Source organism: Acidocella sp. (assembly GCF_027352905.1).
Taxonomy (GTDB): domain Bacteria; phylum Pseudomonadota; class Alphaproteobacteria; order Acetobacterales; family Acetobacteraceae; genus Acidocella.
Window position 1 is genome coordinate 56,495 of sequence record NZ_DAIEIF010000035.1, and the last position, 43,537, is coordinate 100,031.

Annotated in this window: 46 protein-coding genes, 3 tRNA genes and 1 pseudogene (1 of these 50 only partly in view); 29 read left to right on the top strand and 21 right to left on the bottom strand. The window is 64.1% G+C overall.

All coding sequences use genetic code 11. The features are described 5' to 3' along the window. Positions 1–128 carry the final stretch of a DUF5335 family protein gene (locus tag M7H45_RS06135; RefSeq protein ID WP_298215367.1) on the top strand. It extends 286 nt beyond the left edge of the window, so only the last 128 of its 414 coding nucleotides appear in the window; its start codon lies beyond the left edge, outside the window; it ends in the stop codon at positions 126–128. Between the two features lie 115 nt (positions 129–243). Beyond that, positions 244–2,046 carry a sulfotransferase gene (locus tag M7H45_RS06140; protein ID WP_298215368.1) on the top strand — a complete coding sequence of 601 codons (1,803 nt, stop codon included), beginning with the start codon at positions 244–246 and terminating at the stop codon, positions 2,044–2,046. A gap of 7 nt (positions 2,047–2,053) precedes the next feature. Here the strand turns inward: M7H45_RS06140 and M7H45_RS06145 are convergent, their stop codons facing one another. After that, entirely contained in the window at positions 2,054–2,266 is a 213-nt protein-coding gene (locus M7H45_RS06145) for a heavy-metal-associated domain-containing protein (RefSeq protein ID WP_298215369.1), read from the bottom strand. Between the two features lie 95 nt (positions 2,267–2,361). Here M7H45_RS06145 and M7H45_RS06150 point away from each other — a divergent pair, with 95 nt between their 5' ends. The 4 genes from M7H45_RS06150 to M7H45_RS06165 all read left to right on the top strand — a co-directional run bounded on the left by M7H45_RS06150 (position 2,362) and on the right by M7H45_RS06165 (position 7,595). Continuing rightward, positions 2,362–4,437: a cation-translocating P-type ATPase gene (locus tag M7H45_RS06150; RefSeq protein WP_298215370.1), complete on the top strand. Its 2,076-nt coding sequence runs from the start codon at positions 2,362–2,364 to the stop codon at positions 4,435–4,437. Then, positions 4,434–4,859, top strand: a complete 426-nt coding sequence (gene cueR, locus M7H45_RS06155; protein ID WP_298215371.1) for a Cu(I)-responsive transcriptional regulator — start codon at positions 4,434–4,436, stop codon at positions 4,857–4,859. The genes M7H45_RS06150 and cueR overlap by 4 nt, the downstream gene beginning before the upstream one ends. A 95-nt stretch (positions 4,860–4,954) precedes the next feature. Continuing rightward, positions 4,955–6,499: a DEAD/DEAH box helicase gene (locus M7H45_RS06160; RefSeq protein WP_298215372.1), complete on the top strand. Its 1,545-nt coding sequence runs from the start codon at positions 4,955–4,957 to the stop codon at positions 6,497–6,499. A gap of 25 nt (positions 6,500–6,524) precedes the next feature. After that, positions 6,525–7,595 carry a class I SAM-dependent RNA methyltransferase gene (locus tag M7H45_RS06165; protein ID WP_298215373.1) on the top strand — a complete coding sequence of 357 codons (1,071 nt, stop codon included), beginning with the start codon at positions 6,525–6,527 and terminating at the stop codon, positions 7,593–7,595. Between the two features lie 52 nt (positions 7,596–7,647). On the opposite strand, the gene M7H45_RS06170 is transcribed toward M7H45_RS06165, so the two are convergent. Beyond that, positions 7,648–7,723: transfer RNA gene (locus M7H45_RS06170), tRNA-Gly, on the bottom strand. 206 nt (positions 7,724–7,929) lie between these two features. On the opposite strand from M7H45_RS06170, the gene M7H45_RS06175 reads away from it, so the two are divergent. The 6 genes from M7H45_RS06175 (at position 7,930) to phbB (ending at position 12,346) form a co-directional block, all read left to right on the top strand. Continuing rightward, positions 7,930–8,006 (top strand) — tRNA-Trp (locus M7H45_RS06175). A 52-nt stretch (positions 8,007–8,058) separates the two neighbouring features. Continuing rightward, complete coding sequence (gene secE, locus M7H45_RS06180; protein ID WP_298215374.1) at positions 8,059–8,235, top strand: preprotein translocase subunit SecE; 177 nt, start codon at positions 8,059–8,061, stop codon at positions 8,233–8,235. Positions 8,236–8,254: 19 nt separating this feature from the next. Then, complete coding sequence (nusG, locus tag M7H45_RS06185) at positions 8,255–8,785, top strand: transcription termination/antitermination protein NusG (RefSeq protein WP_298215375.1); 531 nt, start codon at positions 8,255–8,257, stop codon at positions 8,783–8,785. A 77-nt stretch (positions 8,786–8,862) separates the two neighbouring features. Next, a complete protein-coding gene (locus M7H45_RS06190; protein ID WP_298215376.1) occupies positions 8,863–9,918 on the top strand; it encodes an HlyD family secretion protein in 1,056 nt (351 codons plus the stop codon). Continuing rightward, positions 9,915–11,483 (top strand): MDR family MFS transporter, encoded by a 1,569-nt coding sequence (locus tag M7H45_RS06195; RefSeq protein ID WP_298215377.1) that lies wholly within the window; start codon positions 9,915–9,917, stop codon positions 11,481–11,483. Before M7H45_RS06190 ends, M7H45_RS06195 begins: the two co-directional genes overlap by 4 nt. A 140-nt stretch (positions 11,484–11,623) precedes the next feature. Next, complete coding sequence (phbB, locus tag M7H45_RS06200) at positions 11,624–12,346, top strand: acetoacetyl-CoA reductase (protein ID WP_298215378.1); 723 nt, start codon at positions 11,624–11,626, stop codon at positions 12,344–12,346. A 9-nt stretch (positions 12,347–12,355) separates the two neighbouring features. On the opposite strand, the gene M7H45_RS06205 is transcribed toward phbB, so the two are convergent. Continuing rightward, positions 12,356–13,093, bottom strand: a complete 738-nt coding sequence (locus tag M7H45_RS06205; protein ID WP_298215379.1) for a tRNA1(Val) (adenine(37)-N6)-methyltransferase — start codon at positions 13,091–13,093, stop codon at positions 12,356–12,358. Positions 13,094–13,232: 139 nt separating this feature from the next. Between M7H45_RS06205 and M7H45_RS06210 the strand changes: the two genes are divergently transcribed. Then, on the top strand, positions 13,233–14,168 hold the full coding sequence (locus tag M7H45_RS06210; protein WP_298215413.1) for a polyprenyl synthetase family protein: 936 nt from the start codon (positions 13,233–13,235) through the stop codon (positions 14,166–14,168). A gap of 19 nt (positions 14,169–14,187) precedes the next feature. Here M7H45_RS06210 and yajC read toward each other — a convergent pair whose 3' ends face one another. Then, positions 14,188–14,541: a preprotein translocase subunit YajC gene (gene yajC / locus M7H45_RS06215; RefSeq protein WP_298215380.1), complete on the bottom strand. Its 354-nt coding sequence runs from the start codon at positions 14,539–14,541 to the stop codon at positions 14,188–14,190. A gap of 74 nt (positions 14,542–14,615) precedes the next feature. Here yajC and M7H45_RS06220 point away from each other — a divergent pair, with 74 nt between their 5' ends. Together M7H45_RS06220 and M7H45_RS06225 are read left to right on the top strand one after the other, a co-directional pair. After that, on the top strand, positions 14,616–15,464 hold the full coding sequence (locus M7H45_RS06220; RefSeq protein ID WP_298215381.1) for an ATP-binding protein: 849 nt from the start codon (positions 14,616–14,618) through the stop codon (positions 15,462–15,464). 93 nt (positions 15,465–15,557) lie between these two features. After that, a tRNA-Ser gene (locus M7H45_RS06225) sits at positions 15,558–15,647 on the top strand. A 90-nt stretch (positions 15,648–15,737) separates the two neighbouring features. On the opposite strand, the gene lpxB is transcribed toward M7H45_RS06225, so the two are convergent. Genes lpxB through M7H45_RS06255 form a run of 6 tightly spaced genes read right to left on the bottom strand, consistent with a single transcriptional unit; the run spans position 15,738 to position 21,091 of the window. Next, positions 15,738–16,889, bottom strand: a complete 1,152-nt coding sequence (gene lpxB / locus M7H45_RS06230) for a lipid-A-disaccharide synthase (protein WP_298215382.1) — start codon at positions 16,887–16,889, stop codon at positions 15,738–15,740. Positions 16,890–16,944: 55 nt separating this feature from the next. Beyond that, positions 16,945–18,588 (bottom strand): cytochrome c, encoded by a 1,644-nt coding sequence (locus M7H45_RS06235; RefSeq protein WP_298215383.1) that lies wholly within the window; start codon positions 18,586–18,588, stop codon positions 16,945–16,947. A gap of 54 nt (positions 18,589–18,642) precedes the next feature. After that, on the bottom strand, positions 18,643–19,041 hold the full coding sequence (hisI, locus tag M7H45_RS06240) for a phosphoribosyl-AMP cyclohydrolase (protein WP_298215384.1): 399 nt from the start codon (positions 19,039–19,041) through the stop codon (positions 18,643–18,645). Beyond that, the gene (gene ppk2, locus M7H45_RS06245; RefSeq protein WP_298215385.1) at positions 19,038–19,790 is read right to left on the bottom strand and encodes a polyphosphate kinase 2; all 753 of its coding nucleotides are present in this window, start codon (positions 19,788–19,790) and stop codon (positions 19,038–19,040) included. Before ppk2 ends, hisI begins: the two co-directional genes overlap by 4 nt. A 43-nt stretch (positions 19,791–19,833) precedes the next feature. Beyond that, a complete protein-coding gene (locus M7H45_RS06250; RefSeq protein WP_298215386.1) occupies positions 19,834–20,592 on the bottom strand; it encodes an arginyltransferase in 759 nt (252 codons plus the stop codon). 34 nt (positions 20,593–20,626) lie between these two features. Further along, positions 20,627–21,091, bottom strand: a complete 465-nt coding sequence (locus M7H45_RS06255) for an RDD family protein (RefSeq protein WP_298215387.1) — start codon at positions 21,089–21,091, stop codon at positions 20,627–20,629. A 120-nt stretch (positions 21,092–21,211) separates the two neighbouring features. Between M7H45_RS06255 and M7H45_RS06260 the strand changes: the two genes are divergently transcribed. The 6 genes from M7H45_RS06260 (at position 21,212) to M7H45_RS06285 (ending at position 26,801) form a co-directional block, all read left to right on the top strand. Continuing rightward, positions 21,212–22,063, top strand: a complete 852-nt coding sequence (locus tag M7H45_RS06260; RefSeq protein ID WP_298215388.1) for an alpha/beta fold hydrolase — start codon at positions 21,212–21,214, stop codon at positions 22,061–22,063. Positions 22,064–22,136: 73 nt separating this feature from the next. Then, the gene (locus M7H45_RS06265; RefSeq protein WP_298215414.1) at positions 22,137–23,000 is read left to right on the top strand and encodes a YihY/virulence factor BrkB family protein; all 864 of its coding nucleotides are present in this window, start codon (positions 22,137–22,139) and stop codon (positions 22,998–23,000) included. 42 nt (positions 23,001–23,042) lie between these two features. Then, entirely contained in the window at positions 23,043–23,717 is a 675-nt protein-coding gene (locus tag M7H45_RS06270; protein WP_298215389.1) for a lysophospholipid acyltransferase family protein, read from the top strand. Further along, positions 23,714–24,949, top strand: a complete 1,236-nt coding sequence (locus M7H45_RS06275) for a 3-deoxy-D-manno-octulosonic acid transferase (protein ID WP_298215390.1) — start codon at positions 23,714–23,716, stop codon at positions 24,947–24,949. Before M7H45_RS06270 ends, M7H45_RS06275 begins: the two co-directional genes overlap by 4 nt. After that, the gene (gene lpxK / locus M7H45_RS06280) at positions 24,946–25,890 is read left to right on the top strand and encodes a tetraacyldisaccharide 4'-kinase (RefSeq protein ID WP_298215391.1); all 945 of its coding nucleotides are present in this window, start codon (positions 24,946–24,948) and stop codon (positions 25,888–25,890) included. Before M7H45_RS06275 ends, lpxK begins: the two co-directional genes overlap by 4 nt. Next, positions 25,887–26,801 carry a lysophospholipid acyltransferase family protein gene (locus M7H45_RS06285; RefSeq protein ID WP_298215392.1) on the top strand — a complete coding sequence of 305 codons (915 nt, stop codon included), beginning with the start codon at positions 25,887–25,889 and terminating at the stop codon, positions 26,799–26,801. Before lpxK ends, M7H45_RS06285 begins: the two co-directional genes overlap by 4 nt. A 6-nt stretch (positions 26,802–26,807) precedes the next feature. Here the strand turns inward: M7H45_RS06285 and M7H45_RS06290 are convergent, their stop codons facing one another. The 3 genes from M7H45_RS06290 to M7H45_RS06300 all read right to left on the bottom strand — a co-directional run bounded on the left by M7H45_RS06290 (position 26,808) and on the right by M7H45_RS06300 (position 29,272). Further along, complete coding sequence (locus M7H45_RS06290) at positions 26,808–27,500, bottom strand: SDR family oxidoreductase (protein ID WP_298215393.1); 693 nt, start codon at positions 27,498–27,500, stop codon at positions 26,808–26,810. A 117-nt stretch (positions 27,501–27,617) separates the two neighbouring features. Then, on the bottom strand, positions 27,618–28,778 hold the full coding sequence (gene rlmN / locus M7H45_RS06295) for a 23S rRNA (adenine(2503)-C(2))-methyltransferase RlmN (RefSeq protein ID WP_298215415.1): 1,161 nt from the start codon (positions 28,776–28,778) through the stop codon (positions 27,618–27,620). Further along, a complete protein-coding gene (locus M7H45_RS06300) occupies positions 28,775–29,272 on the bottom strand; it encodes an invasion associated locus B family protein (protein ID WP_298215394.1) in 498 nt (165 codons plus the stop codon). Before M7H45_RS06300 ends, rlmN begins: the two co-directional genes overlap by 4 nt. Before the next feature lie 51 nt (positions 29,273–29,323). Here M7H45_RS06300 and M7H45_RS06305 point away from each other — a divergent pair, with 51 nt between their 5' ends. After that, on the top strand, positions 29,324–30,013 hold the full coding sequence (locus tag M7H45_RS06305) for a fumarylacetoacetate hydrolase family protein (RefSeq protein WP_298215395.1): 690 nt from the start codon (positions 29,324–29,326) through the stop codon (positions 30,011–30,013). On the opposite strand, the gene M7H45_RS06310 is transcribed toward M7H45_RS06305, so the two are convergent. Then, positions 30,014–31,282 carry a DUF445 domain-containing protein gene (locus M7H45_RS06310; protein ID WP_298215396.1) on the bottom strand — a complete coding sequence of 423 codons (1,269 nt, stop codon included), beginning with the start codon at positions 31,280–31,282 and terminating at the stop codon, positions 30,014–30,016. 148 nt (positions 31,283–31,430) lie between these two features. On the opposite strand from M7H45_RS06310, the gene M7H45_RS06315 reads away from it, so the two are divergent. Next, on the top strand, positions 31,431–31,586 hold the full coding sequence (locus M7H45_RS06315; RefSeq protein WP_298215397.1) for a hypothetical protein: 156 nt from the start codon (positions 31,431–31,433) through the stop codon (positions 31,584–31,586). Positions 31,587–31,660: 74 nt separating this feature from the next. After that, entirely contained in the window at positions 31,661–32,611 is a 951-nt protein-coding gene (locus tag M7H45_RS06320; protein ID WP_298215398.1) for an MBL fold metallo-hydrolase, read from the top strand. Positions 32,612–32,624: 13 nt separating this feature from the next. On the opposite strand, the gene M7H45_RS06325 is transcribed toward M7H45_RS06320, so the two are convergent. After that, entirely contained in the window at positions 32,625–33,272 is a 648-nt protein-coding gene (locus tag M7H45_RS06325; protein WP_298215399.1) for a DNA-3-methyladenine glycosylase, read from the bottom strand. A 155-nt stretch (positions 33,273–33,427) separates the two neighbouring features. On the opposite strand from M7H45_RS06325, the gene M7H45_RS06330 reads away from it, so the two are divergent. Continuing rightward, on the top strand, positions 33,428–33,868 hold the full coding sequence (locus M7H45_RS06330; protein WP_298215400.1) for an Rrf2 family transcriptional regulator: 441 nt from the start codon (positions 33,428–33,430) through the stop codon (positions 33,866–33,868). Positions 33,869–33,879: 11 nt separating this feature from the next. Here the strand turns inward: M7H45_RS06330 and M7H45_RS06335 are convergent, their stop codons facing one another. After that, entirely contained in the window at positions 33,880–34,512 is a 633-nt protein-coding gene (locus M7H45_RS06335) for a hypothetical protein (protein WP_298215401.1), read from the bottom strand. Positions 34,513–34,939: 427 nt separating this feature from the next. Here M7H45_RS06335 and M7H45_RS06340 point away from each other — a divergent pair, with 427 nt between their 5' ends. Continuing rightward, positions 34,940–36,409: an efflux transporter outer membrane subunit gene (locus M7H45_RS06340; protein WP_298215402.1), complete on the top strand. Its 1,470-nt coding sequence runs from the start codon at positions 34,940–34,942 to the stop codon at positions 36,407–36,409. A 9-nt stretch (positions 36,410–36,418) separates the two neighbouring features. Beyond that, positions 36,419–37,726, top strand: coding sequence for a beta-1,6-N-acetylglucosaminyltransferase (locus M7H45_RS06345; RefSeq protein ID WP_298215403.1), 1,308 nt, complete (start codon positions 36,419–36,421; stop codon positions 37,724–37,726). Here the strand turns inward: M7H45_RS06345 and M7H45_RS06350 are convergent. The 5 genes from M7H45_RS06350 to M7H45_RS06370 form a co-directional block, all read right to left on the bottom strand. Further along, positions 37,723–38,712, bottom strand: coding sequence for a hypothetical protein (locus tag M7H45_RS06350; RefSeq protein ID WP_298215404.1), 990 nt, complete (start codon positions 38,710–38,712; stop codon positions 37,723–37,725). The genes M7H45_RS06345 and M7H45_RS06350 overlap by 4 nt on opposite strands. Positions 38,713–38,721: 9 nt before the next feature. After that, positions 38,722–39,678, bottom strand: a complete 957-nt coding sequence (locus M7H45_RS06355; RefSeq protein WP_298215405.1) for a hypothetical protein — start codon at positions 39,676–39,678, stop codon at positions 38,722–38,724. After that, a complete protein-coding gene (locus M7H45_RS06360) occupies positions 39,675–40,391 on the bottom strand; it encodes a CatB-related O-acetyltransferase (protein ID WP_298215406.1) in 717 nt (238 codons plus the stop codon). The genes M7H45_RS06355 and M7H45_RS06360 overlap by 4 nt, the downstream gene beginning before the upstream one ends. A 61-nt stretch (positions 40,392–40,452) precedes the next feature. Continuing rightward, complete coding sequence (locus M7H45_RS06365) at positions 40,453–41,172, bottom strand: CatB-related O-acetyltransferase (RefSeq protein WP_298215407.1); 720 nt, start codon at positions 41,170–41,172, stop codon at positions 40,453–40,455. Positions 41,173–41,210: 38 nt separating this feature from the next. Then, complete coding sequence (locus M7H45_RS06370) at positions 41,211–42,422, bottom strand: NADP-dependent isocitrate dehydrogenase (RefSeq protein ID WP_298215408.1); 1,212 nt, start codon at positions 42,420–42,422, stop codon at positions 41,211–41,213. Positions 42,423–42,544: 122 nt separating this feature from the next. Here M7H45_RS06370 and M7H45_RS06375 point away from each other — a divergent pair, with 122 nt between their 5' ends. Both M7H45_RS06375 and M7H45_RS06380 read left to right on the top strand, forming a co-directional pair. Continuing rightward, positions 42,545–43,297, top strand: a complete 753-nt coding sequence (locus M7H45_RS06375; protein WP_298215409.1) for an orotate phosphoribosyltransferase — start codon at positions 42,545–42,547, stop codon at positions 43,295–43,297. Positions 43,298–43,305: 8 nt separating this feature from the next. Further along, positions 43,306–43,537, top strand: a pseudogene (locus M7H45_RS06380) (SDR family NAD(P)-dependent oxidoreductase); the annotation flags it as partial.

Consider the following 43,537-nt stretch of genomic DNA (forward strand, 5'->3'; position numbering starts at 1 on the left):
CGATTTCCGCCGTCGAGTTCGATCCCGCCGTGCCGATGGTCGAAACCGGCGCCAGTCAGGACAAGGTGGATGAAGCGGGCAAGGAGACCTTTCCCGCCAGCGATCCGCCGCCCTGGTCCGGACGTTAATCTCCGCTCCCCGGCTCTAAGACTTTAACTTAGAGCACGGCCCTCCGCTCTGATGAGAGCATCAGCGCGGAGGGTACTCTAGGCGCGGCGCCGGAGCGCCGTTACAGTTCCGGAAATGGTTGATCTTTCCCCTTGCGCCTGCGGCTCCGGCCTGCGGCGGCTGCGCTGCTGCGGGCTGGATGCCGCCGGGCTGAGCCCGCCCGGGGCGAGCGCGGTTCTCGCCCCCCTGCTGGCCGAGGCGGAGGCCGCCCTCGCGGCGGGGGAGACCGAGACCGCCGCTGGCAAAACCCGGCAGGCTCTGGAGCTCGCCCCGGGATGGGAGGAAGCGCTGATCCTCTTATTCCGTATCTGCCGGGCGACTGGCCAGCACGAGGCGGCGGAGGCGCTCATCCGCCGGGTGGTGACGCTCAACCCCAACCATTTCTGGGCAACGAACGAACTCACCCTGCTTCTGCTGGCCAAGGGCGCGCTGGCCGAGGCCGAGCTCCACGCCCGCAACGCCGTGCGCATCGCCCCGCAAAACGCCCAGGCTCATAATCTCATGGGGCTCGCTCTCACCGAGGCCAACCGGCCGCTGGTTGGCGAGTATCATTACCGGCGGGTGCTGGAACTCGCCCAGGGCGAGGAGCCGGTCACCCTCGCCAATCTCGCCTGGAATTTGAAAACCCAGGGCCGCATGGCGGAGGCGCGGGCGCTCTACCAGCGTTCCATGGCGCTCAAACCGGATGTGCCGCAGACCATTCTCGGCTACGCGAAACTGGAGGAGGCGGACCGGCAGTTCACCAGGGCGCTGGAATTGCTGGATCTGGCGGAGCGCCTGCTGCCCGCCAACTCCTCCCTGCAACTCGTCCGCGCCACCATTCTCGCCCGGCTCAAGCGCCATGAAGAGGCCCTTGCCCTGCTCGACCGCCCCGGCGAGGAGAGCCTCGGACCTTCCGAGCTTTCTGAAAAAGGCCGGCTGCTCGACGCGATGGGCCGCCACGACGAGGCTTTCGCCTGTTTCCGTCAGGGCAAGGCCCGGGCGCTGGAGCTGGGCGCGCCCCGCTACATGGCGGCGGCGGCGGCGGAAATGGCGGCGCGGCTGCAAGGCTTCTTCACCGCCCGGCGGCTTAAAACCCTGCCGGTGGCGGCGCGGCGGCCGGACACGCCCCAGCCGGTGTTCATTCTCGGCTTTCCCCGCTCCGGCACCACCCTCATCGAGCAGACGCTCAGCGTCCATCCGCAGATCGCGGCCGGGGATGAGCTTCCCTTCATCAACGATATCACCGCCCTCATGCCGCGCCTGTTCGCCAGCCCGCTTACCTATCCCGAGGCGCTGGCGGAACTATGGATGGGCGACCAGCGCGACGGGCTGGAGGAATTGCGGGATTATTACCTCAACCGCGCCCGCAAGGCGGGGCTGTTCCGGGAAGGGGCGGCCTTCTTCACCGACAAAATGCCGCTCAACGAGACGCATCTCGGCCTTATCGCGCTGCTATTTCCGGAGTCGCCGGTCATCCATGTGCTGCGCCATCCGCTCGATGTGGTGCTCTCGGCCTATTCCAACCATCTCACCCATGGCTATTTCTGCGCGGCGGAGCTGGAAAGCATCGCCCAGCATTACGTTCTCATCGCCGGGCTGGTCGCGCATTACCGCGAGAACGTTCCCGCCCGCTATCTTGCCCTCCGTTATGAGGACATGGTGAACGGGCAGGAGAGGGAGGTCCGCAATCTCCTCGATTTCATCGGGGTCGGGTTTGATCCGCGCTGCCTCGCTTTCGAGGAGAACACGCGCTACGCCCGCACCGCCTCCTACGCCCAGGTGACCGAGAAGCTCTATGATCGCTCGCGCTACCGTTACCGGGCCTATCTCTCCCATCTCGCCCCGGCGGTGGAGATCTTGCGCCCGGTCATCACCCGGCTGGGTTACGAGATCTGACTTGCCCTCAGCCGGGCGCCGCGCTGAACCCCGCCGCCTCGATCGCGGCCGCATAGGTGGATTGCGCGGCCGCGCCACTCACGCTCACCTGCTTGGCGGCGAGATCGGCCCGCACCTCGGCCGCCGGATCAACCCGGTGGATCGCCTGGGTGATGGCATGGACGCAATGGCCGCAATCCATGTCGGGAACGTTGAAGCGAAGCTCTGGCGCGGCGGACATGGCTGGTCTCCTGTTGCTTGCCGGCAGATAGAAGCCGCACCGCGCCAGCGTCAAGGCATTGACCTTACCACAATGGGAGGGTGGTATAAGGGGATATGGACCAGACCCTCCCGCCCGAACGTGAAATCGAGCTCGCCATTGGCGGGATGAGTTGCGCCAGCTGCGTGGCGCGGGTGGAAAAAGTTCTGCAACGCGTGCCGGGCGTGCATGATGTCGCGGTCAATCTCGCCACCGAGCAGGCGCTGGTGAAGGCGGCGCCCGGCGTGAGCCTCGACGCCTTGCGGGAGGCGGTAGAAAAGGCGGGTTATACCGCCCGCCTGGCGGCGGGCTCCCGGCCGGATGGCTCCCGGCGCGAGGCGCTGGAGCTTCTCGCCGCCATTCTGCTTTCCCTGCCGGTGGTGCTGGCCATGTGGCTGCCGGTTGCCGCCTGGGCGCAACTCGCCTGCGCCGGCCTCGTGCAATTCTGGCTGGGAGCGCGCTTCTACCGCGCCGGCTTCGCCGCCTTGCGGGCGGGCACCGGCAATATGGATCTGCTGGTGGCGCTGGGCACCTCCGCCGCCTTCGGCCTCTCTCTCTGGAACCAGTTCACCGCCGCGCCGCTGTATTACGAGAGTTCGGTGGCGGTGATCACCCTGGTGCGGCTCGGCAAATATCTGGAGGGGCGGGCCAAGCGCGAGGCCGCGCGCGCCGTGCTCGGCCTGCGCCGTCTGCGGCCGGAACGGGCGCATCTGGCGGGGGGCGGCGAGATCGCGGTGTCCGCCCTGCGCCCCGGCGATGAAATCCTCATCCGTCCGGGGGAGCGCGTGCCAGTGGATGGCACGGTGCGGGAGGGCGAGGGCAGCGTGGATGAAAGCCCCGTCACCGGCGAGGCGTTGCCCCAGCCGCGCGGCCCGGGGGCGAAATTGCTGGCGGGCACGCTGAATCTGGACGGAGTGCTGCGCCTTGCCGTCACCGCGCCGCCGGGCGAAAGCTTCCTCGACCGCATGGCCCGGCTCATCGACCAGGCCCAGGCGGCCAAGCCGCGCGTCCAGCGTCTGGCGGACCGGGTTTCGGCCTGGTTTGTGCCGGTGGTGGTGGGCCTCGCCCTCCTCACCTTTCTCGGCTGGATGCTGCATGGCGCCAGCTTCGCCCCGGCGCTCATCGCCGCTGTCTCCGTGCTGGTCATCGCCTGCCCCTGCGCCCTGGGCCTGGCCACCCCGGCGGCGATTCTCGCGGGCACGGGCGCCGCGGCCCGGTCCGGCATCCTGTTCCGCGACCCTGACGCGCTGGAGGCGGCGGCCAAGGCGGATGTGATGGTGTTCGACAAGACCGGCACGCTCACCACCGGCGCGCCGCGTCTGGTCGTGGTCAAGCCGCTAGGGGATCTCGGGGAGGCTCGGCTGCGCGCCATCGCCGCCGCCCTGGCGGCGGCAGACACGCACCCGCTCTCTCTGGCGCTGCGCCAGGAGGGCGCGTCCCCGGCCGCGAACTTCAAATCCCTGCCTGGCAAGGGCGTGGAGGGGATGGTGGATGGCCAGCTCTACCGGCTCGGCTCCGCCCGGCTCATCCCCGCCGCGCCCGAGCAGGCCGATTCGCTCACCTGGTCCTATCTCGCCGATGCGCGGGGCGCGCCGCTCGGCGCCTTCGGCTTTGCCGACACCCCCCGCCCCGGCGCCGCCGAGGCCGTCGGCCGGCTGCGCGCCGCCGGGGTGGAACCGCTGCTGCTCACGGGGGACCGCCGCGCGGCGGCCAAGGCGCTGGCGGACGAGCTTGGCATCAGCCGCGTCATCGCCGAGGCCACGCCCGAGCGCAAGCGTGAGGTCATAGAGACCCTGCGGCGCGAGGGCCGCAAGGTGGCGATGCTGGGCGATGGCATCAACGATGCCGCCGCCCTGGCCGCCGCCGATGCGGGAATGGCGATGGGGCAGGGGGCGGATGTGGCCATCGAGGCCGCCGCCATCTCGCTCTTGCGCCCGGATCCGCGCCTCGCCCCGGCGGCGCTGGATCTCGCCCGGCGCACCTGGCGCATCCTGCGCGAGGGGCTGTTCTGGGCCCTCATCTATAACGCGCTGGGCATCCCCGCCGCGGCTTGCGGGTTGCTCAGCCCCGCCATCGCCGGCGGGGCCATGGCGGCCTCCTCCCTCTGCGTGCTGGGCAACGCCATGCGGCTTCGTTATTGGAAAGCGCAATGACTCTCGTTACCATCGCCCAGGCTTCGGCCATCACCGGCATCTCCGCCAAGATGATCCGGCATTACGAAAGCATAGGCCTCATCGCCGCCCCCCTGCGCACGGAAAACCGCTACCGCCATTACAGCGACTCCGACCTGCACGATCTCGGATTCATCCGCCGGTCGCGGGATCTCGGCTTTTCCTTCGAGGATATCCGCCAGCTTCTCTCCCTCTGGCGAGACCGGGGCCGCTCCTCCGCCGAGGTCAAGGCCATCGCCCTGCGCCATATCGCGGAGCTGGACCAGAAAGCCGCCGCCCTCGCGGCGATGAGCCGGACGCTCAAACGTCTCGCCGCCTCCTGCCATGGCGATGACCGGCCCGATTGCCCGATCCTGGAGGCGCTCGACCCGCCTTTCATTACCGAAACGCACACCAATCCTTGACTTCCCGGCGCGGTTTGACGATACGGGGCGCATTGAAACGGGCGCTGGACGCGCTCGGCGCCCTGGCGCGCCCCCGGCCACGAGAGACGCTATTTTTGTCTGACACACATAAGCCTGAAACTGCCGACCTCCCGGACGCGGCGACGCCGCCCGCGGAAACACCCGGCGATACCGCCGCCTCCCCCGGTTTCGCGGCGCTCGGCCTCTCCGAGCCGATTTTGCGGGCGCTGGAGGAGAAGGGTTATTCCCAGCCCACCCCCATCCAGGCCCAGGCCATCCCGGTGGTGCTGATGGGGCGGGACGTGCTGGGCGTCGCCCAGACCGGCACCGGCAAAACAGCCGGCTTCACCCTGCCGATGCTCGACATTCTGCGCGGCACGCGGGCGCGGGCCCGGATGCCGCGCTCCCTCATCCTGGAGCCGACGCGCGAACTCGCCCTGCAGGTGGCGGAAAACTTCGTCCAATATGGCAAGAACCTCAAATTCAACCATGCTCTACTCATCGGCGGGGAGAGCATGGCCGAGCAGAAGGACGCGCTCACCAAGGGCGTGGACGTGCTCATCGCCACGCCGGGGCGGCTGATCGACCTGTTCGAGCGCGGCGGCTTGCTGCTCACCGACGTGCGGGTGCTGGTCATCGACGAGGCCGACCGCATGCTCGACATGGGCTTCATCCCGGATATCGAGCGTATCGTCTCGCTGTTGCCACGCAAGCGCCAGACCCTGTTTTTCTCCGCCACCATGGCGCCGGAGATCCGCCGCCTGGCGGATGCCTTCCTCAACGATCCCCAGGAGATCAAGGTCTCCCGCCCGGCCACGGTCGCCTCCACCATCACCACCGGCCTCGTGCTGGTGAACGAGCACGATAAGCGGGAGGCGCTGCGCCGGCTGCTGCGCCGGGAGGAGGTGCATAACGCCCTCGTCTTCTCCAACCGCAAGCGCGATGTGGACATTCTGCTCAAATCCCTGCTCCGCCATGGTTTCGCCGCCGGGGCGCTGCATGGGGATCTGCCTCAGAGCGTGCGCTTCGCCACGCTGGAGAAATTCAAGGCGGGCGAGATTCAAATTCTCGTCTGCTCGGATGTCGCGGCGCGCGGCATCGACATCGGCGGCCTCTCCCACGTGTTCAATTTCGATGTGCCCCACCACGCGGAGGATTACGTTCACCGTATCGGCCGCACCGGCCGCGCCGGGCGCGAGGGCCATGCCTATACCCTGGCCACGCCGGAGGACCGGCTGGCGGTGGAGGCGATCGAGAAGCTGATCGGCGCGCCGATCCCGCGCATCGCGATCGAGGGACTCGATCCTACCGAATGGTCGGAGGAGACGGGCCGCAAGCGCGGTCGCGGCGGCCGCAGGGACAGGGACAAGGCCCCCGCCCGTCCTAAGGAGAAAGAGAAGGAAAAGGGCAGGGAGCGCAAATCCGCCAAGGAGGAGGGCAAACCCGCCAAGCCCGAGCGTGAGCATGAGCGCGAGCGCGCTCGCGGGCGCGCCCCCCTGCGCGAGCGGGCGGAGGAAGACCAGGGCGCGCCGGTGCGCGGCTTTGGCGGCGAGATTCCCGCCTTCATGCTGCTGCCCCGCTTCGCTGAAGGCAAGGGCGGCAAGCCGGACGCCACGCCCCCGGGCGAGGAAGCCGCCTGACCGGCCTCAAGGCGAGGGCGGGCAGATGGCCCATTGTATTCATTACGGTGTCTGCGGCGGCTGCGTCAGCGACGATCCTGACGCGCCGGATAAGCGCGCCCTGCTGCGCGAGGCTTTGGCCCGGGCGGGCTACGGAGATGCGGCGGTCGCGCCGCTGGCGCGGGTGCCCTGGCATTCCCGCCGCCGGGTGGATCTGGCGGCGCGGCGCCATGGCGCGGAGATCAGTCTGGGGCTGCACCGCGCCCGCTCGCCCGAGGTGGCGGATATGCGGGAATGCGCTCTGCTGCGCCCCGAGCTTCTCGGTTTATTGCCCCCCTTGCGCGCCCTGCTGCGCGGGCTGCAAGCCTTCCGCCGGGCGGCGGAACTCGCCGCCAACTGGCTCGATAACGGGGCGGATATTCTCCTGCGCCTCGATGCGCCGCTCACCCCGCCGGACCGCGCCCGCCTCGTCGAGTTCGCCAAAGCCCAGGCGATTCCCCGGCTTTCGGTGAGTCTGGCGGGGGGCGAGGCGGAGCCAATCGCCATCCTCGCCACGCCGGTGCTGCGTTTCGCCGGCGTCGCGGTCTCGCCGCCGCCCGGGGCGTTTCTGCAAGCCTGCCCGGAGGGCGAGACCGCGATCACCGCCGCCATTCTCGCCGGCTTGCCGGAGATGCGCCCCCGTTCCCGCATCGTCGAATTATATTCCGGCTGCGGCACCTTCACCTTCCCGCTGGCGCAAATCGCCCGGGTGGAGGCGTACGAGGCCGGGGCCGCCGCGGCGGCGGCGGCGGAGCGCGCGGCCCGGGGCGCGGGGCTGGCGGGGCGGGTGAGCGTCAAACGGCGTGATTTGCGGCGCCAGCCGCTGCTGCCCCGCGAATTGCGGGGAGCGGCGGCGGTGGTGCTGGATCCGCCTTTCGCCGGGTCCGGCCCGCAAATCCATCACCTCGCCGCCGCGCAAATCCCCAGCATCGTTTATGTGAGCTGCAATCCCGCCGCCTTGGCGCGCGAGGCCGCCGTTCTCCGCCAGGCGGGCTACACCCTGGCGAGCGCCACGCCCATCGACCAGTTTCTCTATTCGGAAAACGTCGAAAGCGTCCTGAATTTCACGAAGAGCTAAGCAATGAGCTTGCCATACGTTCGATCATTTATAGCATATGTGCATGGTAAGATGGAGCGGACGACGAGGTTCGAACTCGCGACATTCAGATTGGAAATCTGAGGCTCTACCAGCTGAGCTACGTCCGCGCTGGCTTGTTTGATAATCAGGTCTTCCCGCCTGCGCAAGGGGGATCAAACCGAACTTGAACAGAATGGAAACGGCCCCGCGGTTCAGATGTTCCCCCTGGCTGCGCGGGTTCGGTTTCCCTCGCGTCCGGCGAGGCCCAGGCCGTTGCGGGTCTTGACATACGGCGCGGCAAAGTGTGGAAAGCGCTTCCCATGCTGGTACGGATAGGGGCGTAGCTCAATTGGTTAGAGCGCCGGTCTCCAAAACCGGAGGTTGAGAGTTCGAGACCCTCCGCCCCTGCCATCCCTCTCCCAGCGAAATAAGTTTTGGAGTTTGATCGGTCTTGGCGTTCGATATGCTGAAATTCGCCCGGGAGGTGCGTGCCGAGGCGTCCCGCGTCACCTGGCCCACCGCCAAGGAGACCATGCAGGTCACTGGTCTCGTGCTCGCCATGGTGGTCGCCACGGCTTTGTTCTTTCTGGCGGTTGACGGTATAATCGGCACGGCCACGCGCGCTCTTTTCGGCGCCTGACCGGGTGAGGGAAATTTTGATGGCCAAGCGCTGGTACGTGCTGCATGTCTATTCCGGCTTTGAAAAAAAAGTCGCCCAGCAGATCAAAGAGCAGGCGGAGCTGAAGGGGTATGCCGATTTAATCGGCGAGATCGTGGTGCCGACCGAGGAGGTCACGGAGATCCGCCGCGCCCAGAAGGTCAATACCGAACGCAAATTCTTCCCCGGCTATGTGCTCATCAACATGGAAATGACGGATGACACCTGGCATCTGGTGAAGGACATTCCCAAGGTCACCGGCTTTCTGGGCAGCCGCAACAAGCCGAGCCCGATCAGCAATGCCGAGGCCGAGCGCATCATGAAGCAGCAGGCGGAGGGGACCGAGCAGCGCCGCCCCGCCGTGCTCTTCGAGATCGGCGAGCAGGTCCGCGTCGCCGATGGTCCGTTCACCAGCTTCAACGGGGTCGTCGAGGATGTGGATGAGGAAAAGGGCCGGGTGAAGGTCTCGGTCTCCATCTTCGGCCGCTCGACCCCCGTGGATCTGGAATACGGGCAGGTGGAAAAACTTTAACCGCGCCGCCTCCCGTGGCTTGTCATGGTCCGGGCGGGCATTCTATGTCCTTTCCCGGCAGTGTTTGAGTGGTCCGCGTGTCGGAAAATAAAAGAATTTCGTCCCGGCAACGCCTTCTCCTGGGCGCGGGCATCGTGGCCGTGCTGGTGATCCTCGGCGCCTGGGCGGTCCAATACATCCTGGTTGGGCAATATCTGGTCGGCACGGACGATGCCTACCTCGCGGCGGATTCCAGCCTGATCGCGGCGAAGGTCAGCGGCTATGTCGCGGATGTGGCGGTGCGCGACAATCAGCCGGTCGCCAAGGGCCAGGTGCTGGTGCAGATCGACCCGCGCGATTACGAGGCCGCGCTGGCCGCCTCCACCGCCCAGTTGCAAGCGGCCGAGGCTCAAATCGCCAACATCGAGGCCCAACTCGCCCTTCAGCAATCCAGGATCGCCGCCGCGAAGGCCAGCGTGGCGGGCGATACGGCCCGGCTGGCCTTCGCCGAGGAAAACGCGCGCCGTTACGCCACGCTTTCCGCCAAGGGCGCCAGCCCGGTGCAGACCTTGCAACAGGCGAATACCGATCTGCAAGCCGCGCGCGCCATTCTCGATGCCGATAACGCCGCGCTCCAGGCCGCTCACCGCCAGGTGGATGTGCTGGACGCCCAGGCCAAGCAGGCCCAGGCAGGGGAGGCCGAGGCCCAGGCCCAGCTTGCCCAGGCCCGGCTTAATCTGGAGCACACCACCATCCGCGCCCCGTTTGACGGGGTGGTGGGCAACAAGACCGTCGCGCTGGGCGACTATCTCCAGCCCGGCACCCAGGTGATGGCCGTGGTGCCGCTCGCCCAAGTCTATATCGTCGCCAATTACAAAGAGACGCAAGTTACCCATATCCGCCCCGGCCAGCCCGTGAGAATCCATGTGGATGGCTTCCCCGCCCTGGATGTGCGCGGCCATGTGGACAGCATCTTCCCCGCCTCCGGCCAGGAATTCGCCCTGCTGCCGCCGGATAACGCCACCGGCAATTTCACCAAGATCGTCCAGCGCGTGCCGGTGAAGATCGTGATCGACCTCACCCCGGCGGAGACCGGAAAGTTGAGGCCGGGCATGTCGGTCGAGCCGGAAATCGACACCCGCCGCGCGCCGTGACGGACGCCAAGATCGACGCCGTTCCGCTCAGATCCAGGGTCGCGGTGGGCGGCGCCCTGCTCGGCGCCTTCATGGCCGTGCTCAACATCCAGGTTGTCAACACCTCACTGCCGGATATCCAGGGCGGCATCGGCACCGGGCTTGATAATGGTGGCTGGATCTCCACCGCCTATCTCATCGGCGAGATCATCGTCATTCCTCTCTCCGGCTGGCTGGCGGAGGTGTTCTCGCTCAAGCGTTATCTCATCGCCAATACCGTGCTGTTTCTGGTGTTTTCCGTTGCCTGCGGGCTCAGCACCAATTTCCCGGAGATGGTGGTGCTGCGCGCCATCCAGGGCTTTACCGGAGGCGTGCTGATTCCCCTGGCGCTGGTGTGCGTCATGCTGTTGCTGCCGCCGCGGGCCCGGCCCTTCGGCTTCTCCATGTTCGCGCTCACCGCCACCTTTGCCCCGGCCATCGGCCCCACCATAGGCGGCTGGATCACCGATAATTATGGGTGGCGCTACATCTTCTTTCTCAATCTTGCGCCGGGGCTGTTCATGGTGCCCGCTTTGGCCTGGGGCTTGAATCCCGCCCCCATGCGGCTCGAATTGTTCTGGCGCGGGGATTGGTTCGGCGTGATCACCATGGCCATCGGCCTCGGCGCGCTCCAGACCGTGCTGGAGGAAGGCAATAAGGATGACTGGTTCGGCTCGCCCTTCATCACCCATCTCTCCATCATTTCCGGCATCGCCCTCGCCTTGTTCCTGTTTCAGCAATTGCGGCCCGGCAATAAGAGGCCCATCGTCAATCTCCGCCTGTTCAAGCGCTGGAATTTCAGCTTCATCACGGTGGCGAATTTTTTGCTGGGCTTCGTGCTGTATGCGGCGGTTTATCTCATCCCCCTCTATCTCGCCGAGGCGCATGGCTACAGCGCCCAGCAATCCGGCATGGTGATGGCCTGGATCGGCCTGCCCCAGCTTCTCATCATACCCTGCATGCCCTGGCTGATGCGCCGGTTCGATCCGCGGCGGCTCCTCGCCTTCGGGTTTCTCATTTTCTTCATCAGCATGATGATGAACATCCATCTCGGCCCCAATGATGCCGGGCCGCAAATGCTCGTTCCCAATCTCATCCGTGCCGTGGGGCAGGCGATGGTGTTTCCTCCCATCACGATGATCGCGACTTCCGGCATCGCCCCGGCCGATGCGGGCACCGCCTCAGCCCTGTTCAACATGCTGGGCAATCTCGGCGGGGCGGTCGGCATCGCCACGGTGCAGACCTATGTCACCAACCGGGAAAAATTCCACTCCTTTATCATCAACCAGCATGTGAGCTTGCTGGAACCGGCGACGCGGGCGCGGCTGGACGCGATGCAGGCCTATTTCCAGGCGCATGGCATGGCTGATCCCGGCGCCGCCCGGCACCAAGCCGTCATTCTGCTCGGCCACACCCTCACCCAGCAGGCCAATTACTTCGCCTATAGCGATGCCTTCGCTCTGCTCGGCTTCGGTATGCTCATCGCGGGGCTCGTCACCTTATGCCTGCGCAAGCCGAGCGGCCCCGCCGCGCCCGGCGGCCATTGAGCGTGTTTTTGACGCGCGTCATGTTCGGCGGCGCCATTCCCCGTCATGTGTTGTGAACGGTCAGGCAGAGGCATGGCTTTTTAAGCATTGGCCTCTCGCCGCCAAATCGTCTAAAGTTTTGATAAATCAGGAGGGTCCAGATGGCTCGAGTGGCATTGGTAACGGGTGGAACGCGCGGCATCGGCGCCGCCATCAGCCTGGCGCTGCAGCAGGCCGGGCGGCTGGTGGTGGCCAGCTATGCGGGCAACACGGCGGCGGCGGAAGCGTTTCATAAACAATCCGGCATCGAGATCGTCAAATTCAACGCGGGAAATTACGAGGAAAGCCTGGCGGCGGTTGGCGATATCGCCGCCCGCCACGGCGCCATCGAGATCCTCGTCAACAATGCCGGCATCACCCGCGACGCGACGCTCGGCAAGATGACAAGAGAGATGTGGGATGAGGTGATCGACACCAATCTCGGCTCCTGCTTCAATCTTTGCAAGGCGACCTTCGACGGTATGAAGGCGAAGAAATTCGGGCGCATCGTCAATATCGGCTCGATCAACGGCCAGGCCGGCCAAGCGGGCCAGGTGAATTATTCCGCCGCCAAGGCGGGCATGCAGGGCTTCACCAAGGCCCTGGCGCGGGAGGGCGCGCGCCACGGCGTCACCGTCAACCTCCTCGCCCCCGGCTATGTGGATACGGATATGGTGCGGGCGGTGCCCGCCGACGTGCTGGAAAAAATCATCGCCACGATTCCGCGCGGGCGGCTGGGCAAGGCGGAGGACATCGCCCGGGGGGTGGTGTTTCTAACCGCGGATGATGCCGATTTCATCACCGGCTCCACCCTCTCCATCAATGGCGGGCAACATATGTATTGAGGCCGCGGATCAACGCAGAGCGAGGGCCTGCCCCTCCCGTAACACGGCCTCCGCCTCCGGCGTCAGCCCCGCCTGTCCGTGCAGCGTCAGGCCGGGCAGCACGGCATCCGGCGCCCGGCTCGCCTTGCGGGCCTGGAGCAAGACCATTTTTGCTTTGACATTCGGGCGCGGCCAGAGCGGCAGCAGCGTGACGCCGCCGCAGCCTGACCGCAGCAGCGCCGCCGCCTCGGCAATGGAAGCGGCGGGCAGGATAAGGGTGATGCTGCCCCCATCGCGCAGCACCCGCAGCATCTCCCCCGTCCAGGCCGCTAGCATGGAGGCGGCGGGTACATGGCGCGCCAAGCTCCGGCCCGCGTCCGGCGGGCGGGTGCTCTCCGCGCGGAACCAGGGCGGATTGGCCATGACATGATGAAAGCTCTGCGCCGGGAAGGGCAGGGCCGTGGCGTCTCCAACCACCGAAGCGAGCCGGGTGAATCCGTTGGCGGCGAAATTCTCCGCCGCCAGCCTGGCCAGCGCCGGGTCCCGCTCCACCCCTATCCCCCCTATGCCTTTCACTCGCGCCGCCGCGCATAGCAGGGCTGCGCCCGCCCCCGTTCCCGCCTCCAGCACCCTCTGCCCGGCTTGGCCGGGCAACGCGGCGGCGAGCAACACGGGTTCAAAGCCGCTGCGGTGTCCGTGGCGGAACTGGCGGTAGCTTAGCTTTCCGCCCAGCAAGCCGCCCATAGTGGTGGCGCCCTCAGCCTCCACCGGCTTGACCCTTTTCGTCTGCCGCCCGATATGAGGCTGACCGCAATCGCATGGACAGGCTGGGGCGCTGATTTTGGACGGTGCGACACCATTGACGACCGATGCTCTGGGGCGTCTGACCGCGCTGCTCGAAGCCGAGATGAAGGCGGTGAACGAGGCCATCCTCGCCCGCATGGACAGCCCCGTGGCGCTCATTCCTCAATTGGCAGCGCATATCGTGGCGGCGGGGGGCAAACGCATGCGCCCGCTCCTCACTCTCGCCGCCGCCCGGCTGTGCGGCTATCAGGGCGAGCGGCAGATCAAGCTCGCCGCCTGCGTCGAGTTCATCCACACCGCCACTTTGCTCCATGACGATGTGGTGGACGAATCCAAGCTGCGCCGGGGCTTTGCCTCGGCCAACGCCTTGTTCGGCAACCAAGCCTCCGTGCTGGTGGGGGATTTCCTTTTTTCCCGCTCCTTCGAGCTGATGGTGGAGGACGGCTCCCAGGAGGTGCTGCGGATTCTCGCCGCCGCCTCGGCGACCATAGCCGAGGGCGAGGTGCTGCAACTCACCACCCAGAACGATCTTTCCACCACGGAAGAGAAATATTTCGAGGTGATCCGCGGCAAAACCGCCGCCCTGTTCGCCGCCGCCGCCGAGGTGGGCGGCGTGGTCGCCGGCGCCTCTGCGGAGGATAACGCGGCGCTGCGCGATTTCGGGATGGATCTCGGCATTGCCTTCCAACTGGTGGATGACGCGCTGGATTACGCCGCCTCCCAGGCGGAGCTTGGCAAGACGGTGGGCGATGATTTCCGCGAGGGCAAGCTCACCTACCCCGTGCTGCTGGCGCTGGAGGCCGCCACATCCGCAGAACGGGATTTCTGGACCCGGACGCTGGCGGAGGGTGAGCAAGGGGAGGATGACCTCCCCACCGCGCTGCGGCTCATCGAGCAGCATGACGCCATTCGCCGCACCATCCGCCGCGCCGATGCGTTCATAGACCGCGCCGTCGGGCTTTTGCTGCGCTTTCCGGAAAGCGAGATCCGCGCCGCGCTCGCGGATATGGCGCGCTACACCACCGCCCGCAAATATTAGCGGGCGGCGGCCCGCCTGTTCAGGTTTTTGCCACGGGCTTTTCCGGCGCGGCGCTGAGCACGGTGGTGATGGTGGAGCGCACCACATTGACCGTGACATTCGGCGCGATCTCCACCTCGATCTCATCCGATCCCTCCGCGGCTTTCTTCACCAGCCCGACGATCCCGCCCGCCGTAACCACCTTGTCGCCGCGCTTCAGCGCGCTCAGGCGGGTGCGCAGCGTTTTCTGCTGTTTCTGCTGCGGCCGGATGAGCAGAAAATAAAAGACGACGACGATGAGAACGAGCGGCGCGTACTGCATAAGCGATGCAAGGCCGGAATTGCCTGCGGCGGCGCCAGAAGCGGTTTGCGCGTAGGCGGCGGACATGAACATGAGAACTCCTGGTTGCCGTAAAGTCCGGCGGACCATACGTTGCGCGCCGATGCAGTCAACTGGGAGCATGCCGAATGAATGAGGACTTGCTGCGCCGGATCGCCGAGGCGCTGGAGCGGCTTTCCCCCCCGCCGCCCGCCGCGCCTGATCTGTCCGGCGCGGACGCCTTTGTCTGGCACCCCGCCCAGGCGCGGCTGGCGCCGGTGCGGCAGGTGGCGAGAGTCGATCTCGCCTTGCTCAAGGGCGTGGAGTCGCAGAAGCGGCAATTACTGGAGAACACGTTGCGCTTCGCTGAGGGCTTGCCCGCCAATAACGCCATGCTGTGGGGGGCGCGCGGCATGGGCAAATCCTCCCTGGTCAAGGCCGTCCATGCCGAGGCCAACCGGCGCCGCCCCGGCGCGCTGGCGCTGATCGAGATCCACCGCGAGGATATCGGCAGCCTGCCCGGGCTTCTGAGCCTGCTCCGGCAGACGCCGCGCCGCGCCCTCATTCTGTGCGACGATCTTTCCTTCGAGAAAGGGGATGGCGATTATAAGGCCCTGAAATCCGTGCTTGATGGCGGCATAGAGGGCCGTCCCGATAACGCGCTGTTCTATGCCACCTCGAATCGCCGCCATCTGATGCCGCGGGACATGATCGAAAACGAGCGCTCGACCGCCATCAATCCCGGCGAGGCGGTGGAGGAGGCCGTCTCCCTCTCGGACCGGTTCGGGCTATGGCTTGGCTTCCATAATGGCGACCAGCAGCAATTCTTCGACATGATCGAGGCCTATGCCGCGTATTACAGCCTGCCGGTGACGAAGGAGGAGTTGCGCGCCGCGGCGGTGGAATGGTCGGTCACGCGCGGCAGCCGCTCGGGCCGGGTGGCCTGGCAGTTCATCCAGGACCTGGCCGGGCGGCTCGGCGTGCGCTTGACCGCGTGAGAGAGAGGGAGGAAAGGGGACAGCCCGGAAGTACGGCCGATGGGACCGGAGGCGGCGGTTCTCATAAATCCGCATCTTTCGTCACGGCACTAAGGATGGGTGGCCGAGCGGTTTAAGGCACTGGTCTTGAAAACCAGCGAAGTTGCAAGACTTCCGTGGGTTCGAATCCCACCCCATCCGCCATTTCAGTCTTGCCGCTTTCGGTGAGCGCTATGGCCGCCGGTACACGACCCTCGCCCTTTGCGACCCCGGCCCGTTGGGCGAGCGCCGGATTCAAGCGCGCTCGCCCGCCAGCACGCGCAAAACCGCGCGGGCCGCGGCGGCGGAGGCCGTGCCCTGGGGCGGACGCAGGCTGGCCAGGGCATGGCCAAACCCGGCGCGCTGGGCCGCCACCTGGGCCGGGTCGCGCAGCAGCCCCAGCACCGTGCCGGCCAGCATGTCCGGGCGGCAATCCGCCTGGAGCAGTTCCGGCACCAGCGCCCGTTTGGCGAGCAGATTGATCATCGCCACATGGGGCACCTTGATCAGGCGGCGGCCCAGCGCGGCGGAAACCGGGTTGACCCGGTAGGTCACCGCCATCGGCACGCCCGCCATCGCCAGTTCCAGGGTCGAGGTGCCGGATTTGGTCAGCGCCGCCCGCGCCGCGGCAAAAGCGTCGTAACGCTCGTCTGCCTCGCGGATGATGATGGGCCGCACCGGCCATTGCTCCGCATGCGCCGCCACCACTCCGTCGATGCCAGAAGCCGCCGCCACCACTGGCGCCAAAGCGGGGATTTGCGGGCGCAGCAACTCCAGGGTCTGGCGGAAAATGGGCAACAGCCGTCCGGTCTCCGTGGCGCGCGAACCCGGCATCAGCACCACCGGCACCGCCTCAGCCGGCAGCTTGTGCCTAGCGCGGAAGCGGGCGGCATCGCCCCGGTCCGCCCCGGATTCCAGTACCGGATGGCCGGTGAAGACCGGGTTCAGCCCATGCGGGGCGAAGAATTCCGGCTCGAAGGGCAGCAGGCAGAGCAGTTCGTCCCACAGCCCGGGAAAATGCCGCACCCGCCCCTGGCGCCAGGCCCAGACCTGCGGCGCGACATAATGCACCCGCTTCGGCCCGCCGGGGCCAATGGCGCGCAGCACCCGCAGGCAGAAGCCGGGGCTGTCGATGGTGACGAGAATCTCCGGCGCCGCCGCCCGGATGGCGGCCAGGGTCTCGGCCAGCCGCCGCCGCAGCAGGCCGAGCCGGGGGAGAATTTCCGCCAGACCCATCACCGCGAGATCCTGCATGGGAAAGAGCGAGGCGAGCCCCGCCGCCGCCATACGCGCGCCGCCAATGCCGGAAAAATGCAGGTCTGGGCGTGCCTCGCGCAGCGCCGCCATCAGCCGCGCCCCCAGCACGTCGCCGCTCGCTTCCCCGGCGATGATGAAAATCCTGGTCATGGCAGGGCAGAATGTCCGCCCGCCTTGCCCCTGCCAAGCCCCCCGCGACCCCGGTTCAGGGCGCGGTCAGCAGTGGTTGCGCCGCGGCGATGAAATGTTTCAGCGCGGCGCGCTTGTCCGCCAGGCTCACCCCCGGCGTCTGCGCCAATACCGGGCAATAGGCCGCCACCAGCGTGTTGGTGAGGTCGGCGGGGCTGGCCGAGCTGTTATTCGCGCGCAACGCGGCGACCAGTTCACGGGTGCGGTTGGGCAGCGTCGCCGGCGTCGCGCCCGCAAAGATGCCGAGCAGGCCATTGCCGGGGTCCGCCACCGTATCCGTCCCCCCCGCCTGGGAGATGCGCGGGCAGCCCAGCTCATCCGCCGCCTGGCTCGCGGCGGGCGGCAAATTGCCGAGGGCGCGCAGGCTATAGACCATCGCCGGGGTGGCGTCGGGGCTGCCTTTATTGTTCCAGGCGGTGCGGACGTAATTGCTGATATCGGCGATCTGCTGGTCGCTGAATTGCGCGCCGAAGGCGGGCATTTGCGGGCCTTGATCCGACCAGCGTCCAAGCCCGCCCAGCACCGCACCGATGACGTTATAGGGTTTCTCGGCGGTGACGGAATCATTGCCCGCGAGATTGGGTACGTTTTTCGGCCCCATCCCCGCGCCATTCCCCCCGTGGCAGGCGGCGCAATTCGCGCCATACAGCGTCTCCCCCCGGGCGATGGAGGCGCTGGCCTGCGCCACCGGCTTGCCGGGCGGCGTCACCTGCGGCTTGGTGGCGGTCTGGAGATAGGCGGCGATATCCTGGATATCGGAGACCGGCAGCAGGCTGGTGGAATTATCGGTCATGTCGCCCATGGCCCCATAGGGCGAGCCCTTCACCATGTTGCCGTCATCATGCAGGTAGGCGACGAGATCGTCCCTGTTCCAGCCGCCGACGCCATAGGTCTTGTCGGAGGAAATATTGGGGGCGAAGAGATTATCGATCGGCGCGCCCGCATAGGCCCGGCTGGAAATCATCGCCGCCATCAGGTTGCGCGGGGTGTGGCATTCGCCGCAATGGCCAAGCGCCTCGGTCAGATAGGCGCCGTTCTTCATATGCTCGTCCCAGGCCGGGTTCATCTTCATCGGCCCCGCCTTGAAGAACAGCATCCGCCAGCCGAGCAGCACCGGACGCTGATTGAAGGGGAAGCTGAGCGAATTGGCCACGGGCGGGGCCGAGACCGGCGCCAGCGAGAACAGATAGGCCTTGATGGCCATCACATCCTGATAGGACAGCATGGTGTAGGAGGTGAAGGGCATGGCCGGATAGAGATATTTCGGAAACACCGCGTATTCGTGCCCGGGGGCGATGCCGTCATGCACCGCCTCGTAAAACTGGCGGTCGGTCCAGTTGCCGATCCCTGTCGCCTTGTCCGGAGTGATGTTGGGCGAGGCGAGGCCGCCGAATGGCGTGGCGAGAACCAGCCCGCCGGAATAGGGTGCGTGGCCGGGGCCGGTATGGCAGGGCATGCAATCGGCGGCGGTGGCCAGATATTTACCCCGGGCGATCAGCGCCGCCTGGTCGGTGGGAGCGGTGAGCGAGGCCGCCGGATAATTGGCGGTGTCGGCGGCCGTGGCCAGGCGGCTCAAGGCCAGCGCCCCCAGGCCGAGAACCAGAACGGCGGCGGCGAGCAGCGGGCGCGAGGCGGGCAATCCTGGCGGTCTAAAGGGCATGAGCCAACTCCCTAAATTTTCTTCAACCTATTTCGCCGCATTCCCGTATCCGGATCAAGGGGGCGGGTAAAGCGCCGCCGGGCTGATCTCCGGCGGGGCGGTCTCCACCAGCCCTCCGCCGCGCGCCGCGCGGTAAAAACAACTGCGCCGCCCGGTGTGGCAGGCCACGCCGGTTTGGTCGACCAGCAGCAATAGCGCGTCGCCGTCGCAGTCGATTCGCAGCTCCACGAGTCGCTGCGTCTGGCCGGAGGTCTCGCCCTTGCGCCACAACCGCCCGCGCGAGCGGGAGAAATAGCAGACCCGGCCGGTGCGCAGGGTCTCGCTCAGCGCCGCCTCATTCATCCAGGCCAGCATCAGCACCTCGCCGGTCTCGTGCTGCTGGGCGATGGCGGCCACCAACCCCTCGGCGTTGAAGTTCACCGCGGCGAGGATCTCCTCCAAACCGGGCTTCAACGCGCCAGCATCCCGTTGGTCAGGCAGCTTTCGTCGAAATGGCGGATGATCTGCCGGTCCACCTCGTGCGGCTTGTGCTCCTTGTAATCGATCCGGGTGATGAGATCGGCGATGACGGCGAGACGGGCGGCTTTCTTGTCATCCGCGCGCACCACCATCCAGGGGGCCGCGGCGCTGTCCGTGCCCAGCAGCATGGCGTCGCGCGCCTCGGTGTAATCGTCGAAATGCTGGAGGGCCTGCTCGTCGATCGGGCTGATCTTCCATTGCTTCAGCGGGTCCTTGCGCCGCGCCTCCAGCCGCCTCTTCTGCTCCTCGCGGTCGATATCAAGATAATATTTCACTACCAGGATACCGGATTCGGCCAGCATCCCCTCGAACACCGGCACGGTGCGCATGAATTCATGATACTGGCTCAAGGTGCAAAAACCCATCACCTTCTCAACCCCGGCGCGGTTGTACCAGGAGCGGTTGAAGAACACCATTTCGCCGGCCGCCGGCAGATGCCGCACGTAGCGCTGGAAATACCATTGCGTCGTTTCAACATCGGATGGTTTCGGCAGCGCCACGACACGGATGTCGCGCGGGGAGAGATGCTCGGTGATGCGCTTGATCGTGCCGTCCTTGCCGGCGCCGTCGCGCCCCTCCAGGATCAGCAGCAGCTTCAACCCGGCGGCGATCACATGCCGTTGCAGCTTGACGAGTTCTATTTGCAACTGGCGCAGGCGTTTCGCGTAGTCTTCGCTGTTCATGCCGGCAGCATAGGCCCGCCCCCGGCATCTGGCAAAGCGCGGCTCAGGCCGGGGTGGCCAGCGCCCCGGCGCGCGGTGCTAGCTCCGCCAGGGGGCGCCACTGACCGCCGCGCAGAACCTCGCTGGGGTGGAAATGGGCTTTATAGCTCATCTTGCGGCTGTCCTCGACCCAATAGCCGAGATAGACATGGTCGAGTCCCAGTTCCACGGCCCGGCGCGCCAGCCAGATGATCGCGTAGCTCCCCAGCGAGCGCGGGTTCAGCTCCGGCTCGAAGAAGCTGTACACCGCGGAGAGTCCGTCGTTCAGACGGTCGGTCAGGCACGCCCCGATGAGCCGCCCGCCGGGCAGGCGGAACTCCACCAGGGAGGTCTCGATCGGCGTATCCTCGACCATGGCCCGGTAATCGTAAAAACTCATGGTGGACATGTCGCCCTCGCCATGGCGGGCGCGCTGATAGGCCTGGAACAGCGCGTATTGTTCCGCCGTGGCGCGCGGCGGCATCTCCCGCGCCAGCAAATCGGCGTTGCGGCGCTCGATCCGGCGCTGGGTGCGATCCGGCTTAAATTCCCGCGCCCGGATGCGGATGGGCAGGCAGGCGTTGCAGCCGGGGCAGACCGGCGCATAGGCGATGTTGTGGCTGCGCCGGAACCCCCCGCGCGAGAGCCGGTCATGCAGCGTTTCCGCATGCACGCCGGAGAGTTCCGTCACCACCTTGCGTTCGGTCCGCCCCGGCACATAGGGGCAGGGCAGGGGGGTGGTGGTATAGAAGAATTGCGGTCTCCGGGCGGGCTTGAAGCTCATCTGGCCTCGATGTTTGGGCGGCGGGCGCGCCGCGTCAATAAAAAACCGGCGCGGCCCGCACGAGCACGAGGCCGGAAAGCAGATCGTGCCCGGCACGGTGGCGGGGGTTGAAGAAGACCAGCAGAAAGGGCAGCCCCGCCAGGGCGTAGCTCAGCCACATCAGCAGCGACCAGACCAGGGCCTGGGCCATGGTGGGGGGCGCCAAACCCGCATCCTGCCGCACCGCCAGCCCGGCCAGGCGCTGGCCGGGGGTGGCGCCGGTGCCGCCAACCAGCAGCGTGTAATAGACCAGCGGCAGCCATGGCAGGATATGAAAGGCGAGCCAGCCGAAGCCCAGGGTCAGGACGCCAAAAATGGCAATGGCCACGATCAGCGCCCAGCCGAACAGCGCCATGCCGATTATGTCCAGCAGCCAGGCGATGCAGCGGCGGAGAATGACCCCCTGGAACAGGGCGTCCTCCGGCGGCGGGGACGGGGGATAATACAGCATCTGGCTCATGGCCGCGAATCTGCCCCCGTTCCCGGCCCCAGCGCAAGAGCGGCGCGGCTGGTTGTGAGGCCGGGTGGCATCCTTTATGGCCAGAAGCGGAATTTCAGCACAAGCGGAAAGGAGCCTTTCATGCCGCGGGCGGGTTCGGTCAATTATCTCTTTGGCACGCGTTTTTACAAAATGGCTTATGCCGAGTTCGGCAATCCGGCCGCCCCGCCCGTGGTCTGCGTCCACGGGCTCACCCGCACCGGCCGGGATTTCGACCCGCTGGCCGAGGCTCTGTCCGACCGTTTCCACGTCATCTGCCCCGACCTGCCGGGGCGCGGCAAATCCGAGTGGCTGGCGGATGGTCTCGCCTATCAGCCGCCCACCTATGTGGTGGCGCTCGCCCATCTCCTGGCGCAAATCAACAGGCCCGTCGCCTGGATCGGCACCTCGCTGGGCGGTATCTGCGGGATGATGATCGCCGCCGCCCAGAACACCCCCGTCACCCGGCTGGTGCTCAACGATATCGGTCCCTTCATCCCCGGCGGCGCTCTCGCCCGCATCCGCGATTATATGTCCTCCGCCCCGGAGCGTTTCCCCACGATGGCGGCGCTCACGGATCATATCCGCCAGGTGCACGCGCCGTTCGGCAAGCTCTCGGATGAGCAATGGGAGCATCTGGCCCGCTATTCCGCCCGTCCGGTGCCAGACCCGGCGGGGCAGGGCGGGTTCGCCCTGCATTACGACCCGAAAATCATCGAGCCGATGCGCGCGGCGGTGCCGATGGATGTGGATATGTGGCCGCTCTGGGGCATGATCCACCTGCCGCGCCTGGTGATTCGCGGCGCCCATAGCGATCTGCTGCTGCCGGACACCTATGAGCGGATGCTGAAGGAGGGTGCGGAGGGCTACGTGGTGGCGGATGCGGGTCACGCCCCGGCGTTGATGGATTACGAGAGCCAGGCGCGCATCAAGGCGTTTCTGCTCGCCGGGTGAGGCGCATAACAGTGCGGTTACGTTATCGTTTACGCCGATTGATTGGCGGGCATGAATCCCTCAATTGGAAAGGATGCTGGCCAAGCTGTTCGACCGCGCCCACGCCCCGCTGCTCAAACGGGCATTCGTTTCGGCCTTTCAGGAAGCGGCCTCGCAACGCGTCTCGCTGGTGGCGGCGGGCTGCGCCTTTTATGCCACCTTGGCGCTGTTCCCCACCATTACCATGCTCATTTCGCTCTACGGGCTGGTCTTCAACCCGGATACGGTGCAGCCGCAGCTCCATTACCTGCGCGGCTTCATGCCGCCGGATGTCTATAATCTCATCTCCCAGCGTATCCAAAGTCTCGTCTCCCAGCCTGCCAAAGGGCTGGGCCTGTCCTTTGCCGTCTCCCTCGCCTTGTCGCTCTGGTCCTCCTCCACCGGCACCAAATCCGTGCTGAACGCCCTCACCCTCGCCTACCGGGAGGAGGAGACGCGCGACATGATCCGTTTTCAGATCGTCTCCCTCGCCATGACCCTGGTCGCGGTGATCGGCGTCATCCTCGCCATCGGTTTCCTCGTGTTTCTGCCCATCGCGCTCGCCTTTCTCGGCCTGCCGTCCAGCATGCAGTTTCTCGCCGGGCTCATCAGCTTCGCCACGCTCGTCGGTTTCGTCATCGGAGCGCTGGGGCTGCTCTACCGGTTCGGCCCGGCGGGCAATGACCGGATTTTCTACGCCCCCGGGGCGGCCATCGCCACCGTGGCCTGGATGGCGGCGAGCTGGGCCTTCGGGTTTTATGTCGGCCATTTCGCCGCCTACAGCGCCACCTATGGCCCGCTCGCCACCCTCATCGGCCTGATGATGTGGTTCTACATCACGGCCTATGTCGTCTTGTTCGGCGCGGAGTTCAACGCGGCGCTGGACCGCGAATGGCTGATGGCCATGGATGGCGGCTAAAGGCGGCTGGCCCCCATAAGCGGTTGGTGCTACCCGCGCCGGGTGGCCTCCTTCCTCAAATCCGCGCCCATCCAGGCGGCCGCGGCCCGCGCCCTCGCCTGGTATATCCACACGGCCTTGCGTTTGCAGGCCGGCCCGCGCATCGCGGGGCGGGAAAATCTCCTCCTGCTGGCGCGGGGCGCGCCGATGATCGCCGCCTTCTGGCACGAAACGCTGCCCTGCATGCAGCTGCTCTGGCGGGAGGCGAGGCGCGTGGGCATGACCCGCCCGGCATCGGTGCTGGCCAGCCGCCACCGGGATGGCCAGCTCATCGGCAACATCGCGCGCGGCCTCGGCATGGGGGTGGTCTCGGGGTCCAGCACGCGCGGCGGCGCGGCGGGCACGCGCGAGCTGGTGCGCGTGCTTGAGGGCGGCGGCCATATCGGCATCACCCCGGATGGCCCGCGCGGGCCGGCCCGCCGCGCTGCCCCCGGAGTCGCCGCCTTGGCCGGGCTGACCGGCGCGCGCATTCTGCCCTGCGCCGCCGCCGCCAGCCGCTTCGTCACTTTGTGGCAAAGCTGGGACCAGATGCGGGTGCCGCTGCCCTTCGGGCGCGTCGCTCTGGTCTGCGGCCCGCCCATCGCGGTGCCGCGCCAGGGCTGGCGGTCAGCGCTGCCAGAGATCGAGGCGGCGCTCGACGCGGCGCGGGCCCGGGCCTGGCTGGAGGTGCGTGAATGAGGCTGACGCTCTATGGCGGCGCGGCCTCTCTGGCCGCTCCCGCCCTGCGGCGGATGCTGCGGCGGCGCGCGGCGCGCGGCAAGGAGGACCCGGCCCGGCTCAAGGAGCGGGAGGGCCATGCCAGCCTCGCCCGCCCGCCCGGCCCGCTGGTCTGGGTCCATGCCGCCAGTGTCGGCGAGACGATGTCCGCCTTGCCTCTGCTCGCCCGTCTCGCCGCGCATGGGCCGGTTCTGCTCACCACCGGCACGCTCACCTCCGCCCGGCTGGCGGCGGCGCGGCTGCCGGCGGGGGCGCTGCACCAATTCGCCCCGCTGGACGTGCCGGGCTGGGCGGCGCGGTTTCTTGATCATTGGCGGCCGGCGAGAGCGGTGTTTCTCGAAAGCGAGATCTGGCCCAACCTGCTGCGCGCCTGCGATGCGCGGGGCATTTCCCGTTTTCTTCTCAACGGCCGTATCTCCGCCGCCTCGGCCCGCAACTGGCGCCGCGCCGCCCCCGGCCCGGCGCGGGCGCTGCTGCGCGGCTTCGCCGCCCTGCACGCCCAATCGGCAGAGGACGCCGCCCGCTTCCGCGCCCTCGGCGCGGAGAGGGTGCTGGAATGGGGCAATCTCAAATTCGCCGCCGCGCCGCTGCCCTGCGATGACGCCGCCTTGGCCCGCCTCGCCGCCGCTCTGCCGCAACCGGCCTGGCTGGCGGCCAGCACCCATCCCGGCGAGGAGGCGCTCATCCACGCCGCCCATCAGGCGCTGGCGGCTGAATTTCCAGGGCTGGTGACCCTGCTTGCCCCCCGCCATCCGGAGCGCGGGGCGGAGGTCGCGGCTTTATGCGGGGCCGCGCCCCGCCGCGCCCTCGGCCAGCCGCCTCAGCCTGGGCGCGTCTATGTCGCGGACACGCTGGGGGAGCTCGGGCTGCTCTTCCGCGCCACCCCTTTCGCCTTCATCGGCAATTCCCTCGCGGGGTCAGGCGGCCATAATATCGTCGAGCCCGCCCTGCTCGGCCGGGCGGTGATTTGCGGCCCGCATATCGAGAATTTCGCCGAGGCCGCCGCCCGGCTGCACGCGGCGGGAGCACTCGTCCAGGTCGCGGATACGCGGGGGCTGGTCCAGGCGGCGCGGGCCTGGCTGGCGGAGCCGGAGGCGGCGCGGCAGGCGGGGCAGCGGGCGGCGGCGGCCTTTCCTGATTCGCAACGGTTGCCGGATCGTCTCGCAAGGCTCATTTTAGAGCCGCCGCCATGAAAGCCCCGGAATTCTGGACCCGCCGCGGTCCCGCCGCCCAGTTGCTCAGGCCCTTCGGCCTCGCCACCCGCCTCGCCACCGCGCGGCGGATGAGGCGGGCTGGCGTCTCCATCGGCATCCGCACCATCTGCGTCGGCAATGCCGGGGTGGGGGGCGCGGGCAAGACCATCGTGGCGCTGGATGTGCTGAGCCGCCTGCCCGGCCGGCCCTTCGCCCTCACCCGGGGGTATGGCGGCGCGCTAACCGGGCCGGTGCAGGTCGAGCCCGGCATCCATTCCGCCCAGGAGGTGGGTGATGAGGCGCTGCTGCTGGCCGAGGCCGCGCCCACCATCCTGGCCCGCGACCGCGCCGCCGGGGCGCGGCTGGCCCTGGCGGAGGGAGCCACCGCCATCGTCATGGATGACGGATTGCAGAACCCCGCCTTGCGCAAGGACGTCTCCCTGCTGGTCATCGATGGCGGCTATGGCTTCGGCAACGGGTTGCTGCTTCCCGCCGGGCCGCTGCGCGAGCCTGCGGCGGCGGCGGCGCGGCGCTGCGAGGCGGCGGTGCTCATCGGCAATGACGAGACGGGCGCGCTCGCCTTGCTGCCACCCGGCCTGCCCGTGCTGCGCGCCGCCCTGCTGCCGGAATGCGTGGAGCCGCTCGGGCGGCGGCCGGTCATCGCCTTCGCCGGCATCGGCAGGCCGGAAAAATTCTTCCGCTCGGTCATCTCGCTGGGGGCGGAGCTGGTGAGCAGCCACGCCTATCCCGACCATCACGTCTACGCGGCGCGGGAGGTCTTCGCCCTGCTGGCCGAGGCGGCGAATACCGGCGCGCGGCTCGTCACCACCGCCAAGGATTTCGTCAAGCTGCCGCCCAGCCTGCGCGCCGCCAGCCTGGTGGTGCATGCCCGGCTGTTCTGGGAGGATGAGGCGGCGCTGGAGGCCGTGCTCAACGCATGACCGCGCCGCGCCCTTCTTACGGCCAGCGGGCGGAGGCGGCGCTGGTGGCGGGGCTGATCCGCCTGCTCTCCCGTTTCTCGCCCACCGGCGCGGCGCGGCTCGGCAAAGCGGTGGCGGGCACGCTCGGCCCGCTGCTGCCGGTGTCGCGGGTGGCAATCCGCAATCTGCGCCTCGCCATGCCGGAGCTGGACGCGCCGGCGCGGCGGCGCATCATGCGCGAGGCGTGGGAAAACCTCGGACAGACCGCCGGCGAGCTTGTGCGGCTCGGCGATCTGCATGAGATCCCGGAGGGCGCGCCCGGCCCCGGCTACGCGGTGATAGGCTGGGAGGAGAATGTCGCCCCGCTGCTCAGCCCCGGCAAGCCGATCATTTTCTTCACCGCCCATATGGGCAATTGGGAGGTGCTGCCCCCCTCGGCCTATGCCCGGGGCGTCGATGTCGGCTTCATGTACCGCGCCGCCTCCAACCCGCTCGTCAACCAGATGATTCTCCGCCTGCGCGAGGCGAATTTCCAGCGCAAGGTGACGATGTTCCCCAAGGGCGCCAGCGGCGCCCGCGCCGCCTATGGCTGGATGCGCCAGGGCGGCGCGCTCGGCCTGCTGGTGGACCAGAAGCTGGATACCGGGCTGCTGGTGCCGTTTTTCGGCAAGCCGGCCAAAACCATGGACGCCCTGGCCAATTTCGCCCTCAAATTCCGCTGCCCGGTCTTTCCCGTCTATTCCGAGCGGCTCGGCCCCGCCCATTTGCGGCTGATCTACGAACCGGCGCTGCCCTTGCCGGATTCGGGCGACAAGCAGGCGGACGCCGTGGCGCTGACCACGGCGATGAACGGGAGGGTGGAGAGCTGGATCCGCCGCCAGCCCGGCTCCTGGCTCTGGCTGCACCGCCGCTGGCCGAAGGGCGCGGCCTGACTGGCCTTACTCCAGATAGATCATTTTCCGCGTCATGCCGCCATCGGCGATGAATTCGGCCCCGGTGATGAACCCCGCCTCGGGGCTGAGCAGATAGGCGGCGAGGCTGGCGATATCGCGCGGCTGGCCGACCCGCCCGGCCGGATGCTGGGCATGGTCTTGCGGGCGCACCGGGTCATGCCCGGTATCGATCCAGCCGGGCGAGATGCAATTCACCCGCACCAGCGGCCCCAGGCTGATGGCGAGGGCATGGGTGAGCGCCAGGAGGCCGCCCTTGGAGGCGGCATAGGATTCCGTGTCCGGCTCCGACATATGCGCCCGGGTGGAGGCGATGGTCACCACCGCTCCCCTCGCGGCGCGCAACATCGCCAGCCCGGCCCGCACCAGCAGAAACGCGCTGGTGAGGTTGGTGGCGAGCACGCTGTGCCATTCCTCCGGCGTTAGATCCTCGATCGGCTTGCGGATCATGAAACCGGCATTGCAGACCATGCCATCAAGCCGCCCCTCGATCGTCTCTATCCCGGTCATCAGGCTGGCAACCTGCAGCGGGCAGGAGACATCGCACATCACCGCCCGGGCGGGGCTCGCCTCCGGCTTCACCTTATCGGCCACCACCACCCGGTGCCCGTCCCGGTGCAGCCGCGCCGCGATCTCCGCGCCAATGCCCCGCGCCCCGCCGCTGACCAGATACACGCCCATTCCCAACCCCCTTTTCTTCCCACCAGGCCAAACCGCCGCGCGCCAGCCGCGCGGTGCTGGGAAAGTTAAGGAAGGAGAGACGGCCTTTTTAGGGCGGGAGGAAGAAAAGAGGAGGCCTTATTCGGCGGCCTGGCTTGCCATCGTGCTTTTAAGCTGGCCACAGGCGGCGAGGATGTCGCGCCCGCGCGGAGCGCGGATGGGCGAGGCATAGCCCGCCTGCATGACGATGGCGGCGAATTTCCTCAACGCCTCCGGGGTGGAGGGCGCGTAGGAGGAACCAGGCCAGGGGTTGAACGGGATCAGATTGACCTTGGCGGGCAGCCCGGCGATCAGCCGCACCAACTCGCGCGCGTCCGCCTCTGAATCATTGATGCCCTTCAGCATGATGTATTCGAAGGTGATGCGGCGGGCGTTGGACGCGCCGGGATAGCGGCGGCAGGCGGCGATAAGGTCGCGGATGGGGTATTTGCGGTTGAGCGGCACCAGCTCGTCGCGCAGATCATCGCGCACCGCATGCAGGGAGATGGCGAGATTCACACCTAGCTCCGCGCCGGCGCGGTCCATCATCGGCACCACCCCAGAGGTGGAAAGGGTGATCCGCCGCCGCGACAAGGCGATGCCCTCGCCATCCATGACGATCTTCATCGCCTTGGCGACATTCTCGTAATTATAGAGCGGCTCGCCCATGCCCATCAGCACGATGGTCGAGAGCAGGCGCGGCGTGTCCCCCTTGGGGCTCGGCCATTCGCCATAGGCGTCCCGCGCGGCCATGAACTGGCCGACGATCTCGGCGGCGGAGAGGTTGCGGGTGAGGCGCTGCGTGCCGGTATGGCAGAAACGGCAGGAAAGTGTGCAGCCCACCTGGGAGGACAGGCAGACCGCGCCGCGATCCTCGCGCCGGTCGGGGATGTAGACGGTCTCCACCGCCTCGTGATCCCGGAAGCGGAACAGGAATTTACGTGTCTCGTCCTTGGAGAGCTGGTCCGCCGCCACCTCCGGCCGCCCGATGACAAAGCGCGCCGCCAGTTTTTCCCGCAAGGGCCGCGCGATGTTCGACATCGCGGCGAAATCCCGCACGCCCTGATGATAGATCCAATGCCATAATTGCTTGGCGCGGAAGGGCGGCTCGCCGATCTCCGCTACCTCCGCTGCCAGCTCCTCGCGCGAGAGGCCGGCGAGATCGCGCCGCCCATCCGCCAGCATGTGCGGCGGCGGCGCGAAATGCGCGGCCTTGGCGAGAATCCGCTCGCGCTCGGCGGCGGTGAGGTCGAGGTTCACGGACACGCGGTGGTGATCGCTTTATAGGCGTCGGAAAACCCGGCGAGGGAAAACTGGTCGGTGACGGTGATCTTGCCCCTCGGCCCCGGCCCGGTCACAGTGGCGCCGTCGCCCGCCTGGAAGGCGGCCACCGCATCCTTGCCGGAGGCGGTGAAAGCGAAATCCTGATCGGTATAAAAATCGAAGCTCTTGCTCCCCACGGTCAGGGTCACCTTGGCGTCCTTGGGGTAAATGTACCCGGCGGCGATGGACACCTCGTCGCGCGAGCCCTTGCGCTCGGTCACGGTCAGCATCACTTTGCCGCGGGACTGGATGGCGGGCTTTGAGCTTTGCACGCGAGTGAAGGCATAGCAGACCTTGCCGTCGCCGCTGCCATAGGTGGCGGCGATCCAGGCGCCATGCTGGCCGCCATTGGGGCCGAGTGGGGTAGGCCCCGCGGCCCAGGCGGCGGCGGGAGCGAGAGCGAGGATACAAGCGGCGAGCAGGGATTTCATGCCTCTCTCTAACCCAGCCCCGCCCAGCATCTCAAGTTTTGGAGGAGCCCGATGACCGATTACGTTTTCCCGCCGCCGCCCCGTAGCGCCGTGCCCGTCACGGATGGGGCGGGGCTGTTTCCCGTCCGCCGCGTTTTCTGCGTTGGGCGCAATTATGCCGCCCATGCGCGGGAGATGGGCGGTAACCCGGAGCGGGAGCCGCCCTTCTTCTTCACCAAGCCCGCCGATGCGCTGGTCATCGCCGGGGCGGACACGCCCTATCCGCCCGCCACGGCCAACCTCCATCATGAAATCGAGCTGGTGGTCGCGCTCGGCGCCGGCGGCGCCGGGATCGCCCCGGAGCGCGCCCTGGATCTGGTTTTCGGCTATGCGGTGGGGTTGGATCTCACCCGGCGGGATTTGCAGGACGAGGCCAAGGCCGCGCGCCGGCCCTGGGACATGGCTAAGGGCTTCGACGCCTCCGCCCCCATCGGCGATATTGCCCCCGCCGCGCGTATCGGCCATCCCCGCGCCGGGCGCATCGCGCTGCGCGTGAATGGCGCGGCGCGGCAGGAGGGCGATCTCGCCGACCAGATCTGGCCGGTGCCGGAGATCATCGCCCACCTCTCCCGCCTGGTGCGGCTGGCGGCGGGGGATCTCATCTTCACCGGCACGCTGGAAGGGGTGGGCCCGCTCCGGCGCGGCGACGCGCTGCATGGCGAGATCGCGGGGGTGGGCGCGCTGCGCACCCGCATCGTGTGATCAGCCGGGGGGAACCGGCAGGTAACGGAACAGCAGGTGCAGCGCCGCGCCGAGCAGAAACCCGACCAGCGTGCCGTTCACCCGGATATATTGCAGATCCTTGCCGACGCGCAGCTCCAGCTTCTCGGTGATCGTCCTGGCGTCCCACGCCCCCACCACCTGGCCGATGAATTTCGCCCCCTCCGCCTGGGCGCTGGGCAGCAGGCGCAGAATCATGGTCTGCACGGCCTGGTTCAGCCGGGACTGGGCCGCCGGATCCTGGCCCAGCACCTCCGCCAGATTACCCAGCGCCGCCTCGATCACCGCGACCGAGCGGCCATGCGGGTTGGCGGCGTCCAGCTCCAGGGCGCGGCGCAGCCGCGACCACACATCCCACACCCAGGCCTGCACCGATTCATGCGCCAGCGCGGATTTGAGCGCCTGGCTCAATTCGGCCGCCCGTTCCGGGTCGGTTTCGAATTTCCGAATCTCCGCGCGGACCCATTCATCGAACGCCTCGCGGATCTCCGAGGAATCGGGATTCACCTTGTCCAATTCGTGGTTCACGGCGGCTAGCACCCGGCGGGCGATGGCCGCGCCGATCGCCCAGCCCACCAGCTTGCCGCCATGCTCGGCCACGCGCTCCTTGATCGCCTCTTGCAGGCTCTCCTCCCGCGCCGCCAGCAATTCCTTCACCTGGTTGAGCAGAAAGGAGAACATTTCCTGATGCCGTCCGCCCTCCACCAGCCCGGTAAGGGCCCGCGCCACCACGGCCCCGGCGGCGCGCCCGCTCACCAGCTTGGGCAGCAGCCGCTTGGCCAGGCGGCGGGCGCGGCCATCCTCTATGCTGGCGAGTAGCCTGGGCAGCATCCTGGCCAGGGCCTCGGCCAAGGGGCGGGCGGCGGCGGGATCGCTCAAAAAACGCCGCAGAATCGCCGCGGAATCGAGAGTTCCGAGAAATTTGCGGAGATCCGCCTCGGTAAAAACATGGTTAGCGACGAACCGCCCCAGCGCGTCGCCGAGGCGCTGCTTCTGGGCGGGGAGTATGGCGGTATGGGGAATCGGCAGCCCCAGCGGATGCCGGAACAAGGCGGTGACCGCGAACCAATCCGCCACTCCGCCGATGAACCCCGCCTTGGCGGCGTCCCGCAGCAGCAGGGTCCAGCCCGAGGGCGGCAGCCAATAACTCGCCACGGCCAGGGCGGCCATGAGCAGCAGCAGGCCGGAAGCGATTCGCTGATGCCGGCGGAAATTGGCGCGCAGGGCGGCATCGGGGTCGGGCGGCGTCATGGCGTCCAACTTAACCGACCTCGCTAGCGAGTCGATTCGCGCGGCGCGCTCGCCGGGTTTGTGGGTTTTTGTTGCATTCAGAGAAATATAAGGCGCATAATTCCAATGGAAATGCAAGGATGCCATCGCAAGATGGAGGCGCAATATTATGAAAGTGAAAGATTTATCAAAAAATCCTCCCCGCCGGACGCGCCCGCGCGTCAGCCGCGCGCGCCGGGGCGGCGGGATCCTTCCCCTGTTGCTGGGGCTGGGCTGCGCCGCGCTGGTTCTGGCGGGGATGTGGCTGGCCTATACTTACGGGTAGGGTTTCCTACTTTCGGGTAGATTTTTCGCGGCAGGATGGTTGCCTAAACCTTACGCGCTGCGCATGATGGCGCCATGGGTTTTCTTTCCGAACCGCCGCCGCCGCGCGGCGCCGCTCTTGATGTATTGCCAGGCATACGCCGCGTCGTCGCCGACAATCCCAGCGTGATGACCTATCATGGCACCAATACCTATCTGATCGAGGATGAATCCGGCCTCGTGGTCATCGATCCCGGCCCGGACGATCCGGCGCATGTGCGGGATATCCTCGCCGCGGCGAATGGCACGCCGGTCGCGCTGATCCTCCTCACTCACGCCCATAAGGACCATTACGGGGCGCTGAATATGTTGCGGCAGGCGACCAGCGCCAAGGTCGCGGCCTATGAGGCGCCCGGCAATCCAGGGATCCAGCCGGATATCAAACTGGCCGACGGCGCCCGCATCGGCGGCTTCACCGCGGTTTACACGCCCGGCCACGCCCCGGACCATCTCTGCTTCCAGTATTATGGCGAGAATGGCGAGAAGATTCTCTTCAGCGGCGATCACGTCATGTCCTGGTCCTCCTCCATCGTCAGCCCGCCGGATGGCGACATGAGCGATTATTACCGTTCGCTCGAACGGCTGCTGGAACGTGATGACGATCTTTTCCTCTCCGGCCACGGCCCCTTGCTGCGCGAGCCCCGGCTTCTCACCGCGGCGCTGCTCGCCAACCGGCAGATGCGTGAGCGCGCCATTCTCACCGCGATGAAGGCGCAGCGCACCGCCAGCGTGGCCAGCCTGGCCGCCCGGCTCTACCACAAGCTCGACCCCAAGCTGAAAATAGCGGCGCAACGCAACGTCCTCGCCCATCTGCTGAAGCTGGAAAAGGAAGGCATCGTCACCGAGCTGGAGCCGGAAGCGGAATTGCCGCCGGACGACCCCGCCGCGCTCATGGCCCCGGATGACGAAAAGAAGCCGGAAAACCCCGATCTCGTCATCAGCAAGAAGGACGCGCGCCGCCGCTTCGGCTTGGCGGGCCTGGGTTAGCCGCCGGGCGGGTTCAGGCTTTGCTCAAGGCCATGCCGGGTTTTTTCGCCTCATCCGCCGCCCGCCAGAAATAAAGCGCGGCCAAGGTGCGGTGGGGGGCGTAGGCCTGGCCGATTTCGGCGAGGTCGCGCGGCCGGGGCTGGGCCGCCAGCCCATGCACCAGGCGGTACCCCTCCCGCACGCCGAAATCATCCACGGGAAACACGTCCCGGCGGCGAAGGGTAAAAATCAGCAGCATCTCCACGGTCCAGCGCCCCACGCCGCGTATGGCCGTGAGCCGGGTGATCAGCGCCTCGTCGGAGAGCCGGCTGGCACGGGCGCGGCTGGGAATGGTGCCGTCCGCCGCCTTGGCGGCGATATCGCGCAAAGCCGCGATTTTTCCGCCCGAAAATCCGCATTCGCGCAGCGCCTCATCGGGCAAGCTGAGCAGCGCCGCAGGGTCCGGCAGCGCGCCACCCGTCATCGCCTTCAGCCGCGCGAGAATGGCCAGCGCCGCGTTGGCATGGAGCTGCTGATGCGCGACGGCGGAGAGCAGCGCGTGGTAAGGCTCGGAGGCCTCGCGCGGGCGCGGCGCGAGCGGGCCGACCCGGGCGATCAGCGCCCCCAGCTTCTCATCCGCCCGCGCCAGATGCGCCGCGGCGCCACCCAGGCGCCTAGCCAACCCCTGTAACCCTATGGAGAATGAAAAATCTTGCTTTGCAGGATATGGGGCATACAAAAACCGGCTTTTTCTTGGCCGCGATGGGGATAGACATATTTCCTATCTGATTACTCTGATGTAGAATTCGCCGGTTTCGTCGGCCGAGGACCATATTCATGCTGTCCCAGAAATGTAAATACGCCCTTCTGGCGCTGATGGCGCTGGCGCGCGAGCCCAGTGACAAGCTGCTCCTGGTCTCGGAGATCGCCGAGCGCGAAAATCTTCCCCGTAAATTTCTGGAAGCCATTCTGCTGGAACTCAACCGCAACGGCCTCGTCCGCTCCCGGCGGGGGCGGGGCGGGGGCTATGCGCTCGCCAAGCCGGCGGATCTCATCACCTTCGGCCAGGTGGTGCGCATCATGGATGGGCCTCTGGCGCCGTTGGCCTGCGTCTCGGTCAATTATTATCGCCGTTGCGATGAATGCCGCGACGAGCAGAATTGCGAAATTCGCCGGGTGATGCGCAGGGTGCGCGATGCCATCGCCGCGGAGCTGGATGGCACTTCCCTCGCCCAGGCGCTGGCCGAGGGCCGGCCGGTGCCCGGTATGGCCGCATAGCGGCGGCGCCCTCAGGCGGCCGATACACCCGCGTAATCGAAAAAATTCGCGAGGGGAGAGGTGCGGGCGATGAAAGCCCGCAAGGGCGGATGCTGCCAGCCCTCCGGCCCGATAATGGCCGAAACCGGCGCGAAAAATTCGTGGGCGTGGGGAATCTGGCTGGCGGCGAAGGCCGCGTAATGGCGCTGGCGCAGCGCGTACATCACCCGGATATCGCGCACCGGCAGGACCAGCGGGGCGGCAGGGGGATGCCGCAACAAGCCGGTATAGCGCCAGCGCGGCATCGCATGGGTGGCGGAGACGGGCTGCATCAGCCAATCGGCCGAGCACACCGCGAGCATGGAGTGCATGGAGGGCGCGAAGCGTGACCGCTTATCCAACAGATTGGGATAAGACCCGCAAGCCTCGATGGCGAAGATGTCGACGAACGGATCGGCCTCGGTGCCGCCGAAGCAAAGCCAGAGGCCGTCCGGATGGGTGCGAAGCCGGTTGGAGCCGGGCAGTTTGAGATGGGGCTGGTCGGGATCGTCCAATGTACCGGGGCGGGCACGCATCCAGGCGCCGTAAGCGCCCATGTGATGATCCTTGAGACCGGGCGGATGCTGCGGCCATGTCCGCAATTTCTGGCGAACGAGGGCATCCATTGAAGCAAAGGCATCCATACATTAACTCCTGACCAGTAATCTTCTGCAACCTAAGGTAGAATACTGACCAAAAGCGACTCGGATGCAAGCGTTTTTTTATTTAATTTAACCTGATTCGCAAGATTTGGTTACAGCAACGATCTGGAATCAATGATAATTACCTGAAAATACGAAACTTCCCCATTGTCGATCCGCTCCTGGCGGTTTCCATTATTTTTACCTCTGGTTCATGTCTTGTCCACATGCCAAACGCGGCTTGAGCATGGCCCCTCGCATTTCCCAGCCGTGGCCAAACCCGCGCAGGAATGCCAAAAGACGCAAGGATTTGTCAGGAGAACCGACCTTCCGGCGCTTGCCTTGGGCATGGGGCCTATGGTTCTGTTTCTCCAACACCGCTAAATAGGCGGAACAGGGAGTTTTGTAGACCGTGTCATTGAGTTGCCTGCGCCGTGGCCTAGCTGGCTCTGCCCTGTCTTTCGGCCTTCTCGCGGCGCTTTCCGGCTGCATGGTCGGGCCGGATTTCCACCCCCCGCGCGCCGCCACCCCCACCGCCTATCTCAACGATTCCCCGGCCGGCATGCCCTATGTGTCCGGTGACGCGGTGGACCCCCAATGGTGGAACAGCTTCAACGACCCGGTGCTCACCCGGCTGGAGGCGCGGGCGGTGGCGCAGAACCTCGATCTGCAGATCGCCACGCAGCGCCTGCTGGAGGCTGAGGCGCAGGCCCAGATCCAGGGTGCCGCGCTCTATCCCAACCTCAGCGGCAACGCCAGCTATTCCCGCAACAAGATCAGCGATAACAGCCCGCTCGGCGTGCTGGGCTCGGTTCTCGGCTTCCCGGGCGCCACCCAGCCTTATAATCTCTACCAATACGGGCTGCAGACGATGTTCGACCTCGATCTTTGGGGCAAGAACCGCCGCGCCGTGGAGGCGGCGGTCGCCAATGCCCGCGCCTCGGAGGATGCCCGCCGCGCCGCCCTGCTCAATGTGGAGGCCAGCGTCGCCAGCGATTACGTCCAGCTGCGCGGCACCCAGGCCATCCTCCAGATCACCCAGCAGAACCTGCAATCCGCGAACCAGCTCGTCCAGCTCACCACCGAGCGCGAGGCGGCGGGGCTCACCACCGCGCTCGACGTCGCCAACGCCAAGGCGACGGCGGCGCAGATCGCCGCCCAGATCCCGCCGCTCATCGCCCAGCGGGACACGTTCATCAGCCAGATCGGCCTGTTGCTGGCGCAGACGCCGGAGGGCATGCCGCCCGAGCTGCTCAACCCCGCCCCGGTGCCGCCCACCCCGCCGGTGGTGCCGGTCGGCCTGCCCGCGGAGCTGCTGACCCGCCGGCCGGATGTGCGCGAGGCGTTGAACAACCTCCACGCCGCCACCGCCCAGATCGGCGTGGCCAAGGCCGCCTTCTTCCCGGACATCACCTTATCCGCCAACGCCTCGCTGCAGGGGTTGGAGCTGAGCAACATGGATGAGTGGAAATCCTTGAACTATGCGTTCGGCCCCACCGTCACCCTGCCGCTCTTCGAGGGCGGCCAGCTGCGCGGCCAGCTCCATTTGCGCGAGGCCCAGCAGAAGGAAGCCGCCATCAACTACGCCAAAACGGTCCTCACCGCCTTCACCCAGGTCAACACCGCGCTGGTGACCTATGCGCAGGAGCACGCCGCCCAGGCCGCCCTGCAAACGGATGTGGAGCAGAGCCGCATCGCCATGGGGCTGGCGGAGGAGCAGTATAAGGAAGGGCTGGTGGACTACCTCTCGGTGCTGAACGCCCAGCAAGCCTACCTCGCCGCGCAGCAGAACCAGGCCCAGTCCCTGGAAAAACTCGGCACGGACCTCGTCACCCTCTACCAGGCGCTAGGCGGGGGATGGGAAGGGGAATTTCCCCGATAGGAGAATTTTATGAAGAAAATCGTTTATTTCATTATGGCTCATAGTGACCCCGACCTCTTAACCGATACGGTCAGACTTTTTTATAACGATGACGATTTTTTTATAATTCACATTGATAAAAAGAGTCTACCCGCATTAAAAACCAGCGCTGCATTGTTGAGTCAAAAATTCAAAAATATATTCATATTGAATGAACAATATGTAAGCTGGGGTGGTGCCAGTCAAGTACAGATTCAAATCCGAGCTATTGATTTAGCCTTAAATGAACTTTCGAACTGGTCTCATTTTGTTCCTATTAGTGAACAACACGCACCTTTAAAAGCAGCAAAAGACGTTAAGCTATTTCTTGAAAACAAAATTAGTTACATAAACTGGACAAACGTCCAAAATATGCCTCCAGAGATTCAAAGTAATGTTTCTCAACGATTACGATTTAATTACAAAGAATTACCCGGGACAGGAAGCTTTGTTGGAGGGGACGAAAACCCTTCTTATCAAGTTAAAGATCTAAAACATGGTAGCAACTGGACAATTCTTTCCGTGGAAGCTTGCCAGCTTATTCTTCAAATGAGTAATCTCGAAATAACTAATCGTTTATTAATGTCCCTACAACCGGACGAAATTTTTATGCAAACTTTGTTAGTTGGAGCAACAGAGGTTAAAAATATAAATACAACTTATGTTGCCTGGCCACACCTAACCGGAAGGAAAAATATGACATTTGATATTGCGACTTATCAGAAAGCGCAACAAATGAATTATCTTTTTATACGTAAACGGGAAAAATTTTTGCCAAAAGAGATTGAAATGCAGCTAGATGATATTTGTTTTTTGAATCGAGAAAAATTTCAAAAGTATCTTCAAGGACCCGCTTACCCGAGCGTCCTTTCAGAAGTTTCCTCAACAACCAACTTGGTGGCCGAAAGTATAATTAAAAAACTTACTCAAATAGATATTGATATTACGATTGAAAAACCAGTAAACAAAATAGCCAGCGTATATCTTTTGCTTAAAAGCTTCAGAACTTTAGATAACTTGCGTCTTTATATTATTTCATCTGACAACATAAACTTTAAAGTCGGGATCGTTTGGATAACAAAACATATTGATCCAGATGTTATTAAAGTTAACGGGTACAAAACAACTTTGATAAAGGTGCGTGCACCTCATTTGTTCAGAACGAGAGAGATAGTTATTTCCCAAAACGATTTTGGTTTTATAAAGATCGATGACAGATACGATGGCACAACAAGATTAGTCACGGCGGTGAAAGAATATTTAAAAGTTTTAGAAAGTTTTGACAGTCTTCCATTTTAATTCCGGTTAGCTAATATCTGAATAATTCTTTCAGATATTTTGCTTTTGGAAGGAGTTAACGGTGGCTCCCATTCGTCATTTAATTTAGGTAGCGACTCTTCAAATAAAATTCCGTCTTTACGAGGAATAAAGTTTCGAGCTATTTGAAAATAAGACGGCAGATATTTTTTTATTATTGCTAACCGCATCGCAGGCGAAAAATATTTTTCGTTACTCTGTAAGCGAGCGCCTTCCTTTATTAATTCAGAGCAGACATAGTTGGTTGTAGGCTTATCAAGACTAAGCTTTCGGGCAAAACGGAGAGCTAGCACAGTACCCCAATCTATAGACTGATTTTGGTTAACAGGTCGAAAATAATTATCGTCCTCACATTGAATTGTTTTTAAAAAATCACCATAGAGATCAGGTATATTTTGTTTTTTTTCCAAAGGTCTAACAAGAAGATTTGTTTTTCCAAATGTGTTCTGCCACCTATGAAGCGTCTGCAAATAATCGTAAGGAACATCGCTGGAACAAATCGCGTGTAAAGTGTAGCTATTTATATCAGGATCCCAGGGAGGAGATAATGACGTCTTTTCACTTTGAGTGAAGCCAGATTCAAAAATTCCATCATGGCGACGCAAGTAGACAATTATAAATATTTCAAAATCTCCAATTAAATTCCTAAAGCTTTCATAATAGCGCTTGATGTCATCGGGCTGGCGCGCAGTTATAAAATATTCAGAACTTATAATGATTTTTTCCCAGGGTCTATTTTTTATTTCTTCGATTAGTTCGCTTTTTAAACGGTCTGGATCAAGGCTACTTCTATCATAATTCCCCAAACCCAATGAAAAACTAACTCCATAATGTGCATCTCCGATTCGCCCGGTACGAGGATAAACAATCTTGTTTTTTAGGAATTTCTCCTCATTTAAGGAAAAAAACCTCTGCAAACTAGTTGTTCCGGTTTTTGGATAACCTATATGAAGATAAAGTTGCTTCATGAAAGTTTCCTAAATTTTGCTATATAAATCAAGTTTAGTATTTTGCCATGTTGATGTTATTATGATATGACCTGCGATTGTTTGGCCTTGGAAAAAGCTTCGTAAAGTCCAATGATCTAAGTTTTGATCCAAATTATTTATTGAACGAATGGTTTTTATAAGAGACGGTAAAACATTTAAATTATAAGTAATTGTTTTTCCTACTTCTAATTCAGGTGCTCCAAAGGCTTCTGAAATGGGCACACTATATCCGAATACGTGTTTGGCACCTGTCTCCATATTTTCGCCTTTAAAATAGGTTATGCCACCATGTGTTCGATCTTCATTCGCGGGCCGTACAATTTGGTACGAGCTTAATGTATTTCCAGAGCCCAACAAAAATGTGCCGACGCTATAAAACAAAGTTTGATGAGAAAAGGTATTTACCAAAACAAATCCTTCAACGATAAATGCCTTATTTATTGAGCAGAGGTGGTCGGTTAATTTTAAAGTATCTAAGGATATGGTCACATGAAGTCGAACTTGTTCCAAATCTGACAGCGCCAAATTGGCGGAAGGCATTGCTCTGGGTAAATCTTTATAAGCCTGATTATTTGGTCCTTCAAATAAAGCCCATTCGGCAGCCATTTTACGACCACTTGGATAAATCCGCATACAACTAAAATTTTGAGCATTTTGAGAAAGTTTTAGGCCGCTAGGGGAGAAGATTACCTTTGCCCACTGGTTGGCAGAAACATTTTGATCGTTAAATGATGGTAGATCAAGTGGGGTGCCCCACTGACCTATGTTCCAGTTTGCTTTCTCGGGAGGAAAAGTTGGCCCATACGGCTTCCCCTTTTTCCCCATTTGACCTGGCAATATATAATATCCAGTCGGAGATTGAACTGAATATATTTTTTGGGCATATACGAAGCTAGGGATAAAAAAAGAACCGCTTATCAATAAGCCATAAATTTTTAAATTCATTTAAACATCCTTTTTAAAACAATGATATCTGGATTAAATTGAAAGATTTCTCTATCTGAAAATCGCCTTAGAATTGAAGAAACATCATCAAACCAAAACATCTCATCCGATGAAGAATTCAAATCCCAAAACGCGTAACGCCACCAGGCGCTTTTTTGTAATGCAGCCGCGGTTTCCAGCGGAAAACGCATCTCGGTCACCATGCCCGGATTGCCTTCCACGATGGCATAAGGAGGCACATCTTTAACAACCACGGCCATCGGTTTGATAATCGCGCCGTCGCCAATCGTCACCCCCTGATGAACCAGCGCGCCATAGCCGATGTGAACGTCATTGCCGATGGTTGTTATCTTCGCGGTGCGGGGCTTCGCGTTCACCAGAAACCCCTTCGCCGCGCCGATCTCCTGGTTGAACACGGCTTGATGGTTGCCATAAAACAATGGCGAGCTGCTCCCCCAGTCAATCGGGTGCGACCCGCGGCCAATCTGGACATTTTCTTCTATCGAGCAATACCGCCCAATCCGCGCCGCGAAAAAATACCCGCTCTCGGCATAGGAAAACGCCCCCATGCTCAGGGAATGCGCGACCTGCATCCGCTTGAGGCTGCAAGGAGGCTCGAAACTGCAATTATCCGGAAGAATGAACGGCCGGGGATGCAAGCAGGCCACCCCTTTCTCCAGCAGCCTTTCCCGGATTTCAGCAGTGATCAGCATCGCAATCCGTCGCTTGGTTGGCCAGATACCGCAGTGAACCCCTAAAAGCCTAGCCCGTCAATCAGGAATTCTCTTCCGCGAATTTTTGCAAATTTATCCGCTCCGGCTCATAAACTTGTAGATCGTTACGTATCGCGCCCTCGATATAATCCAGAAACGCCTCGGGGTCGGCCACCGGTATCAGGGATAAATCCCAAAAAGCATAACGCCACCAGGCAACGCGTTGCATCCGGGCGATGGTGCTGGCGGGAAAACGCAGCTTGACGATCCGGGCGGGATTTCCTGCCACCACCGAATATGGCGGCACATCCTTCGTCACCACCGCATAAGCCCCCACCACGGCGCCATCCCCGATTGTAATACCCTGGGAAATAAAAGCCCCGTGGCCGATATAGCAATCATTGCCGATAACCGTGGTTTTCGCGTGCTGCGCAGGGGCACGGAACGAAAAACGAGCCGCCTCGGGCAAATCCTGGTCCAGAACAAAGCGGTGCGGCTGGTAAAACAGTGGCGATGTGCTCGCCCAACTTGTGGGATGAGAACCTCTTCCTATCTGCACGGCCTCGCCGATAGATGTATAGCGGCCGATTTTCGCGCCGAAATAATACCCGCTGACCGCATAGGAAAAGGCCCCCATTTCCAAGGCGTGGTCCGCTTTCATCCATTTGATGCTGCATGGCGGTTCGAGAATGGTCGCGTCCGGCAGTTCAAAATTGGGTGCATGCAGGGTGGTTATGCCACGTTTTGCCAAGTTTTCCTTGAGTTTGTTCGTTACCTGCATCTGGCCCCTATTCCTGGTTGCACGGTCGATAAAACCCTCTACCCCATCGCCGCCTTCAAATTCGCGTCCAGCTTATCCAGGAATTCCTGGGTTGTCATCCATGGCGCGTTCTTGTCGATGAGAATCGCCAGATCCTTGGTCATGAACCCGGCTTCCACCGTCTCCACGCACACCCGCTCCAGCGTCTCGGCGAAATTCACCACATCCGGCGTCTCGTCGAACCGGCCGCGATAGATCAGCCCCCGCGTCCAGGCGAAGATGCTGGCGATGGGGTTGGTCGAGGTCGGGCGGCCCTTCTGGTGCTCGCGGAAGTGGCGGGTCACGGTGCCGTGCGCGGCCTCGGATTCCACCACCGTGCCGTCCGGATTCAGCAGCACCGAGGTCATCAACCCCAGCGAGCCGAATCCCTGCGCCACAATGTCTGATTGTACGTCGCCATCGTAATTCTTGCAGGCCCACACATAACCGCCCGACCATTTCAGCGCGCAGGCCACCATGTCGTCGATCAGCCGGTGCTCATAGGTCAGCCCCGCCTTGTCGAACCGCTCCTTGAACTCCTCGTTGAAAATACGCTCGAACGTATCCTTGAAGAACCCGTCATAGCCCTTCAAAATCGTGTTCTTGGTGGAAAGATACACGGGGTAGTTGCGCGAGAGCCCGTAATTGAAACTGGCATGGGCGAAGCCCTCGATGGAGGCGAGGGTGTTGTGCATGCCCAGCGCCACGCCGGGGCCTTTGAAGTCATGCACGTCCAGCGTCACCGTCTCGCCGGATTCGGGCGTGTAGACGAGCTGCACCTTGCCCGGCCCGGGCACCTTGAAATCGGTGGCGCGGTAGATGTCGCCATAAGCGTGGCGGCCCACCACAATCGGCTGCGTCCAATGCGGCACCAGCCGGGGCACGTTGCTGCAGATGATCGGCTCGCGGAAAATCGTGCCGTCGAGAATGTTGCGGATGGTGCCGTTCGGGCTCTTCCACATTTTCTTGAGGTTGAATTCCTTCACCCGCGCCTCGTCCGGGGTGATGGTCGCGCATTTCACCGCCACCCGGTATTGCTTGGTCGCCAGCGCGGCCTCCACCGTCACCTGGTCATCGGTGCGGTCGCGATTCTCGATGCCGAGATCGAAATATTTGAGATCGATGTCGAGATAGGGCAGGATCAGCTTTTCCTTGATGAAGCCCCAGATGATGCGGGTCATCTCGTCCCCGTCCATCTCCACGACCGGATTTTTTACCTTGATCTTGGCCATTCCAACTCTCCATGCAACCCGCCCATCCCATACCATCCTCGCCGTGCCGCACAACCCTGCCGCCGGCATGGACGGGCCGCGCCGCAGAGGCTAGGACGTAGAGGGGTGCTTGAGGAGGCGAGATGAGCGGGCGCATTGCCGCGAGAATCGATTGGGCGAGCGACTGGGACCGGGACGCGGCCCTGACCACGGCCCGGCTGCTGCTGGAAATCGGCGCGGTCAATTTCCGCCCGGAGGAGCCCTACACCCTCACCTCGGGCTGGAAATCCCCGGTCTATATCGATTGTCGCCGCATCATCTATTTCCCCCGCGCCCGGGCGAAGATCTGCGATCTGGCGGTGGAGAAAATCTACCGCCATGTCGGGCATGAGGCCATCCGCGCCGTGGCGGGGGGCGAGACGGCGGGCATCCCCTTCGCCGCCTGGATCGCCGAGCGCATGCACGCCCCCATGGCCTATGTCCGCAAACAGCCCAAGGGGTTCGGGCGCAACGCCCTCATCGAGGGTGAGGTGCCGGCCGGGCTGAACACCCTGCTGGTCGAGGATCTCACCACCGATGGCGGCTCCAAGATCCAGTTCTGCAACGCGCTGCGCGAGGCCGGGGCGCTCTGCAACCACACCTTCGTGGTTTTCTTCTATGGCGTCTTCCCCGGCAGTTTCGAGACGCTGGAACGGATGAACATCGCCCTTCACCATCTTTGCACCTGGTGGGACGTGCTGGACGCGGCGCGCAACCAGACCTATTTTTCGGATGCCGCCCTCGCCGGGGTTCGCAAATTCCTGGAAAATCCCATGTCCTGGTCCGCCGCCCATGGCGGCGTCGCCACGGCGGAGGAGGCGCTCGCCTATAAGCAGCGCGGCAAGCCCCCCGGCTGAGGCCTGGCATGGCGGGGCATCTGCTCATCTTTGGCCTCGGCTATTCCGGCCGCGCCATCGCCAAGGCGGCCGTGGCGGCGGGCTGGCAGGTCAGCGCCACCACACGCGGTGAAACCGCCCCTGAACCAGGCGTGGTCCTGCTGCCATTTTCCAAGGCCGCTCCTGCCATCGCCACGGCCACACATATCCTTTCAACCGCCGCGCCGGATGAAACCGGCGACCCGGTTCTGGCTCGCTATC

Excerpts from the sequence above, each read along its gene's own strand:
- M7H45_RS06140 (WP_298215368.1), top strand. The coding sequence starts at position 244 with ATGGTTGATCTTTCCCCTTGCGCCTGCGGCTCCGGCCTGCGGCGGCTG.
- M7H45_RS06145 (WP_298215369.1), bottom strand. The coding sequence starts at position 2,266 with ATGTCCGCCGCGCCAGAGCTTCGCTTCAACGTTCCCGACATGGATTGC.
- M7H45_RS06150 (WP_298215370.1), top strand. The coding sequence starts at position 2,362 with ATGGACCAGACCCTCCCGCCCGAACGTGAAATCGAGCTCGCCATTGGC.
- cueR (WP_298215371.1), top strand. The coding sequence starts at position 4,434 with ATGACTCTCGTTACCATCGCCCAGGCTTCGGCCATCACCGGCATCTCC.
- M7H45_RS06165 (WP_298215373.1), top strand. The coding sequence starts at position 6,525 with ATGGCCCATTGTATTCATTACGGTGTCTGCGGCGGCTGCGTCAGCGAC.
- secE (WP_298215374.1), top strand. The coding sequence starts at position 8,059 with ATGCTGAAATTCGCCCGGGAGGTGCGTGCCGAGGCGTCCCGCGTCACC.
- nusG (WP_298215375.1), top strand. The coding sequence starts at position 8,255 with ATGGCCAAGCGCTGGTACGTGCTGCATGTCTATTCCGGCTTTGAAAAA.
- phbB (WP_298215378.1), top strand. The coding sequence starts at position 11,624 with ATGGCTCGAGTGGCATTGGTAACGGGTGGAACGCGCGGCATCGGCGCC.
- M7H45_RS06210 (WP_298215413.1), top strand. The coding sequence starts at position 13,233 with ATGAAGGCGGTGAACGAGGCCATCCTCGCCCGCATGGACAGCCCCGTG.
- yajC (WP_298215380.1), bottom strand. The coding sequence starts at position 14,541 with ATGTTCATGTCCGCCGCCTACGCGCAAACCGCTTCTGGCGCCGCCGCA.
- M7H45_RS06220 (WP_298215381.1), top strand. The coding sequence starts at position 14,616 with ATGAATGAGGACTTGCTGCGCCGGATCGCCGAGGCGCTGGAGCGGCTT.
- lpxB (WP_298215382.1), bottom strand. The coding sequence starts at position 16,889 with ATGACCAGGATTTTCATCATCGCCGGGGAAGCGAGCGGCGACGTGCTG.
- M7H45_RS06235 (WP_298215383.1), bottom strand. The coding sequence starts at position 18,588 with ATGCCCTTTAGACCGCCAGGATTGCCCGCCTCGCGCCCGCTGCTCGCC.
- ppk2 (WP_298215385.1), bottom strand. The coding sequence starts at position 19,790 with ATGAACAGCGAAGACTACGCGAAACGCCTGCGCCAGTTGCAAATAGAA.
- M7H45_RS06250 (WP_298215386.1), bottom strand. The coding sequence starts at position 20,592 with ATGAGCTTCAAGCCCGCCCGGAGACCGCAATTCTTCTATACCACCACC.
- M7H45_RS06255 (WP_298215387.1), bottom strand. The coding sequence starts at position 21,091 with ATGAGCCAGATGCTGTATTATCCCCCGTCCCCGCCGCCGGAGGACGCC.
- M7H45_RS06260 (WP_298215388.1), top strand. The coding sequence starts at position 21,212 with ATGCCGCGGGCGGGTTCGGTCAATTATCTCTTTGGCACGCGTTTTTAC.
- M7H45_RS06265 (WP_298215414.1), top strand. The coding sequence starts at position 22,137 with ATGCTGGCCAAGCTGTTCGACCGCGCCCACGCCCCGCTGCTCAAACGG.
- M7H45_RS06275 (WP_298215390.1), top strand. The coding sequence starts at position 23,714 with ATGAGGCTGACGCTCTATGGCGGCGCGGCCTCTCTGGCCGCTCCCGCC.
- lpxK (WP_298215391.1), top strand. The coding sequence starts at position 24,946 with ATGAAAGCCCCGGAATTCTGGACCCGCCGCGGTCCCGCCGCCCAGTTG.
- M7H45_RS06285 (WP_298215392.1), top strand. The coding sequence starts at position 25,887 with ATGACCGCGCCGCGCCCTTCTTACGGCCAGCGGGCGGAGGCGGCGCTG.
- M7H45_RS06290 (WP_298215393.1), bottom strand. The coding sequence starts at position 27,500 with ATGGGCGTGTATCTGGTCAGCGGCGGGGCGCGGGGCATTGGCGCGGAG.
- M7H45_RS06300 (WP_298215394.1), bottom strand. The coding sequence starts at position 29,272 with ATGAAATCCCTGCTCGCCGCTTGTATCCTCGCTCTCGCTCCCGCCGCC.
- M7H45_RS06305 (WP_298215395.1), top strand. The coding sequence starts at position 29,324 with ATGACCGATTACGTTTTCCCGCCGCCGCCCCGTAGCGCCGTGCCCGTC.
- M7H45_RS06310 (WP_298215396.1), bottom strand. The coding sequence starts at position 31,282 with ATGACGCCGCCCGACCCCGATGCCGCCCTGCGCGCCAATTTCCGCCGG.
- M7H45_RS06315 (WP_298215397.1), top strand. The coding sequence starts at position 31,431 with ATGAAAGTGAAAGATTTATCAAAAAATCCTCCCCGCCGGACGCGCCCG.
- M7H45_RS06320 (WP_298215398.1), top strand. The coding sequence starts at position 31,661 with ATGGGTTTTCTTTCCGAACCGCCGCCGCCGCGCGGCGCCGCTCTTGAT.
- M7H45_RS06330 (WP_298215400.1), top strand. The coding sequence starts at position 33,428 with ATGCTGTCCCAGAAATGTAAATACGCCCTTCTGGCGCTGATGGCGCTG.
- M7H45_RS06335 (WP_298215401.1), bottom strand. The coding sequence starts at position 34,512 with ATGGATGCCCTCGTTCGCCAGAAATTGCGGACATGGCCGCAGCATCCG.
- M7H45_RS06345 (WP_298215403.1), top strand. The coding sequence starts at position 36,419 with ATGAAGAAAATCGTTTATTTCATTATGGCTCATAGTGACCCCGACCTC.
- M7H45_RS06350 (WP_298215404.1), bottom strand. The coding sequence starts at position 38,712 with ATGAAGCAACTTTATCTTCATATAGGTTATCCAAAAACCGGAACAACT.
- M7H45_RS06355 (WP_298215405.1), bottom strand. The coding sequence starts at position 39,678 with ATGAATTTAAAAATTTATGGCTTATTGATAAGCGGTTCTTTTTTTATC.
- M7H45_RS06360 (WP_298215406.1), bottom strand. The coding sequence starts at position 40,391 with ATGCTGATCACTGCTGAAATCCGGGAAAGGCTGCTGGAGAAAGGGGTG.
- M7H45_RS06365 (WP_298215407.1), bottom strand. The coding sequence starts at position 41,172 with ATGCAGGTAACGAACAAACTCAAGGAAAACTTGGCAAAACGTGGCATA.
- M7H45_RS06370 (WP_298215408.1), bottom strand. The coding sequence starts at position 42,422 with ATGGCCAAGATCAAGGTAAAAAATCCGGTCGTGGAGATGGACGGGGAC.
- M7H45_RS06375 (WP_298215409.1), top strand. The coding sequence starts at position 42,545 with ATGAGCGGGCGCATTGCCGCGAGAATCGATTGGGCGAGCGACTGGGAC.